Raw genomic sequence first — 57,671 nt, forward strand, 5'->3', positions numbered from 1 at the left:
CTGCGAAGTTTTTAACTTATTTTAAATCGCTGTGTTTTTCAGCGACCATTTCATCTTATCATTTTCATAGTAAGAAGTCAACAGTTATTTTTTCTACAATTTGCCGAAAGTGATGAATTTTTTCGTTTGTCTTAGTTGGTGCTTATTTATATTAAGCCCATTTCACTTTAAAGTCAACGCTTTTTTCGCCATTTTTAATATTTATATCTTGCAACGGCTCTTAGCTTCTCAACAATTACAAGACAATACTTATAAAGTAGAAAGAATGGCAACGATACATGGAATGGGTCTATATCTTTTTTACCCCTTCTTAATTAATGAAATTCGGAAATAACCAAGTTGACTTCACAATTTTCATTATGTTATTATATAACCAAGTAAAATAATCGGAATAGTTAATTTTATTTATGAACTTTCTACCAATAAAACTTAGCTAATTTAAAGGAGATGGTAATATGACAGCAGCAATGGTAATACCAGGTGCGGAATCTTTTTTCTTACCCGGCAATTCTATCGGCATTCTTATTTGCCATGGTTTTAATGGAACACCACAAAGCGTAAGGTATTTAGGTGAAAAATTCGCCGCCAGAGGCTTTACTGTCTTCGCTCCTCGACTGGCAGGCCACGGCACGGATGAATATGAAATGGAAACGAGCCATTATCAGGAATGGATACAAGATGTTGAAACGGCTTATGCAAAATTAAAACAAACCTGCACCCATGTATTCGCCATCGGACAATCAATGGGAGGCGCTCTTGTTCTCGATTTAGCTACAAAAGTGGCTTGTGATGGAATTCTCACCATCAATGCCGCTCTCCAAGTTCCTGAATATGAAAAATACCGCAACCAATCGGTTCCGCGCTTCATTCCTGAAGGCAAGCCTGATATAAAAGACGAGGCAACTAAAGAAATCACATATGACCAAGTTCCGGCAAAAGCGATTAATCAATTGCTAGATATAATGGAACATACCAGCCAAAAACTAGTAGACGTTTCGTGCCCGATACTTATCTTCCATTCTCCAGAAGATCACGTTGTACCAGATTCGTGTTCCTATCAGATTTACGATACTGTCATGTCCGGTGATAAGGAGATGGCTCCCCTTGAAAATTCATATCATGTGGCCTCATTAGATCATGACAAAGACCATATCATTGATCAGTCATATCAGTTCATTCAAAGGTTAAGCAAAAGAGCAATCATCGCTTCTTAAACTCCTATCTCCATATAAATAAGGTTTACCCCCTATACTTCACGGGTATATATAGCATATAAAGAAAAAGGAGGTAACATAATGAGCGGTTTATCGGACAAAGTAAAAGGTGCTGTTAATAAAGTTAAAGGTGAAACGAAAGACCAAGTCGGAAACGCGAAAAATGATCCTCACTTACAAGCAGAAGGTAAAGTAGATAAATTAAAAGGCAATCTCCAAGACGGCATTAGTAAATTGAAAAATGACCGTTAATTGCAAATAACCGAATAGAGGAATCTCCCTCTTAACGAACAGTCTCATTTTCATAAAAGTGACCCCCCATTTATAGAAAAGAGGCGGCAGATAATCTGCCGCCTCTTCCTTCTTCAATTCGCTTGAATAACAACAACACACATATCATCAGGTTGATCTTGCTGCATTTCCGGTGACATCAATAAGTCGATAGGGGGAGTTTCTTTACAATCGAACCATCTCGTCGAGACCGCTTCTTTTATTTGGTCGAGTCCTTCCGTCCCGTCTCGATCCAGTGCTTCCATGACTCCATCCGTAAAGAGCATAAGCTGAATCTTTTCTTCATAATGAATGACGGATTTCTCAATATTCATTTCGGTGAAGAACCCGACAGGACATGTCCCTTTTGAAAGCGGGGCCACTTTTCCATCGTCCATTAAAGCAAATCCTGGAGGATGTCCGGCATTCACATATTCCACCGTCTTTTGCTCTGTATCAATGATCATATAAATCGCGGTAAAATAATAATGCACTTGATTATCTTTTTTATTAAGGGTACTCATCCAACGATTCATTTCGTTTATTACTGCCACTGGGTCCGAATGTGTCCTGATGGCATCCCTCAATACGGAGGAAATGAACATGCATACAAGCGAGGCGGATATGCCATGTCCCATCATATCCAAGAGGATGATTCCATACCGATTTTCATCGATGCGGTGCCAATAGTACATATCCCCTGCTAATTTATTCGCAGGTAAGTATGATGCCCTTATAGTTAAGTGGTCATTTATAATGGGTTCACTTAATAAGCTGCTTTGAACCTGCATGGAAAGATCCAATTCATTGCGGATTTTTTCATCCTGCATTTTATGCCAATCTTTTTCATATTTAAGTCTTAATCCGACGCGAATCCTCGCAAGTAAATCTATTTTATTGATGGGCTTCATTATATAATCAATTCCACCAACATCAAGTGCCTCGGCCACCTTGTTTGAATCTTCAAGGGCGGTCACAAAAATGACGGGTATATCTCTAAGGTGAGGAATACTTTGAAGTCTCCTGCACGCCTCTATCCCATCTATCTCCGGCATCATGATATCAAGAAGAATGATATCAACTGAAGTCTCTTTAGGTTGCGGACTATCCACCTGTAAATATTCAAACATCTCAACAGCTGAAGTTAATGATAGAAAGTCCGTATAGCCAGCTCGTTTTAGAATTTTCTCTATAACGAAAAGGTTAACCTGGTTATCATCTACGATTAAAATCGTCATTCTTTCATTCCCCTTTTGGCTTATATCGAGCGGCAACTTTTATCTTTTTTTATGGAACTGTACTTTACAAAACTCCCAATAAAGGGATTTTTCTATTATATTATAACGAAGTTCAGTCTCATTTAATAATGATAAACCATGGCAGCGATTTTACATGGAGACCAACTCATTATATATACCCCTTCTTCCAATATCTTAAACATAGATATGCAAAAAAAGTGAAAAATAATGTACTAAATCAAAAAGAAAGAGCCCACTTAAATGCGGACTCTTTCTTTTTATAATTTCCGATAAATTCGTTCCTTTGAGTCAAAGTCCTCATAATCTTCCGAAAAGGATGATGTATGAAGCGTTTCCTTGCTGCCCACCGCAAGGAAGCCGTCTTTACAAAGACTGTCATAAAACAACTGATTAACATAGGTCTGTAATTCACCGGTAAAGTAAATCATCACATTCCGGCACATGATGATATGAAACTCATTGAACGAACCATCAGTAACTAAATTATGCTGGAAAAACACAATGTTTTTAAGGAGACCTGAATCAAGATAGGCATTTTGATAATCGGTTGTATAATACTCCGAAAATTCCTGGTTACCTCCAGCTTGCAAGTAGTTTTTCGTATAAGACTGCATTCTATTTAAAGGTAATATCCCTTTTTCCGCATGCCGGAGGACCTCATCATTCATATCAGTGGCATAAATCCTCGCCTTATCATAAAGTCCTTCTTCCTTGAGGATGATTGCCATGGAAAAGGCTTCTTCACCGGTCGAACAACCCGCATGCCAAATTCTGATTTCAGGAAGTTTTTTGAGGAGCGGTACGATATTTAAACGAAAGGCTTTAAAGAACTCCGGATCGCGAAACATTTCAGTGACATTTATTGAAAAATCTTTCAAAAGCTTTTCGACATACCCTTTTTCATATAAAACCATTTCTATCATTCCGCTAATCCTGCGAATACGGTCCAGTCTCATTCTATTTTCAACTCTTCTTTTTATTGAAGAACGCATATATTTGCGAAAGTCAAAGCCAGAAACGGAATAAATGGCCTCTAATAATAATTCGATTTCCAAATCTTCTCTTTCTTCAATCGTTAAAGTATCCTTCATGCAAAACCTTCCTTACCCGTTCGTACTATCAATCAATTAGTCAGCCATACTCTTAGGACGGATAGCAGCTGATCCAATTTCAATGGCTTGCTGACATAATCGGAAGCGCCGGCCTTCAGGCATTTTTCCCTATCGCCTTTCATCGCTTTCGCAGTTAGCGCGATGATTGGAAGATCCTCGAATTTACTTTGCTCCCGAATTCTTGTCATCGTTTCGTAACCGTCCATGCCCGGCATCATGATATCCATCAATATAACATCTATATCGTTTCCTTTTTCAAGGAGTTCCAAACATTCATAGCCGTTTTCAGCTGTAAGGATTTCCATTCCCTCATGCTTCAGCGCGTTTTTCAAAGCAAATATATTACGGTGATCATCATCGACGACGAGTACTGTCTTATTGCAGAATGGTTTGACCTTAGCCATATCTTCTTCATCCGTTATAACTACACCCGATTCTCCTTGGCCGCCAAAAGGCACGGTAGAATCATCGTGGTTAGCTGCTGCAACTTCCGGAGAAGCAGCTATTGCTTCGCCGACATTTTTGAAGCCCTCTGGCATGCTTGGAATAAAGAAGGTGAAGGTACTGCCTTGCCCTTCTTCACTATCCACAATGACCCAGCCTCCCAGAAGTTTGGCAAACTCCCGGCAAATCGATAGTCCTAGGCCCGTACCGCCATATTTTCTCATCGTAGCTCCGTCACCTTGCTGGAATGCTTCAAAGATAAGTTTTTGCTTATCTTTTGATATTCCGATACCCGTATCCGTCACCTTAATTTCAACCCAATTGCTAGCTCCTTTTGTCTGTATCCATTGTGCGACATTTTCTTCATCGGCTTTTTGGATTCGGACGGACACGGAACCTTTTTCCGTGAATTTAAATGCATTGGATAACAGGTTTTTCAAAATTTGCTGAAATCGCTGTTCATCCGTAAAGAAAATATCCGGAACGTTTTTACTTTTTTCTATTATAAAGTCAATGTTCTTTTTCTTAGCAACATGATCGAAGTTACGGTGCAATAGCTCAGGAAGCTCACTCAAATTCATTTCATCAAAGACCACTTCAAGCTTTCCGACTTCAACTTTCGATAAATCCAAAATGTCATTGATCAACGTTAATAAGTCTTGGCCCGATGAATTAATGACACGAGCGAATTCCTGTTGCTCTTCATTTAATTTACTATCATTTGGATCTGAAAGCATTTCAGATAAAATCAGGATACTATTGAGCGGTGTCCGCAATTCATGGGACATATTTGCCATGAACTCCGATTTGTATTTTGAACTTAACTTTAATTCTTCGGCCTGTTTTTCAAGATTTTGTTTTGCGACTTGAAGCTCTTTCGATTTTTCTTCAGTTTCACGATTTCTCTCTTCTAATTGTTCATTGATCATTCTCAACTCTTCAGCCTGTGTTTGCAGTTCCTCCGATTGGGCTTGCATTTCCTCTGACTGTGACTGCAATTCTTCCGATTGAGCCTGTAACTCTTCGGTCTGTGCTTGTGATTCTTTCAATAAACGCTCTATTTCCATCCGGCCCTCTACATTATTAATCGTGATGCCCAGAGTATCAAGAACCTGGTTCAGGAAAGATTTCTGCAACTTCGTAAAAGTCTCCAAACTTGCCAGTTCAACCATCGCCACAACTTCATCCTCAAAAACGACTGGCGCAATGACAATGCTTTTCGGGTTGACTTCCCCCAATCCTGTCGTAACCAATTGAAAACCTTCAGGGATATCGTCAATGACTTTGGATTTCTTTTCAAGGGCGCATTGACCGATCAACCCTTCGCCAAGACGGAATTCACGCCTGCCCGAATCTTCGCCATCTCCTGCAAAGCTGGCAAGCTTCACAAAACGCATATCAACACCCTCACCCCGTTTGACGTAAAAAGCTCCAATTGAAGCCCCCATCATCGGTGCAAGTCTTGTAATGAACCGGTCAGCCAGAACTTCCACATCAACAATGCGCTGATACATGGTAGCTATATCTGCTACACGGGTCTGGATCCAGTTCTGTTCACTGATCTTTTCGGTGAAATCTTTCTCTTTTCGATTATAGTCTTCCAGCGATTCAGCCATATCATTGAACGATTTCGCTATATCACCAATTTCATCAGTAGCCCGAACCGGAATTCTCGGTATGACCGATAAATTTTTAAAATCGATATTTTTGATGACATTCGTTATCGATTGAAGATCTTTCGAAGTGCTGCGAATCATCCAAACCACCGTTACGGAAATAACCAAAATGCTGAGGATGACCGCGAAGATTACGAAACCGATCATATCTTCATAGGTTTGTTTCGAATTACTTAATGTATCTTTCATGACGCCTTCTTGGTAATCTTTAAAGTCGTCCATCGTACTGATGACTTTCGTTCGTTTTTCCCTTTGGTCATCCATCAGGCTTGATACATCCGAAGAGTTTCCCGACTTTATCTTTCGGATGATCTCAGCCTCCGTTATGGAGTAGGAAGCATACTGAGTCTCGAACTCTTTCAATAATTGCTTTGCTTTCGCCTTATTTAACGTACCTGATAACCCCGCAATTTTTGATTCAATCAAATTATGATTCTCATTGATGATTTCGAGGCTGTCTGCTCTTTCTTCTTTGTTTGCATCATTAGCTGCAAACAGGATCTCACGGTCCGACCTGGAAAAAAGCTGACGGATTTCCATGGAATCTTGAACTTTTTCATAGCGATTTTCAACTATTTCAGTCATGCTGCTCTTTAAGTTGTTAAGCATAACCATCATGAAAGAAAGTAAAATAGCCAAGAAAAGCAAGATTAAACCAAATCCCAACATTTGCTTCTTCTTAAAACCCATTTTCCCGCCCACCTTCGATACTTATTTATACCAGCCAAAAATAAACGGCATTGCAAAATAAATCTTAATACTATCATTAGTATTACTTTTATTCCTTGACACTTTAAAATGATATAGATAGATTCATTGCTCAAAGTCAATTTTAACATTTTCCATGCCAAAAAGGTTACCTACAGTGTATTTTTTCAGGAATTCCTTTTCCAATTAAGTAACAGCCTGCTTTAACCATTGTTATGATTGTCATTGTTCGAAACAGGAGCATTAATAAAAGCCGAAAGTTTCCACTTTCGGCTCTTTTAGCGATCCTGTTTATTTAATCTTCTTCACTTCAACATATAAAATGTGGTGGCCGTCCATTTCCTTTACAGTAAATTCATAACCGGCGTATTCGATTTTATCACCGACAGCAATCTCAAATCTGCCTGTCAGGAACCATCCTCCCAATGTATCGATATCTTCCTCAGGCAAATCGATCGCAAGGGTATCATTGACATCTTCAACCAATGTTTTAGCGTCAAATACATAATGCCCTTCATCTATCTTTTGAATGAGCGGACGTTCATCCTGGTCAAATTCATCCCGGATTTCCCCAACGATTTCTTCAAGGATGTCTTCAACCGTAACAAGACCGGCCGTTCCGCCATATTCATCAGTCAAAACTGCCATATGAATCCGTTCCTTCTGCATTTTCAACAGCAAATCATGAATGGCGATCGTTTCAAGAACACGGATGATGGGTGTCACAAAGGAATCCACCGTCAAATCTGTTACATTATCTTCTGTAATCGTCGCCGTATAAAGTCGCTTGATATTGACCATTCCTACGACATTATCCTTATCACCGTCTATGACCGGATACCTTGTGTATTGTTCTTCTTGAATAAGTTCAACAACTTCCAATAATGGCGTGCCTTTTTCGATAACGGTCATTTCCGTACGCGGAACCATGATTTCATTGGCAATACGCTCATCAAATTCAAATATCTGATTTACATATTTGTATTCCGATTGGTTGATCTCACCGCTTTTATAGCTTTCCGATAAAATGATGCGCAACTCTTCCTCGGAATGGGCCATTTCTGACTCAGATGCTGGCTTTAATCCAAAAATGCCTGTCAGAAGACGCGCAGAACCATTCAGTAACCAAATGAATGGGTATAAAATGCGGTAGAAGAGAATTAACGGCTTTGAAAAAAGCAAGGTTACCTCTTCTGCCTTTTGAATCGCAACCGTTTTTGGTGCCAATTCACCGACTACAACATGAAGGAATGTTACGGAACCGAACGCGATCAGGAACGAGATGATGTGACTTATGGATTCTTCTAATCCCCATTTAGTGAACAACGGTTTTAAGATCGCCTCGACTGTCGGTTCACCCAACACCCCTAAACCTAACGCGGTTACTGTAATCCCCAATTGACAGGCAGATAAGTACTCATCGATATGCGATGTCACTTTCTTGGCTGCGAGGGCATTTCTATGCCCCTCTTCAATCAATTGATTGATTCGGGAACTTCTGACTTTCACGATTGCAAATTCCGATGCAACGAAAAATGCGGTTAATGCTATTAATACAGCTACTGCTAATAATTTTATAAAAATCTCCAATATGTGCGGGTTCGCCATATAGTGCCAATCCTTCAGACCTTCAGATTAACATGTACGGCTTAATCCCGAGCACCTCCTGTATAAATGGTTATTTTCGTTTCAAAATGCGATTTTTGCCTTATAACATGAACCAAAACCATTTAGCCTATATTCGTTAATATGCACCTTCGTTCATAAAACTATAGAGATAAATTTTAATCATACCAGCAACAATAGTAATGATTGGATCAAGGCCATGCTTTCACGGGATACCTGTTTTTTTAGAAGAAGCTCACTTTTTCCGTCCTTTTCAATCAAGCTGATGAATTCCTGAAGTTCCTCGTTCAGGCCATCCATTTTATTCTTGAGTTGAAGGCCTTTTTCCTCAATTGCTGATGCGGCTTCCATTTCCTTTTTAAGGATATCTTTAATTTCTTCCAATGAAAGGTTTTCTCTTTTGAATCCTTCGATACGGCGGAGCCTTTCAAGTTCACCGACTGAATAATAACGGTAATTAGAGGCGGAACGTTCTGCTTTAAGCAAACCTAGGTTCGTATAGTAATCCACGGTTCGTTTCGTAACGTTCGCCATATCCGCCAACTCGCCAATTTTTAAAGTCTCGTTCCCAACATAACCCCTCCTAACCGTCACGTGATGGTTTTAAAGTATGTCTTTCCCTCCATGACGTTTTATTCCATAATCGTACATGATTTTCATTGAAATGAAAAATATTTATTACCCTATATTTACCCTCCATAGGAAAAACAAAAACCGATTAATTGAATAATCGGTTTAATTTTATCATTTAATCCGCGGATTTATTTTTTTGTTTTAACTGAGATTTGATTGATCAATATCTTAGGACCGCATTGGCATAGGGAAGAATGCTTTAGCTTTTTTATGGGTGTTCCGCATGTTTCACAAACTTTTGCTACCATTTATACTGTCCTCCTTACTTTACTTGCTTGTTATAAATATTATACTACTTTCATAATGATAATCAATACTAAATTAAAATAATTATAAATAAGGTGAGGTTATTTGGTTTTATTAGCTTTTCATTTCACAAGTGAATATAATAAAGTAAAAATAGCACAAAACACATAAGGAAGGTTGGTATTAGTATGTCGAATGAAATCCGTTCCATTCCCCGCCCCTTAGTAAGAACGAATCAATGGGTCATTTTGTTGAGCGTAGCCACCGCCTTATTAACGGGACAAATATGGATATTAGTGATTCCTTTAACTGCAGGACTTTCGGGTCTTCTCTTTAATTTCAACCCAGTGATGCGTCTCGCCAAGCTCTTTCTGAAAAGGAAACCCTCCGATTATATACCTGAAGATTATTCACAGCAACAATTCAACCAGGCCATAGCAGTCGTTTGCTTAGGACTTGGATTCACTTTTTTCTTGCTGGGGTGGAATGTTACCGGTTATATATTCACCTTGATGGTCGGTATGGCTTCTCTTATAGCCATTCTTGGATTCTGCATCGGCTGCTTCATCCTTTATCAATGGAAACAATATTCCTATCGGCGATCTATTCGCTAATCCCACACACAAAATGGGACTGACATTCGTCAGTCCCATTTTATTAATCGATTGCACGTAAGGAATTACTCTTTTTGACCCAAATGGCGGCCAATGCAATCAGTAATAATAATAAACCTTGCGGCACCAGCGTTTCCATTGTCGGATAAAGACCTATCGCCTCTACAAATGGGAAGGAGCTGATCGTATTCGTCTGTATCACTTGAGAAACCTGAAGTGAGTGGATGGAGACTCCAAGAATCTTGAAAGCCAAGGCATATATGAGTATCGTCGCCACTTTAAAGAATAGGGTCATCGGTAATTTCACACTGTACCGCAGCATGACGAAACCAATTACCGCTAAAATGAGGAAGGCAAGGAAAATCCCGCTCAGCAGCTGCTTTAATTCCATATATGGAGCCATTCCAGCATAAAAGATAATCGTTTCGGCACCTTCACGGAATATCGATAGAAAGCTGATTAAGGCGAAAGAGATGATGCTACCCGTCGCAATGGCTTGGTTCATTTGCTTGCTGATATAACGGTTCCATGCATGGATATTCGATTTACCATGAAGCCAAAGACCAATTGTCAACATCATCAATACTGCAATTATCCCAGTGATTCCCTCAATATATTCCCGGCTTGAAGCAGCCGTGATCTGAGAGAAAACGATATTGATTATGACCGCCAATATGGAACTGGCAACTAAGCCCGCACCAACTCCTGTCCAAATCCATTTTTGTTTGTCCGCTTGCCCGATTTTCTTAAGGAAAGACAATAATGTAGCTACAATCAAGAGTGCTTCCAACCCTTCCCTTAAAAGGATCAGGGCGGCATCCCATGTTGTATAACCCGTATCATCAATTAAAGGGAGTAACCTTGTGTTTAAATCGGATACGATTCCCTTCGCTTCCTCCGCCTTTACATTTTTCGATTCTAATAGGCTGATTGCGGTCGGGACTTTCGTTTCCATATCACTGTAAAGCTTGCTGTCCCTTGTGGAGACCTCCCCTTCTACATTGGGCCAAATTGTTAAGATTTCATTTAGCTTATCAACGGCAGAATCGATGTCATTCTTTTCAATATCCGTTGCACTTCCTTGTAAAAGTTCTGTTACATCCCCAAGTGAATAGGTGTTCTTCTGGCTTCCTTCTTCAACTTTCCCCGCAAGGAAATCCTCGATTAGACCCTTCAATTCAGTTAGATTTTTCTGGGCCTTATCCGAATCCGGCGGGTCTTGAGTAATTGCTATCCGCACAAAGGCCATTTTCGTTTCAAACTCACCATATGCAGCAACACTTTTCTCCCTGACAATGACCTCTGCATCGGTCCATTGATTCAGGAGATTGGTATATTGTACTTTAGCTTGATCGAAGTCACCTTCAGTTATCGAAGCTTCCAACTCATCTATTAAAGGGAGTATCGCTTCTAACCGCTCTTCAAAGTCCGTCTTATCAACGGGGTTTTCGTTGGTATCATAAATAACAAGGTTACTTGATAATGCCGATAATCGCTTCTTGATTTCATCTGTGGAGGCTTGGTCCCTCACAGCATTTTTTACCGCGGATAGCTGCTCGTCGACTTTCTTCGCACTCTCGCTGTCCGTTTTTATCGTTTTCCATTCTTTCTCGAATAAATCGATATTTTTCGATACTTCCTCAAGGTCCCCGGATTTCACCTTCATTAGACTATCGCCAATATAAACAAAAAGCTGATCATGGTTTTCACCCGCCGAAACCACCTTTATATCAGTCGAAAGAAATAATAGACTGACGACTAAAACCAATATCCCACTCTTCCATCTAGAACCGGTCATAGTGGTACCTCCTTATTCATGAACTAAAATCGCCAACCGGATAATATCCATGCTGGCGATTTTTACGTCCTCATTTGAAATTATACTTATCCAAAAAGGGAATCCCCGATATATCCACCCTTTTTCACACCTGGTAAACAAGCGAAAATGGCACTGCCTTTATGAACGATATATTCGTTGAGCTTATCATTTTTCGCCAGTCGCTCTTGTATGGGTATGAATTGTTTACTTGGGTTTCGCTGGAAACAAATGAATAGCAACCCGGCATTGAAGCTCCCCGTTTTAGGATCCATGCCATCTGCATATGAATAGGGCCGCCGCAATATCTTTGCTTTTCCGTCCCCCCTGGAGAGACTCATATGCGAATCTTCTGGAATGATACGATTTCCATTTTGGTCTTTAGCTTCGAGATCCACGGTATCGAACTCATTCTTCATTCCTAGGGGAGCTCCACTGTCGCGATGACGGCCAAATGTGTTTTCTTGTTCTTTCAATATTGTCCGGTCCCAAACTTCAATGTACATCTGGATTCGGCGCACCACCATATAACTGCCTCCAACAAGCCAGTCAGGACCGTCCTCACCTTTCACCCAAACATGCTCATTCATTTCATTATCATCATTCGTATCCGGATTGACCGTGCCATCCTTAAACCCGAATAAGTTCCGCGGTGTCGTTTTTTTTGAATCGGCTTGCTTCGTCCGTTGAAAACCTGTTTGTGCCCAATGAATGATCGTTTTTCCTCTGCCGATCCTCACTAAGTTCCTGACGGCATGAAATGCCACTTGAAGATCATCTGCACATGCTTGAATGCAAATATCCCCACCGCTCCATTCTTCTTCTAAAGCATCTAAAGGGAATTGGGGCAGGTCCTTTAATTCAGCAGGCCTTTTTGATTTCAAACCAAACCGATCTTTACCATCCTTCGAAAACAGGGTCGGACCGACTCCAAAAGTGATCGTTAAATTGGAAGGTGATAATTCTTTCGCTTCACCCGTATCCTTTGGGGGCATATTCGTATTAAGTGATGCTTCACCAATCAATTTCCCCGCTGTCATCTGAGCCGCAGCCTCTGTCCAATCCTTAAATAACTGGATTAAGTCGGACCTTTTATCTGTGGTTACTTCCAATGATGCGAAGTAAAGGTTATCTTGCGCTTCAGTGGTGATACCAGCTTGGTGCGCTCCATAAAAAGGGATAATATCCTTAGTTTGTCCCTTTGCCTTTTGTTCAGAAAGCGTCAGCAGCCCGCCGAACCCGGATGCCCCAATCACGACTCCGATTCCACCGACCCCTGCTGTTTTCAACATATTTCGACGACTTACCTTTTTTGTAAAAAGTCCGGTTTCATCTTTCGGCGTATGTTCTTTCAATTAAGATTCCTCCGTTACAATCCCTATTTGCGAAAGTGGTTCAGCTAATGCATCAATTGCTTGACTTAACTCTTTGACTTCAGATTCCTTTAAATCCGTATATGAGATGTAGCCATTCCCTTCTTTATGCTTTTCAAGCAATCCGTATACATCATCAAAACGTTGTTTGATTTCCGCAGCAAGCTTCGCATCCTTTTCTTTTAGAGCTGGAGTAAGCAGATCATAGATCTTCTCTGCACCTTCAACATTTGCCACGAAATCATATAAATCGGTATGGGAGTATCGATCCTCTTCTCCTGTCACTTTACTCGTGGAAACTTCATTCAATAAATCCACCGCACCCGTGATTAACAAATCGGGTGTTACCTCAACCGTTTCAACTTTGGCACGAAGCAAATTAACATCACTCATTAATTGCTCTGCATACTTTTCATATCCTTTCGTTGTATTTTCTTTCCATAATCCCATTTCAATCCTATGGTAACCGCCCCATTCTTCATCCTTGACATCCCCTTCACGCGCATCAATTTTGGGATCAAGATCGCCAAAAACTTCTGCGATGGGTTCCGCTCTCTCATAATGCATCCGTGCTGGTGCGTATAATTCCTTCGCCTTTTCAATATCACCGGCAGATACGGCCGCAGTGAATTCTTCCGTTGCGTTTACGAACTCTTCTATTTCACCAATGGCATATTCCCTGTACTCGCTAGATACACCATCAAGCTTACTCGCACTCACTTCTTTGGCCTTATCATCTGCCGGTTCAGTCCCTTCCTTTTCCTGCGCACAGCCAAATAATAGACTGGTTGATAGTAAGACTGCTAATGACGTCTTTGCTTTCTTCATAATTGTATTCTCCCTTTGAAATGATTTGTAGATTCATATTAGCAGATAATGAAATTCATTATCAATATATATTTTAATGGAAACATGACATTGTGCATCTCTTCCTAAATATTCAGCTCTATCCCTTTTCCTTTCGTATGATAAGCCACCCTCTGGCTAAAAATAAAAAAGGCAGCTTATATATCAGCTACCTTTCACGCTCACTCATTAACTTGTCATTTTCTTTTTCCATGATTTTGGTGATATCCTCCACAAATTCATTGATCAATATTAGCTCTTGCTCATTATAAGCGGAGCATAACTTCTTGGTGTCCGCAGAAAGCGATTGATAGTGTAATTTAATCTGTTCCTGTCTTTCCGGTATCGGCACAATCATCACCCTTCTTCCATCCAATTGATCTCGTTCTCTTTTAACATAACCGGATTTCTCTAGACGATTGATCAGTGCCGTAACCGATCCCGTGCTCAATCCTGTAATTTTGGATAATTCACCTGCAGTAATCGGTCCTGTTTCATTCAATATTTCAGCACTCTTCAAGTCCGTATGTGACACCCCTATTTTCTGGGCCATGTTTTGTTGAAATAAAACGGACCTCATACCATACCGCTGCAATCTGTGTGTTAAACTCTCTAACAGAGCTGCATTCACCCCATTATCGCTTGACATAAAATGCCACCCCTTTTACACTTAAATTTATCTTGATTTTCAAGATAATTATATTGTTTCATCTTAACGTTTACCCTTCAACCATGTAAAGGAAATTCATTAGCTGGTTGATATGAAGGAGGAAAATAAATGAACGTTCAAAAAAAACAAAAATTCATTGTTGCCGGTTTACTTTTGGGTATCTTGATGTCAGCAATGGATAATACGATTGTTGCGACTGCAATGGGAACGATCGTTTCTGATTTAGGCGGGTTCGATAAGTTTGTATGGGTGACGTCTGCCTATATGGTCGCCACGATGGCAAGTATGCCGATTTTCGGTAAGCTTTCCGACATGTATGGAAGAAAGCGTTTTTTTATTTTTGGACTTATAGTCTTTTTGGTCGGTTCCGCATTATGCGGCATGGCTCAGAGCATCGTGCAGTTAAGTATCTTCCGTGCAATCCAGGGGATAGGCGGAGGCGCTTTGATGCCTATAGCATTTACAATCATTTTTGATATTTTCCCACCTGAAAAACGCGGGAAATTAACTGGCCTTTTCGGCGCTGTATTTGGGGCTTCAAGTGTATTGGGACCGCTTTTAGGTGCTTATATTACTGAATACTCCAGCTGGCACTGGATTTTCTACGTCAATGTTCCGATTGGGGTCATTTCTTTATTTTTCATCTGGAATTATTACAAGGAGTCACCCAACACCCAAGAGCAAAAAATTGATTGGGGTGGCGCAGCTACTCTCGTCATTGCCGTTATCAGCTTAATGTTCGCTCTCGAACTGGGCGGGGAGTATGGCTGGAGTTCCTCTCCTATCATAGGTCTTTTTGCCAGTTTTGTGGTTTTCTTCGTTTCATTTTTCTTTTTCGAAAAAAGAGCCAAAGATCCAATCATTTCATTATGGCTGTTTAAAAGGCGATTATTTGCCACTTCTCAGATTTTAGCCATTCTTTATGGCGGTACATTCATTATTTTAACCGTCTATATCCCGATTTTCGTGCAGGCAGTCTACGGTGGTTCCGCAACAAATGCAGGATTGATCCTAACTCCCATGATGCTTGGTTCTGTATTCGGCAGTGCAGTTGGCGGGATATTCAATACAAAAACAAGCTTCCGCAACTTAATGACGATTTCCGTCATCTGTTATTTTGCAGGAATGCTTCTATTAGGGACCATCACCCCTGATACCAGCAGGACTTTATTAACCATGTACATGATTCTGACTGGGTTTGGCATGGGCTTTTCCTTCTCCCTTTTGCCTATTGCGTCCATTCACAACTTGGAACCTAGATTCAGGGGGTCGGCCAACTCCACAAACTCATTCCTCCGTTCCTTTGGGATGACACTCGGTGTAACGATTTATGGAGCGATTCAGACCAATGTATTCACAAGTAAAATGACGGATGCGTTTAAAGGAACGCAAGGAGGCCCGGATACAGCCGGATTGATGGATGACCCACGTGAGCTCTTCCAATCGGATGCACGTGCCGAGATTCCGGACTTTATCCTGGATAAAATCGTCCATGCGATGTCCGATTCGATTTCATTGATATTCACCTTGGCCCTCATTCCGATCGGTCTTGCTGCAGTCACGGTGTTCTTCATGGGAAAAACAAGAGTGGAAACACCTTCAAAAAAGGAATCAATACAATAAACAAAAAGCGCTGCACTTGCAGCGCTTTTTTGTCCAAAAAACCATTCTACTACTATTGAAGCACCTTGCAGCGGAATGAAAGGTGTCTTTGATCGATGTCCATTCCTATATTAAATCCTCCGGCGACGTGGGTCGCCATTTAGCGATGATGGCATCCGCCTGTACCAGCAAATGAGCATGGCCATATTCAGTGTTTTGCAAAAGCATATGGAAGAGGATATCCTTCCTCAGCCATAAAACGGTAAAAAGGCAAAGCATGGCGCTTTGCCTTTTTTGGCCTTACAGACTTTTCACTTCCACGTTTTCCGGAAGCTTGAAAGGATTTTCGGTGTTGATCCGGTCATAAAACATCATCCCGTTTAAATGATCTAACTCATGTTGAAAAACGATTGCAGCAAAACCCTTCAGCCGCATCTCTATTTCCTTACCATTGCCATCCACCGCTTTAATTTTAACCCGTTCATAACGCGGTACATATCCTTTAATATCACGGTCGACAGAGAGGCAGCCTTCACTTTGCGGTAAATAGATCATTGTGGCCGAATGACTGATGATTTTCGGATTCACAAGCGCATATTCAAACAGCTTCCCCTTTTCGTCGGGAAAATACATGACGAACATGCGTTTATTCAAGCCTATCTGATTTGCAGACAACCCAACCCCTTCACGCAAGTTGAACTTCTTTTGGAGTTTTGGATCCTGACTATTTTTCAGGTATTGCATCATGCATTCCAACGTTTCACGATCTTCATCCGAAATCGGCAGGCTAACTTCATCCGTTACCTGACGCAGGATGGGATCCCCTTCTCTAACGATATCCTTCATTGTGATCATATAGTCTTTTATAAATTTACTCATAGAACTTCACACTCTTCTACCATTTTATTTTTTCATGACTTAGACCATTTCACTTTAGCATTTCGCTTTTAAAAAGTCTAATATGCTGGTTAGATTAAATATTTCTAAATTCCGGACACTTTAAACTTCCATAATAAATATTATTTCTTGCATTTCACATTATTTACCTTTAATTTAAGGTATAAAGACCTATAGATTACATGTTTAAAAATTTTATACTGGATATATACTCATAAAGGAGATGAAAAATTGAACTCGAACTCTAAATTAGTTTCGAAATTGCTGCCGTTCCTTACGGCTCTCATTGTGATAATTGCTGGAGTCAGTTGGTATGTTGTTACTCAGTCAAAGGATATGGTCATTCCCTTTTCTTCGGTAGAAAAGACGATTAAAGCCCAAAATGGAGCCCTTGTCACCATTGAAGAAAAAAGAAATGGCACTCTTCACATCTCCACGCCAGATGGAGAATATGTTTCCAATATTCCTCCGAACAGTCAAATGATCAATAAACTTGTCGAAACTTATAATGTTCAATATTCTTTTTCATCAACTAATAAATCAGCATTATGGATTTTAAGCGGATTGATGGCGGCTCTCGTCACAACCGGTGTCATAATACAGAAAAAATCAAAGAACGGATTGAGGATCGGCAGTAAAAAACAAAGCCTTTCCACACCAAAGCCCTTGCCAGAGATAACTTTGGATGATGTAGGCGGTTTGCAATCCGAAATCAAACAGGAAATCCTACAGACACTCACTACACTGAAGGAACCTGAACGATCAGCTAAAATTGGAATTAAGCCGCCTCAAGGCATTTTATTATATGGTCCCCCTGGAACGGGGAAAACGTTGCTTGCACAGGCAATTGCAAAAGAGCTTGGTGCAAACTTCTTCTCAACGAGCGGTTCAGCCTTCAATGAAATGTTTGTTGGAGTAGGTGCAGCCCGTGTCCGGAGCCTCTTCCAAAATGCACGTAAGCAATCGCCAGCTGTCATTTTCATCGATGAAGTGGACGCTTTGGCTGGTAAAAGGAAAGCTCATGGCGGGGAAGAAGGCGAAAAAACGTTAACTGAACTGCTTGTGCAATTGGATGGAGGCCATCCAAATGAAGGCATTTTATTCATTGCAGCGACCAACCGGAAAGATATGCTCGATGACGCATTTCTACGTCCGGGCAGGATCGATTTTTCTTTCCAAGTTCCCCTTCCAGATACACAAGGAAGAAAGGAAATCATCGATATCCATACGAAGGGTAAGCGTCTAGCGACAGATGTCCTGGCTTCCCTGGATGAGTTGGCTGAAAGTACTTCCGGTTTCTCCGGAGCTGACTTAAGCTCCCTGTTCGATACTGCCTCACGTCATGCCCTGAGGAATGAACAGGACATGATCCGTAAGCAGGACCTTGATTACGCCATTGACCGTACGATACTTGGAGCGACATCACGTACCCTGAATGATGCGGATACGAAGCGGCGCGTGGCCATTCATGAAAGTGGACATGCCCTTATTGCAGCTTTGACAAAGCCCGGTTCCGTTCGAAAGGCGACCATCATTCCGCGTGGGGAAGCCCTTGGATATGTAGCGCCAATACCAAAAGAACTCCACCTGGCAACAGCCAGTGAATTGCTTGATCAAGTCAAAATGATCGTAGCAGGTGGCGTGGCGGAAAGAATGTATTTAGGAGAACATAGCATCGGTGTAGGCGGAGATGTACAACAGGCGAAACACCTGCTTGAACAAATGGTCGATACCGGAATGCTTCAAGATGGATTCACCCTCACCTTTAATAAAGGGGAGAAGGAGCAAAAGATGCAGGAACTGTTCACTAAAGCGATTTCTGAAACGGAAATGTTGATTGACTCGAATCGCCTACAATATGAAGAGCTCGTTGAAGAGTTATTGAAAAAAGAGACACTTGAGGGATCTGAAGTTCAGCGTATCGTCGATGCTTCAGAATTAACCGGCATATGCTCGAATGCTTAATACTTTTTTCCGCTGAGTCTTAAGACCTAATATAATATTTAGAGCCTGTTTCCAATTGGGACAGGCTTTTTTTTTATCATAAATGGCCGCTAGACAAAGAATTGAATGCAGGAAATTAAAGGATGGACATTCCCATCCTAGTCAATACGATATGTTCCTTTACGGTTTTTCCTCCGCTTGTTGCTGCAATCCAAAGAACAATACTTGCTATTTGCCTTTCTTGGTTTGCACTTCCCGCATTATCCACATTCTTTTGATTCATATTTTTGTAGGCTGTTGTCCCTTTACAAGTCTGGGAAAGCATTTAGCATTTTTGTTATAACTTTTAAATCCACGACCATTTATCTGGCATTTCATTCAATTCAAAAAAGGGGTGTCGACATATCGACACCCCTTTTTTGATACATTTTATAGTTTTTCCAACTGGATGATATCTGGTGTATTTTGTTTCTGGATCCCTGACTTTTGCAACTTCACTGCCGTTCCTTCTGGTAAGTTAGTGAATATAATAGGAGTGACCGTTGATGGTGCATTCCGTTTTATGAAATCTAAATCAATTTCCAAAAGAGGTGTTCCTTTTGTTATTCTTTGACCTTCTTGCACAAGAGGTGTAAACCCTTCGCCATTTAATTTAACTGTATCCAAGCCAACATGGATCAGAATTTCCAATCCATTATCCATTTTCAATCCGAGTGCATGATTTGTCGGGAAGATACTTAGAACTTCCCCATCGATTGGGGATACTAGTTTTCCGTTGACTGGCTCGATAGCAAAGCCATCCCCCATCATTTTCATGGCAAACACTTGATCCGGAACTTGTTCGATCGGTAAAACGGTTCCTTCAATTGGAAGGACAAAGTCATTTGCACCCAAAGCTTGGTTTTCTTCCATTTTATCCTCTGCCACTTGTGCAGCTGGACTTGTTTTCACTTTGCTTGGGTCGACGCCATTCTTGACAAGTTGTTTCATTGCATTTGCAACGAATTCAACATTCGTTCCAACAATGACCTGCACACTCGATTTATTCAACTTCATGACACCGCGCGCACCATGCCTTTTTAAGGCTGCTTCATTCACATTACCTGAATCGGCCACTTGTAAACGCAAGCGCGTTGCACAGTTATCAATTAGCATTATATTCTCTTTACCGCCAAGATCTTGAATGAACAGCGATCCCATATCGGTATATTTATCCCCTGTTTTCACAATTGTTTCTTCTTCCACAACTTCCTCATCGTCTTCACGGCCAGGTGTTTTTAAATCCATGACCTTGATGACAAAATAGAAAATCACGAAGTAAACTGCCGCGTATACCAAGCCAATCGGTATTAACCATAGCGGTTTTTGCGCTATACCAAAGTTCAAGAAATAATCAATGGCCCCTGCAGAGAATCCAAACCCATGATGGATATCCAATATAACAGCCAGTGCCAGGGAGACCCCGGTTAAAAGGGCATGTATTACATATAACACCGGTGCTATGAACATGAACAAAAATTCAATAGGTTCAGTGATTCCTGTTAAGAAAGAAGTGAAAGCTAACCCAACAAGCATCCCCGTCACCAATTTACGTTTCTCTTTTTTAGCAGCTGCAATCATCGCAAATGCTGCGGCTGGAAGTCCGAACATCATAATCGGGAAAAAACCGGTCATGAATGGCCCAGCAGTCGGGTCCCCTGCGAAGAAACGATTTATATCACCTGTCGCTCCATTGTATTCACCAAAAACGAACCAAACCATGCTATTCAAGACATGATGCAATCCTACTGGAAGCAATAAGCGATTCAATACGCCGAATACGCCGGCACCCAATGCCCCTGCACCTGTAATCCAGTCTCCGACACTATTGATTACATCTTGAATCGGCGGCCAAACAAAACCGAATATTCCCGCAAGTATAATCATCGCCAGCGAAGTGATGATCGGGACGAATCGTTTCCCTGAAAAGAATCCAAGCCATTCAGGGAGTTTTATGTCGGAATATCTATTATATAGAAGGGCTGCAACTATACCTGATATAATACCGCCTAATACAGCCATGTTGATATCTTTATTAATCGCTTGTGTACCATTCGTTAAAACAAAGTAACCAACAAGACCAGCTAATGCCGCAGCACCGCTTCCATCTTTGGATAATCCAATTGCTATACCTAAAGCGAACAATATGGCAAGGTTATCAAAAATTGCCTTTCCCGAGGCGGCCATAAATGGAATATCAAGCAAATCCGGTTGCCCTAAACGAAGCAATAAAGCCGCTGCCGGCAAAACAGCAATCGGTAACATTAAAGCCTTCCCAATCTTTTGTAAAAAATTTAACATCGAACTCATCTCCCTTGTTCCTAACTTCTTTTAATTCAGCAGAACGAAAAGACGTATAAAGCGTTTTCATTTTATCAATATAATAACTTTTCTTTGGATTATACTAGCACAGAAAATATATAGATGTCTATACCAATTTTCTTGAAAATATACTATATTCTTCGAAAATAAAGCAATAATATCTTTATTTATTCCTTATACCTCTCAACTGGTCTAGACAACTTTTAATAAAAGCGATAAAATGAGGGCAAAATATATGAGACCATTTCATGACTCATTCATTAAGTTTTACTTTCATAAAGGAGATTATGTATGAAAACATTCATTATTAATAATCTAATAGTTCATGGCGAAAAGGAAACATACAAAAATGGGTATATTAAAGTCGTGGATGGAAAAATTGCCGAGGTTGGTCCAGTCAGCCAATACAAACAGGAAGATGATGCCAAGGTAATTACTCTTTCACCGGATTATCAGGTAATTCCCGGTGCCATCGACATTCATATTCACGGGGCATCCAATTCCGATGCAATGGATGCCACAGATAAAGCATTATCCACAATGGCGGAAACTCTTCCCAAAGAAGGAACCACAAGCTTTCTGGCCACTACAATGACCCAATCTACCGAAGCCATTGAATCAGCCCTTCTTAATGCTGGTAAATATATCGAAAATCAAACGAAAGAACACGCTGAAATAGTCGGGATCCATTTAGAAGGTCCTTTCATTTCACCAGCCCGTAAAGGAGCACAGCCTGAGGATTATATCATTGATCCAGATGTCACTCTATTTAAAAAGTGGCAGGAAATGGCCGAAAATCAAATCAAGCTTGTAACGCTTGCTCCTGAACAACCAAATGGATTAGATCTAGCCGCCCACTTAAGGGGAACTGGCGTCGTCGCCTCCATTGGACATTCAGATGCAACATATGACCAAATAGATGAAGCGATCCAGGCAGGGACTACCCACGTTACACATCTTTATAACGGGATGCGGGGACTCCATCATCGCGAACCTGGCGTTTTGGGAGCTGCTTATCTTCGAGATGAGCTATATGTTGAACTTATTGCTGACGGCATTCACTGCAGGCCGGAAATGGTGAAGCTGGCGTATAACCAAATTACAAGTGATCGCATGATCTTGATAACGGACTCGCTTCGTGCCAAATGGCTTGAAAAGGGAACCTATGATTTAGGCGGTCAGCCTGTGTATGTGAACGAAACGAAAGCAACGCTTTCAGACGGGACACTGGCCGGCAGTATATTGAAAATGAACGATGCCATTAAGAACACATTGGAATATACCGATTGTTCCATGACTGACATTATAAAAATGACGGCAGAAAACCCTGCCAAACAGCTTCGGATTTTTGACAGAAAAGGAAGCATCCAGGTCGGCAAAGACGCTGATCTTGTAATATTGAATGAACGCTTGGACGTCGAAATGACGTTCTGCAGAGGGAATCTAGCTTTTGAAAAGGAGAATGTATAATGAATATCATACAAGTGCAGGACTACACGGAAATGAGTCGTACAGCTGCAGAAATAGTGAGTGGAAAAGTCAAAGGAAATCCAAATATCATATTGGGTCTTGCTACAGGCGGTACCCCAAAAGGAATGTATGATAATTTGATTGAAGATCATGTGAATAATCATACTTCTTATGAAAATGTAACATCTTTTAATCTTGATGAGTATATAGGCTTAAAACCAAATGATCCAAACAGTTACCATTATTATATGAATGACTCCTTATTCACTCACATCAATATAAATAAAGAGCGTACTCACCTGCCAAATGGCACAGCAAATGATACTAACGGGGAATGTAAACGGTATGACGAAATGATTGATTCCGCAGGAGGGATCGATCTTCAGATTCTTGGCATTGGGCAAAATGGCCATATTGGTTTTAATGAACCTGGAACTTCATTCACATCGGGTACACATGTCGTGACACTTGAAGATTCAACGCGCCAAGCGAATGCACGTTATTTCGATTCCATAGACGAAGTTCCTACACATGCCGTTACGATGGGCATTTCAACAATCATGAAAAGCAAAGAAATCCTGCTGCTGATATCTGGTGAAGAAAAAGCCGAAACCTTGAAGAAATTGATACACGGTGACATTTCCGAGGAATTTCCTGCATCTATCCTTAAAAAACATAATAGTGTTACAATTATCGCAGACCAAAAAGCGTTATCCGGAGTGTTAATACCCTAAAAGGAGCGAAAGTCGATGATTGATAAAAACTCACCTCTTCCGATTTATTTTCAAATCGAAGAACAAATAAAAAGACAAATTGAAAACGGTGAGTTCCAAGCGCACAATGCCCTTCCATCTGAACGTGAATATGCCGAGCAATTCCAAATTAGCCGGATGACCGTCCGGCAAGCCATAAATAATCTGGTGAATGACGGATACTTATACCGTCAAAAAGGAAGGGGAACCTTTGTCGCCGATAAAAAATTGGAGCAGCAGCTCAATGGGCTGACCAGCTTCACCGAGGACATGAAAGCCAGGGGATTAAATCCAAGCAGTAAGCTGCTGAGCTTTGAAATCATTCCGGCTGATAAGAAGATTTCCAGTGAATTGAACATCTCCCTTTATGCTCCAGTTTATGAAATAAAACGCATTCGGTTGGCTGATGATGTTCCAATGGCTCTCGAGACCGTGTACATGTCTGCCAATTTAATTAAAGGATTAACGGAAGAGATCATTAACCTCTCCCTTTACCAATATGTGGAGAATTACGTTAAACTTAAAATAGACTATGCTACACAAACGTTGGAATCATCGATTGCTTCTGAATTGGAAGTCACCCATTTAGCGATTCCAAAGCACTCACCCATATTATTCATTCAAAGGCATACGTTCCTAATGGATGGAACTCCCCTTGAATATGTTAAATCGGCATATCGTGCGGACAGGTATAAGTTCACAATCACTATAAGCAGATAAAATGGAATATTTTAAATCACTAAAGTCTTTTAATTGCCAAAGGTAATCGGAGGGTGTCGCTATATGAACTCATACTTTGAAGAAGTGCAGGCTTTACTCACAATTGTGGGAGAACAGGAAAAGCAATCAATTAAGGAATCCGTGGACCATATCTCAAAAGCGGTAATGTCGGATGGCATCATCCATCTATTCGGAAGCGGACACTCTCATATTTTGACCGAAGAGGTATTCTACCGGGCAGGTGGGTTGGCCGCAATTCGTCCTATTTTCGTTGAAGATTTGATGCTTTTTAAGGGAGCTTCAAGGGCATCCCAACTTGAACGGCAAAATGACCTGTCAAAGAAATTCATGGATGATGAGGATATCCGTCCTGGTGATGTCTGTATCGTCATTTCATCGTCCGGCGTAAATCCCGTTCCCATAGATGTCGCCACTATCGCAAAGGAAAAAGGGGCCTTCGTCATTGGACTAACATCACCGGAGTATGCAAAAAGTTGTCCTTCACGGCATAAACAGAAGCATTATCTTCACGATGTCGTTGATTTGGTCATAGACAATCATATTGCCAAAGGTGACACATTACTGAAATCAAATAATATATCTTTTGGTTCTGGATCGACCGTGATCGGGGCCGTTCTCCTCAATATGATTTTCACGCAAGTCATCCAGAAGATCATTGAATCAGGGGAGACCCCTCCCGTATTCCTGAGCAGCAATATCGAAGGGGCAGATGAACACAATCAAAAGATCATCGCGAAATATAAAAAAAGAATCCCGCAATTATGAATCGATATAGCCAAGGAATACATAAGCTTTTATGTTTATCGTGAAGCAGTCATATAAAAGAAGGCATCCATCCGGATGCCTTCTTTTATTCAATGGTTACTTCCTTTATTCCTTATTCTTCAAAAATGGCCACCAATTCGCATTTCCAAAAGTTGCAACCATGACAGGAATAAACAATGGCAAGATGACAAACGCATATAAAGCAAGCCCCACCAATATTAAAGTGGCTATCTCCAAGAGCGATAAAACTCCTGCAGGCATCATGGCAGCAAAGGTTCCACCCAGAATGACAGCCGCTGAGATGATCACCGTTCCCATTTTTCTCATGGACAGTAACATCGCTTCCTTGACCGGTTTATCTTTCCACTCGTTAAAGCGATCCATCAAGAAAATGCTATAGTCAATGCCAAGAGCAATCAAGATGACGAAAGCAAAGAAAGGAACTGCCCAGCCGATGCCGGCATAACCGAGAATATTAACAAAAATCAACTCTGTAATGGCTGCCGCTGTATAATAAGTCAAAACTAGCGACACAATCAAATAGACCGGCATGACCAGGGATCGCAGCATGAAAAAGAGAATGATTGCGATACCCGACAGCATCAAAACGACCGTCCTCGAGAAATCCTCCTCAGACATCATGCCCAAGTCATGATGCGTACTTGTGATTCCCCCTATCGCCACCTGCGCATTTTCAAGCTTTGTATCTTTCGTTACTCTTTCAACGGCTGCCTCGATCGAATCGATTTGCTCGATTGCTTCATTGGAATATGGATTCGCCTTGAATACCACATCCATGGTCATGATTTTACCATCTTCAGATAAATACGCGTTCAATGCTTCCCCGAATTCTTCGCTTTCCACTACTTCTTTGGGAATGTACATGCCTGTCACCGTTTTATCCGTTTTTGCAAGCCCTGATAAATAACCCTGTGCGGACGATAGTCCATCATGGACTTCATTCAGACCATCCGCACTTTCATTTAAGCCATCTGTCAAATCGGTAAGTTGCCCGCCGAGGCTTGAAAAGCCATTTAGGAGCTCTTGCTGCCCATTACTTAAGCTGGTAAGGCCTCCTTTAAATCCTGACAGGTTATTTATGACTTCCCCCTGACCATTGGCCATCGTGCTTAGGCCTTTTTGTAAAGTGTCAACACCTGAGATCAATTGGTTCAGGCCCTCACCAAGAGAGGTTTGACCCTTTACGATTTCTGCCATATTTTGATTCGCCGCATTCAAGCCTTCGGACACTGAACCAAGATTCCTATTGAGTTCGGAAAGGCCTGCTGCCATGGGCTCCAAGCCACCCTGTGCCCCTTGCACCGTTTGCTTGATCGTTTGATAGGACTGATCAGCCTGTAATTCTGGATGTGTGGCTTCCATTTGCTCAAAGGAAGGATTTAAACCAGCAAGGCTTTGCGATACGCCCGTAAGATTGGTTTGAATGTCTTTGTATCCCCCTGTGAGCTCACTTAACCCATTAGCTGATTGTTTATAGCCTTCGAGGAGCTGTCCGCTTCCGGCAGCGAGCTTCTCCAAGTTTGCCTTGACCTCAATCAGTCCGTTTTTTATGTCCCCAGTCCCCGAGGACCCATCGCGAATGCCTGCTTCAATGCTTGTTAACGCCTTCTCTACCTGACCTACGCCGCTCTTTAATTCATTGGTGCCGGATATGAGACCCCCTATTCCATCCGTCGCTTGCTTCAAGCGCGGTCCTGAATCGGAAAGCTCACTGCCAGCCGTCTTCAATCCATCACTGATTTGTTTAATGCCTTCATTTCCTTCCCCGATTCCCTTTTCCAAAGTTTCGGCTTGGTTCGCGACAAATAAGTCCTTAATGGGTTCACCTGCCGGACGGGTCATGGAACGAACTACTTCGACTTCATCCACCTTGACGACTTCCTGGCTGATTTTTTCAGCAAGTGCGACGTAATCCTCCGAATCCATGCGTTCGTCATTTTTTATGACAATCTGTGTTGGCATGGATTGGCCTGGCCCGAATTCATCGGAAATGATATTAAATGCCATGATGGAAGGAACATCATCACCCGCTTCTTCAAGGGAGTTATATGAAATCTTCCCATCATACATAAACAAAAAGGGAACACAGACGATTGCAACGATCATAAGCGCCAACAATGGGCGGTTCAAGGAGAAGTTACCAAAAATCCCCCATAGTTTACTTTCACTATGCTCAAGCTTCCCTTTTGCCGGCCAAAATAGCTTCTTGCCAAGAACCGCCATGAAAAATGGAACGATCGTATAAAGGGCGATCATTAAAATGAAAACCCCAATGGCAACGGCCGCCGCAGATTGATAGAGCTTAAAAGTAGAAAAACCGATTGCCGCAAAGCCAATCATTACGGTCAGCCCGCTGAAGAAGACAGTCTTGCCGGCAGTTCGGTATGTCTCCACGATCGCTTCAGGCAAGGACTCCTGTGACGATAGCTCCTCCTTGAAACGACTAAGAAGCAGGATGCAATAATCAGTCCCGATTCCAAATAAAATACCTACCAGGAATATTTGGGTGTAAGACGATATCGGAAAGTCCCATTTATCCACCAGGAATGAGACGATGGATTGTGAACATAAATACGTGAAACCGACTGTTACTAACGGAATGATCGGTGTCACCACTGAACGGAAGACGATCAGCAATACAGCCAGAATGAAGACAACCGTGATGCCTTCCGTTTTCTTCAGCCCCTCTTGGGAATTGGCATTAAGATCTTCATCGATCATCCAGCTGCTTGTGTAATAATGCTCGACATCCACTTGTTCCAACTCTTTATAAAGGGCATCGATCACATCCTTAGCTTCCCGGTCCCCCTTCACCATCGTGATGGAAGTCAAAACTGTTGATTCATTCTCCGAGACCAACTGACCTTTTAGCGAGGGCTCTTTAAAATGGGTCATGACCTCTTTGATTCCAAGCTCCGCTTTATTCTTTTCAAGCTTTTGGACCGCTATCTCAATCTCTTTCAATTCCGAGGAAGACAACTTCTTATCACCATGGAATACGAGGGCCACTTGTGACTCATCCTTATCCTGGATCTCTTTCATTAGCTCATTGGCCATCCCGGAGGAATACTCTGACGGTACATCCAGCTGTCCCTTATTCCGGACAAGTTCCGCCATGTTCGGTGCCGCAAACAATAATCCCGCTGTCATTGCAACCCAAACGATAATGACCAGCCATCTTCCCTTTATGATCCCCCTCATTTATATTTCCTCCCATTCCTCATTTTTCATTTGAATGAAAATTTGTGAAAGCTTCTCATATGTATCAAGGAATTTAACGATCTCTTCATAATCGAATTTCGTCATGATGCTCTCTACCAATTTATGAATCTTATTTTCCGTTTCCTGTAACAATGCTTCCCCCTCTTTGGAAAGCTTCAAGTGAAAGACCCTTCGGTCAACCAGGTCCTGTTCCCGTTCTATCAATCCTTTGCCTTCCAGCCTGTTGATGTTGGACGTGACGGCACTCTTATTAATATAAAAGGCATCACTGATATCCGTCGATGTACACAACCGCTGTTGTTGAATGAACCGTAAAGTATAATATTGTTCGTTCGTCAGCACATCACAAATCTGGTCTTTTATTAAAAGCTCACCCATTTTATTGACATAGAAGGAAACCTTCATATATCGATCAATCAATCCAGAAACTTTGTCATTCGTCATCGTTGCGCCTCCCAAAAAGTAGTTCAGTCATTTAACTATATGTAGATTACTATTGTTTTATTTATTATGTCAATCCCATGATAGTTTATTATTTCCAGTTTAATTCATGGTAAATAAGGGAAAACCCAAAGTAAGCAAACAATCTACTATTCTAAAGGAGGAACTATAAATGACTCAATCAACCATCGAAAATCAATCAACTATCGAAAATCAACAGAATAGCAAACTCTTAAAAGGGATTCTGATTGGGGGGCTTGTTGGCGGTGCGTTGACTTTGCTTGACTCCAATACAAGAAATAAAGTAAAGCGTTCAGCCGTCCTTTTAAAAGACAACTCCATGAATATGATTGAACAGGTCAAGGAAAATCCCGGCGAAATGAAGGAACAGATGGTATCAGGAGTCAAAGGGGCAACAGAGACGATTAAAGAGGCAATCAATGACGTCGAAACACTATATGAAACCGTTAATGAAGACGTGGTGGGTAAAGTATCCGAAGTAAAGGATATCTCCACTGATGCCCTTGGCACTGCTAAAGATGCAACAAGTGAATTGAAAGATATCAGTTCAAAAGTGGTCGTTGCCGGTAAACAGCTGAAAGAAACACCATCACAATCCTTGAATGCCAATAATGATAAAGGTGAAAAAGAGAGTGATGAAATCGTTAAAAAATCAGGATTAACCAATCAAAAATCCATTTCATCCAACTTCTAATATATAAAAAAGCTGAGGCATTATGCCTCAGCTTTTTTATCGCTTGTACAATTGGGATGTTGATTTCCGCTCAAGGCACTCACTTTCCGAAGGCGGCCGTGGAGCCTCCTCGCTTCCGCCTGTGGGGTCTCCCCTTGACACGCTTTTCCCGATGGAGTCTCGTCCTTCCTCTCCAATCAACTCTGTTATAACCTTTAGATAGACGTCTACAAACTGTGGGTCAATAGGTTCGGGTTCATTTTCCGGAACCCTTTTGTTTTTTCATATATCACTTCACTTGATAACCTTAGTTAGAACCCTCTAATTCATTCGTTATCTCATGGTCTTTTTTCACTTCAGCCAACCAAACTGGATATTCCTCTTGTAATTTTTCAGAGAGAAGCGTTTCTTTAATTACATCTTTACTGTCTTCTAAATTAGCCTTTTTTGCTTCCTTCTTACCGGTCACTTTTATGATATGGTACCCATAGTCGGTTTTGACTGGGTCACTGACTTTATTTATATCAAGATCAAAGGCGACATCTTCAAACTCTTCCACCATATCACCTTTCCCAAAATATCCTAGGCTTCCACCTTTATCAGCCGTTTGTGTATCAGTGGAATATTCAGCCGCCAATTTAGCGAAGTCACCGCCTTCTGCAATTTCCTTCGCAACTTTTTTAGCCGTTTTTTCGTCCTCGACTAAAATATGACTAGCTTCCACTTGTTCAGCTTGGTCAAATGTTTCTTTATTATCTTCAAAATACGTACTGATTTCATCGTCCGTCACGGTAATTCTCGGTTCGACCAATTTTTTCGTTTGCAGATAAACCACGATATCCTTTTTTAAGGCATCCATGGAAGAACCGCTTGCTTCCAATTGCTCTTTTAACGACTTTTCATCTCCATAGGACTCAGCCATGGTATCGATTTCTTTCTGGATTTCTTCATCCTTAATTTTAATTCCCGCTTTTTCCGCTTCCAATTCAACCAATTTATTCGTAATCAGCAGGTCTAAAGTGTCTGCTCCGTATCCAGCTACAAGCGCGTCATACAGCTCATCCTTATTGATTTTCTCGCCATCGATACTCGCCATTGTCTTATCCGTGGAGGATATCATCGCATATGCCATGATCCCGGCAATGATTAAAATGCTCCCTGCCCAAATATATGCCTTCGTGCTTCTTAATAGTTTCATGAATACTCTCCCTTAATTTTTCTATCATGATAGCTTGTAAATATTAATTAATCCTTAAGATTTTAGCCCAACCTTCAATACTAACCCATCATTATACTAACATACTTATATCCCTGCCGATATTTTAGAGTACTTCATCCTGCAACCAATTTACATGGATATTTGGTTGATCATTACAAAAAACGAAATGATACTGTTATATCAAGTTTTGATATAGGTAACAGGTGCAATTCGGCTTTTACTCGTGGATTTGGAGTGAATACTCGTGAATTTGGAGCAAATACTCGTAAGTTTCTGGCTTTACCCGTGAAACACAGAAACGAAAAAGCATGGTGTACGGAGGGACCTCCTGCACCATGCTTTTTTCTTTGTTATTTACGATGCATCTTGAATTCAAGGAAGAGTTCGTTGTAATGGGCCAAGTTTTTCTTCCCTAGGTTTTCGTACACTTCCAGTTTCTTTGTCAGTTCCGGTGATGGATAGAAACGTTCATCGTTCACCACTTCTTCGGGCATATATTTCAGTGCTGCTTTATTAGGTGTCGAGTAACTTACATATTCAGCATTCTGTGCCGCAACTTTCGGGTCCAGCATGAAGTTGATGAACTGGTGGGCCGCATCGACATTTTTGGTTGTTTTCGGTATGACCATATTATCAAACCATAAATTGGACCCCTCTTTTGGAACAACGTATTCGAGATCTTCATTTTCAGCCATGATTTCAGAAGCAACTCCCGACCAAACAAGGCCAATTGCCGCTTCCTGGGCTTCCAATAGCATGCGGCTTTCATCACCTACTATCGCTTTAACATTCGGGGTGAGGGCATCAAGTTTGGATTTTGCTTCTTGAAGGTGTTCTTCATCTATATCATTCAATGAATAATTCAAAGAGTTAAGACCCATGCCCATCACTTCCCTAGCCCCATCCGTCAAAAGGATTTCATTTTTTAAATCTTTATCCCATAAATCCGCCCACGCCGTTATTTCTTTACCACCGAGCATCTTGGAATTGTAAACAATTCCAACCGTTCCCCAGAAATAAGGAACGGAATATTTATTCTCCGGATCGAATGGCAGATCCATGAATCGCCCATCGATATTTTTCAAATTCGGAAGCTTGGAATGATCCAAGGGAATCAGCAAGTCTTCTTGCCTCATCTTATCGATCATATACTCAGACGGAATGGCAATATCATAAGTCGTACCGCCCTGTTCGATTTTAGTCATCATGGCCTCATTCGAATCGAATGTCTCATAAATAACCTTTATACCTGTTTCTTTTTCAAAACGTTCGATTAGATCCGTATCGATGTAATCGCCCCAATTATAGATGGTGAGCGTATTGCTGCTCGTAAAACCCTGCGATGAATTCAATCTTGAAATGGCATATAGCAGCAAAGCGGATACGAGGGAAATGATCAAAAACATTTGGACAAGCCTTTTCATCGTTTCCCCCCCATTCCCGTTTGCCTTACACGTTGAGTTATAAAGTAATATACGACAACCAACAGCAGTGTCACGACGAACAGCAGTGTAGATAGTGCATTGATATTCAATGAAATCCCACGGCGGGCCAATGAATAGATTTCCACAGATAGAGTTGAGAAGCCATTTCCGGTCACAAAGAACGTAACCGCAAAATCATCAAGTGAATAAGTCAATGCCATGAAAAACCCAGCAAAGATACCTGGTAAGATGTATGGAAGGATGACCTTCGTCAATACATCCCACCGGCTTGCCCCCAAATCCCGGGCCGCATCAATTAAAGTAGGGCTCATTTCCTGAAGTTTCGGAAGGACCAGCAACACTACGATCGGGATGCTGAAGGCGATATGCGACAACAGTACCGAGTAGAATCCAAGCTTGATCCCGGCCATTGTGAATAAAATCAGGAAGGAAGCACCGATGATCACATCGGGACTGACAATCAATACATTATTCAATGATAATACCGTATTCTTAGCTTTACTGCTCGTAAAGGACCGAATTCCAATCGCCCCCATCACCCCTATGATCGTTGAGATCAATGCAGATAATAAAGCGATCACAAGTGTATTCAGTACAATGATCAGCAGCCTTGTATCCTGGAACAGTTCCTTATACCACTCCATCGTGAACCCTTTAAAGTCATACATCGTTCCACCGCTGTTAAAAGAGTAAAAGACTAAAAAGAAAATCGGTGCATAGAGTATGAGAAAAATCAAAACGAGAAACGCTTTTGATGTTGGTGATAATTTATTGCCCAATTTACACACCCTGCTTTCGGTTACCCGTTACAAACATAATCAGGAACATTATAATAATCAAAAATACCGCAATTGTGGAACCCATTCCCCAGTCCTGTGTCACAAGGAAGTGCTGCTCGATTGCCGTACCAAGCGTTATGACGCGGTTACCGGCAATCAGTCTTGTAAGCATGAACAAAGAAAGTGCCGGGATGAAGACTACCTGGCAACCCGTCTTTACACCATCTAACGTCAATGGAAAAATGACACGGCGGAATGTCATCCAACGGGACGCCCCCAAGTCATTGGCCGCATCCACAAGGGTTGGATTCATTTTATCAAGCGCATTGAATATCGGTAAGATCATAAACGGGATGAAAATATAAACCGAAACGAATATGAAGCTGAAATCCGTGAAGAGAATCTGCTGCTTTCCGATTCCTACCGCTTCCAGAAAACCATTCGCCACACCATACGTGCCAAAAATACCAATGAAGGCATAAGCCTTCAAAAGTAAATTGATCCAGGAAGGAACGATGATCAGCAAAAGCCACAACTGCTTATGCTTTGTTTTCGTTAACAAATATGCGGTTGGGTATGCGACTAAAAGGGATATTCCCGTAATCAGGAAAGCATACCAAAACGAGCTTAATGTCATGGTTAAATATACTGGCGTAAAGAACTTTTGATAGTTAATCAATGATAGATTGCCTTCAATGTCAAAGAAGGAATAGTAAAGGATCAACAAAATGGGTGCTATCACGAATAAAGCAATCCATAAGACATAGGGGATGAAGTAAATATTCCGGGATATATTATTCTTCATGACTTTCCCCATCATGATACGCTTCCAGTCGTTTATCGAATTCTTCTTCCGTTTCACCCAATCGCATGACGTGAATCGATTCTGGATCGAAATAAAGACCTATTTCATCTCCAACTGCCACTTTTTTCGTTGATTGGACAAGCCATTCATTCCCATCATGGTCATAACAGCTGATTTCATAATGAACACCGCGAAATAGCTGGGAGTCCACCCGAACTTGCAGTTTCCCGCGATCCACGGAAGTAATCTCTAAATCTTCCGGGCGGATGACGATATCGACAGCTTCATTCCTGTTCAATCCTTGGTCGACACATTCGAACTGTCTTCCGACGAATTCCACGAGGTAATCTTCAATCATTTTTCCTTTGACAATATTAGACTCACCGATGAAATCGGCAACAAACCGATTCAGCGGTTCATCATAAATATCCGTAGGGGTCCCGCTTTGCTGAATTTTCCCTTTGTTAAGGACAAAAATCTCATCTGACATCGCTAATGCTTCCTCTTGGTCATGAGTGACGAATATAAACGTGATTCCAAGCCTCTGTTGCAGCTCCCGCAATTCATATTGCATTTCTGTACGCAATTTCAAATCGAGGGCAGATAGCGGTTCATCCAGAAGGATGACTTCAGGTTCATTGACAATCGCCCTGGCAATCGCTACCCGTTGACGCTGACCGCCGGACATTTCCCTTATCTCCCGTTTTTCATACCCCTCCAGATTAACAAAGCTGAGGGCTTCCTTCACCTTGATTTCCACTTCCGAATTCTTCATTTTTTTAATCCGCAGACCAAATGCTACATTTTCAAACACATTTAAATGCGGAAAAAGTGCATAATCCTGAAATACCGTATTCACTTGCCTTTTATTGGCTGGCACATCATTGATTTTTTTTCCTTCGAAGTATATATCACCTTTGGAGGCTTCCGTAAATCCGGCAATCAAGCGAAGGATCGTGGTCTTCCCACATCCGGAAGGACCCAAAAGCGTATAGAACTTCCCTCTCTCGATTTCAAAACTAACATTATCGAGAACTACCGTATCATCATCAAATTGCTTCGTAACCTGATCGAAGCGTATTATATTCCCGTTTGCCATAGCTTCTTCCCTCTCTCCATTACCTTACTCATCAATCTTCAACGATTGCATTTCTTTTGGTCTATAAGTATGATTCCGTCACCACGAGTAATAACTCTGACGGACCTTCAAAATCATTGATGATTTGATGTTCATCTGAAGCATGAAAATAAATCGATTCCCCCGCCTTGACGAAATACGTATGTGTACCAAGCTTTACAATGACTCTTCCGCTTAATACATAACCGAATGTTTCCGACAGGGATGGTTCAAACTGTTTGAACTCCCCTTTTTCCTGGAGAATCAATCGAATAGGTTCCATTTCCTTTTCATTCGATTCAGGCACGAGCCACTGGATTTGATACCCTCGCTCTTCATCGATGAAAAATGTTTGTGCTGCCTCTTCATAAACCACTTTTTGGACTTGATCCTCTTCATCGAAGAACTGCTTCGGCTTGCAGCCGAGTACTTCTAAAATATTGAAAAGAGTTTCAATTGAAGGGGAACTAAGATCCCTTTCCAACTGTGAAATATATCCTTTGCTTAAATCCGTTCTTTCCCCCAATTCTTCCTGGGTCAATCCTTTTTTCAAGCGAAGGTTCTTTATTTTTTTTCCAATTTGCATCCCATTACCCTCAATCGGTTTACTTATAGTAAACCCACAGTAGATAAAGTTTTATATAAGTAAACTTTCAGTTTAATTTTACGAATATCATTATACAGGAAATGCTGGAAACTTCAAACGGAATTTCCAGTCATGCAAAAAAAGGACTGCCACAGGGCAGTCCTTTCTGATTTACTATTGAAAATGAGGCAAAGCATATCTGGTGCTGCAATCCTGCCTCTTATAAAATCGCTAAAATTTAAAACAAAGTTGATAGGAACGGAAGGTACGAGGCTCCTGCGGGAAAAGGGGTGCCGGGAGCGGAAATCAACGTTCCATGTTACAAACACTCAAAAAAACAGATGATATTTTCCCTCGAGTCTGTCATAGTCTGAGACCGCCACCCGGCAGTCCCCCTTTTACAACTTCTCACATATCTCTTGCGCTTTCTTTTCCCCATCAGCAATACAGTCCGGTATTCCGACACCATTGTATGAACAGCCCGCAAGTAAAACATTCGGATAATTATCGGAGATTTTCGCCTCCAGTGATTGAACGATTTGAGGATGTTTAATATGGTAGTTCGGCATATCCTCATGCCATTTCGTCACTTCACTCGTAATTGGATTTCCGGAAATGCTTAGACTGTTTTTAATGTCGCGCAAAGCCACCTGGATCAATTCCTGGTTTGTAAGGGACCGTAAGCGTTCATAGTCCGGATTAGAGCTTTTATAAAAAAGCCTTACCAAAAGCTGACTGTTTTCAGAAGTATGCTCCCATTTCCGGCTTGTCCATGTACATGCATTACAAATCAAATCACTATTATCTCCTGCAATGAAACCTGTCCCATCTTTAGGAAGCATGCTGTCCGGGATATCGAATCCAAGATAAATGCTAATCATCGAACTATTGATCAAGCCGTCGAAGTCCTCATCCAACTCCCGATCACCCAATAATTTTTGGGCAACTGTATGCGGTGTACTCAATACGATGAAGTCCGTTTCCAGCGTTTCACCGTTTGCCAATGAAAGGACATACCCTTCATCTTCCCTCCCAATTTTATTCACACTGACCCCTTTTAAAATTTCCACCAAATCGAGGCTTTCCTCCATTCGATCAACCAATGTTGATAAGCCATTTTTAAACGAAAGGAACTTCTTATTGCCCTTGCTTTGGTACTTTTGCTTATTTTCCGATAGACCGCGTATTATACTGCCATATTCATTTTTATACTCCAGCATCTCTGGCAGTGTTTTCGCAATGGTCAATTCATTTAATTTTCCTGAGTAAACTCCCGAAAGGACAGGTGCTATCTGCTTTTGCACCAATTCCTTGCCTAAGAAGCTTTCAAGAAATAAACCCATTGAGTCATTCTTTGTAAATGTCTCATTTTTTGTATAAAAATCCTTTAAGGCGTCAACCTTTCCTTGGGCGGAAACCAGATCGCTTTTCGCCAGCGACTCCAGGCTCATTGGTATCCCGAATAGGGCATCTTCGGGGATTCCCTTCAGCATCCCATCTGTATGGATGAATGATTTTCCCGTCGCATTATAGACAACTTGATCCTCTAGGTTCAATTCCTTAATAAACGGTTTTATATTTTGTTTCCTGGCGACAATCGAATCGGCACCCGCTTCAATTTTAAATGGACCATTGTGCACGGTCCTTATTTTACCCCCTAGTTCCTCATTACTTTCTATTAATATCAATCGAACGGAGAGACTGTTCTCTTTAACTGTTTTTTGTAAATAATACATGGTTGATAAACCGGTTATGCCCCCACCTACGACTACGACTGTTTTCATTAGGACTACACCTCGATTAACGAATTTTGCATTAAGTAAAGTGTACCATAAGGCTGCGGGATTATTAAAAGCGGCCCATCTAATTCATTGGTTTCTTAATGAAACCTGTAACAAATTCGACAAAAAAAGACCTCTCCTCTTGGAAAAGTCTAGATCAAACAATTTCGTTCCTTATTTCATATTCTTTTTCATCGTATCTTATCGATACTCCATTATCTCCATCAACCGCTTCTGCCTTCTTTTTGAATCCCTGTATCCTGATACCCCAATTTCGCATATAGGGATTTTGCAATCACGTTCATGACATCCACTGCCAGAATGATCGAATCCTTGTTTGGAAAAATCCCTTTTGCGAATTCCGGAAGCATTTGCAAGGCTTTGTTCGCAACCCCTTTACCTTGATGCTTTTGATCAACAAGAAATCCACGGAGCAATATCGCTTTCTTATCGTTGGTGAAAGGGGTGATGTTCTCGCCAATGTGTAAAACGAAAAAACCAACTGGGATACCCTCAGCCAATATTACGATAGGATGCCTGTCACAATCTTCCCGGCAATATTTCAGTGGCTCTTCGGGCAGACCTGAAAAAGAGGTTTGTGTATCCGGTAAATCAAACCGGGAAAGCCGGTGAAGATGTTCCGGTAAATAAGGCGTCAAGATGATGGTCTCGTTTTCCTTGTCCTGTTTCATTAAGCAAACCTTCTATCATCAATTATTGGACACATTAATCATTCGATGACCCGTCCAATAACCCCTTCTCAAACCGCAAGGAGCACTGCCGGATGGATCGGCAGCGCTCCTTAGTTAATCAATGTGTATTTTCATTGATTGTCAGTGCTTCCCGTAAATTGATCTGCTGGCGGAGTATGTTGGCAACATCTCGGGTAATTTCCCGTTTTTCAAACATATCCTGCACTTCGTCCCGTTCTGCCTGGATTGCTTTATAAAACAGCTCTCTTTCATAATCGGCCATTTTACTCGGGGTCCGGCCTCTATTTTCACGTTTGCATTTTAAGATCAGCACTTTATACTCATCTATGATCATCGAGGATGTCTTATGATTATCGGCTGTAATTCCGGCTTGTATCTCTTGGATGGCAGCTTTATACATCCTGATTTTAAGATCCCTGACCCTTTCCAATCTCTCAAGATTAATTTTTCTTATTTCTTTTTTATTAGGGAAAAATAATTTTAAAACCCTCAGCATGCTTCTTCTGAAAAGCGTTACTGACCTGAAAAAACGGAACTTCAGACGATTTGTTACGGCACTTTCCATACGCTGGATGTATTCCTTGCATATATACGCCGTCTCCCGGTCCACTTTTTCATCCTTAATGAGCTTATCCAGGAATCTTTGCTCTGCTTCAAGGGCCTTGAAACGAAGATCCTTCTCTTCTTCCCTTAATGCAGCCGGTTCTTTCTCCTGCTCTACATAGGACAATTCATTGATCTTGGTACAGTACCTCGAAATGATCGATAAAGCAGCTTCCCGGTTTTCTTCTGTCATTTGGGACTCAATCACCCGAATGGCCGCTTGATGTGAGTGAATGGCAGCAGCTTTCGTTTTGTCAGCCTGCTTGTCCACCACTTCCTCTTCTTCGGCTCGTGCCACGATTGGCAGGAATACACTCGCAACAATCAAGGTCAGCAAAATGACTCCTGCTGCAATGAAGATGATTAACGAACGCTCAGGAAAAGGACTTCCATCCGCCAATACATACGGAATCGAAAACGAACCCGCTAACGTTACAGCTCCGCGAACACCGGAAATGGTAATGATTCCGGCCGCTTTGAAGTCCGGTTTTTGGGCGCCTGCTTTTTTCGTCATCCAGCCAATCGACCAGGCAGCCGTAAGCCAAACGAAGCGTAAAGCGAAAAGGAAAAGTGTAATGATCACGATATAAAGGATCACTTGTCCATTATTGAAGGCTGGATCTTGAAAGATCGTCTTCGCAACGCTTGGGATTTGCAAGCCAAGCAATACGAATACAAGGCCGTTCAAAATATATAAAATGACGGACCATGTACTTCTTGAAACGACCTGAAGTTCCACAGTTGGTGATATTTCCCGATCCCGTTCAATGGCATGGACAATTCCCCCAGCCACGACCGCTAAAATCCCGGAAAGGTGGAAATGTTCCACAGCGAGGAAAATAATGAAAGGAGTTAGGATTTGGATCAGCATATGCATCGTGACGTCCTCCATCCCTAAACGGCGAAGAAATACACGAAGCCTGATAATGATGAAAGCAAGTAATGCTCCACCTACAAATCCACCAATTGCAATCCATATGAAACTGAAGGTTGCATCGACTAAGGAGAAAACACCAGTGACTGTAGCCGCAACGGCAAACTTAAAGGCAACCAGACCTGAGGCATCATTCATTAGCCCTTCTCCTTCGAGAAGGTGCATGATGCTCTTCGGTAACTTGACCCGACTCGCCAAAGCGCTTACTGCCACAACATCCGTAGGTGACAAAATGGCCGCCAAAGCGAAGGCTGCCGGCAATGGAATCGAAGGGATCATCCAATTAATTAAATACCCGCCTGCCCAAACCGTTATGAATACAAGGCCCAGCGCAAGCATTAGAATGGGTGCTCTCAACTTCCATAATGCTGTTCGGGGTACATTTTTGCCATCATTGAATAATAGGGGCGCGATGAATAACAGCAAAAACAATTCCGTTTCCATCTCAACATGCATGCCCAGGGGTAAAAGTGCCAATATGACACCCAGTGTTATCTGTATTAATGGTACAGGTATAAAGGGTATAAAATGGTTAATTACATTAGACACTCCAATCAATATAAGAAGGGCTAATATAACAAGAAAAAACTCCATACAAACATCAAACTTCCTCTCTCATCTATTCTCATACCTATAAGCGTAACATATTTATACCCATTCATTCATACATTAACTATTCTAACCTAGAATCCTCCTGAATAATGATACCTGTTAGAATATCATGAAGATCAAGGTGATTGGACGTTTATAAACCAACTCCATCAACAAACCTCGGTACGCATTAAACAGGGAAAAGCTGATTGGCTAACCATAATCAGCTTTTCCCGCATGATGAATGTATATGGTCTTTGTGAGAAGGCATCCCACATAAGCTGGGACTAAAATTACTTAGTTAATCCCCCCGGGACAAAGAGACGAAGATGTTTGTGCAGTACATTTGCCTGGAAAGGAAGAAGGATGCCTTCATCGCCATCGATGTTGACTGCCAGTTCCTCTGGTGTGGCTAAATGGAGCCTGGATGTTTTAATATATTCAACTTCCTCATGCCCTTTGATCTCCCCCTTAATTAAACTGGGAATGATCTTGACGATGAGAGGAAGAGACAAATCCTTAATGATGAATGTGTGCAGCTTTCCATCATTCACTTCCGCCTCTGGTGCAAGCTGTTCGAATCCGCCGACAGAGTTTGTCATTGTTGCAATTAGCAAATGTGCATCGCCCATCCACTTTCCCTGATCATGTTCAACCGTTAAAGGGAACGGAGTCTTTTTAATGATCGCTTTTGCTCCTTCAATGAAATATGCAAAAGAACCCAGACGGGTTTTTTGTTCTACGGTAACATTATAGGTAGCCTCGGCAATCGCTCCTACTGCCAGCACATTCATGAAGTAACGGTCATTGATCTTCCCTATGTCCGATTCCTTAATATGCATATCCTTTAATATCTCAATGGCTGCATTGGGATTCAGGGGTATTCCCAAAGATCTCGCGAAATCATTAATGGTTCCTAGTGGAATGATTCCGAAAATAGGCCGATGTTGCTGTTCACCCAAGCCATTCACTATCTCATTCACCGTTCCATCCCCACCCATGGAAATGACAGCATCGAACCTTTCTGCACAGGCCTCCATAGCAAAATCCGTAGCATCCCCTTCTCCCTCCGTTTTACAAACGCGTACCTCATCATACATTTCACCAAGTGCCTTTTCCGCTTTCGGCAAAATCTTTCCTGCCTTTTCCTTACCTGAAGATGGATTGATGATAATCATCGCTTTCGACATAGGCTACCTCCCATTAATGTACTTCTACTAGCAAGTTACCTCTTTACTGTTGTACTAAAACCACACGGACATTTTTTCTGATTGTTAAATAAGCATTTCCCTCAGCAACTTACAAATAATCGCTGCCACTTAACCGTCATGTTAAAACAAGATCTTATGTGTTACATAGGCTGTGAAACAGGCATTCACCGATCACTGAACATCCCTGTTCCACATCTGTTACATTAATACCTATCTCAACCATAGAAAAATGCCTGTCCCCGTCGCTCCCCTCTTTGTTTTTTCCTTTCATAAAATCAATATTTCTTCCATCCCCTACTGGCCGTAAAGAAAAATACAAAAATAAATAGATGCTAAATCCCTTTCCCATAAGGGTTTCACACTGCACGCGAAAAAAATTTCAAATTTTCTGTAAAATACCTATACATTTTCCAAATTCGGGTATATACTGTATTATAACAACAAGCAAATACCAAAAACTGTACTACAAAGAGGAGGAGCGAGACATGCAAGCAAATCAATCAGAGTTATTCATAATCGATTTATTTAAACATTGCCCGGAATGTGGTGAAACACATGTGGACCACTCAGATTCCTATCTGATGGAATGCGATCGCTGCCTTTCCAAACGTGAAGAATAAAACGGTCGGAAAAAATATCTAACATTAAAAAGGAGGAAATACCATGCAAATGAAAAAATCCATTGAGTTTTTCAACAATATCCCTGCTAAACATTGCCCCGAGTGCGGTGACCATATTATTGAGCACGCAGAGTCCTACTTAATGGAATGTGACCGCTGCCTTTCCAAACGCGAAGACTGAGTAACCAAATCAAAAAGGGGGAACCACCATGCAAACTATAAATCCATTGGAATTCTTCAGGACACTGCCGCCTAAACAATGTTCAGAGTGCGGAACACATATCACTGAACAAGCCGAATCCTACTTAATGGAATGTGACTACTGCCTTTCCAAACGCGAAGACTGAGTAAACCAAATCAAAAAGGAGGAATCATCATGCAAACTAAAAACCCATTGGAATTCTTCAGGAATCTGCCGCCTAAACAATGTTCGGAGTGCGGGACCCATATCACGGAACAAGCTGAATCTTACTTAATGGAATGTGACCACTGCCTTTCGAAACACGAAGAATAAATTAAACCAAATCATAAGGAGGAATCATCATGCAAACCAAAAACCCATTGGAATTTTTCAGGAATCTGCCGCCTAAACAATGTTCGGAATGCGGGACCCATATCACGGAACAAGCTGAATCCTACCTCTTGGAATGTGACCGCTGCCTTTCCAAAAAAGATGAATATTAATAAAAGATGCTGACATCAAGAAGCTATATAGGCCAATTTGATGTCAGCATTATTTCCTTGCATTCAAAAAAGGATGTCCCCGGGACACCCTTCAGCCGTACTTATTTTTATCTCCCGATATATTTGTCTACATATTTTCCGCTTATCTGCCTGCTGCTGTATTGTAAGAAGTCCAATGCAAAAATCATGAATTCAAGGGCTAGACGCTTATCTGAACGCATAAAATCGGAACCTAGCAGTTTCTCCAATTTTTCAAGCCTATGATATAGCGTTTGCCGGACAATGAATAATTGTTTCGATGTTTCCTGTTTGGAACCGTTGCAAGCAAGATAGGTCTTCAAGGTAGGCATTAATTCACCATTATTTTGCATGTCATATTCAATGACCGGGCCTAAATATTCGTACACCGTTTCCTCCAGATTACCATGTTTATTTATGAGCGAAATCATGCGATGCATATGTAAGTCCTGATAAAAGAAGCTCCTGTTATCCTCTGGTAATGTATCCTGAAGCAGCAAAGTCTCACGTGCCGTTTCATAACTTTTATAAATCTCACTTAACCTTTGAACATACTTTCCAAACCCAATGGAAAGCAGACCCATGCGATTACGCCCACTTACATCCATTTTCATGATTCGATCGACTGCGCTTGTAATCCTTGATTTCCAATCTTCAGATGAACGATTGTCACCTAAAATAAACACGAGATGCTGATGCATTTCCATGGTAAATATCTGAAAGCCGTGTTGTTCGAAAACTGTTCTAAACATTATCTTAAAATAAGTTCCATCTAATTTTGTGGAACTTTTATTATATTTTGGTTGTTGTTTGCAAATGCAAACAATTCCGCCATCCAACTGCATTTTTGGATCAATATAGGAAAGCCTCTCCCGGATTGCTTCGTCACTATATTCTCCTTCAATCCAATTTGTAAGCCATTTACTTTCTTCCGACATTTTCTTTTCTTCTATATATAACTCCCTTAATAGATGCTGTGCCAATGCGGTAGCCGTTCGATCCAAGATCAGTGAATCAAAGTCAGTCAACTCTCTGTCGTTGCTGCAAATGAACAGTTCCGCATAATTTTCACCGAGTACTTGAATCGGCTGTCCAAGAACGGTTTTATCCAATTTCCGCTTTTCTTCGTATATGTCCGCTACCATTTGAAAGGTTATTTTTTTCTTGGTTTTTGGAATGCTGGCTATATCATTTTCATTAAAGATAAGAATAACCTGTACATTTAAATAGCTGTGGAGAAATTTTAGAATTGGTTCATAATGGTCGATTTCGAGGAGATTTTTATTTAACTGCTGGGAGTAGTTTTCTAAGTTGGATATCATCTGATATTGTTTATTGATGATAAGGGAATGAATATCCTGGGTGATTTCTACGAAAGGGACTTCTTCATGAAATAGGATGATAGGGAATTGCCGTTCATTTGCGAGATCAATGGCACATTGCGGCACGGCCATGGTGTCGGCGCCAACCTCTATACAGAGTCCAGCTGCATCGCATTCAATTAACTGTTTTAAGTAGGATAGAAATGTGTCATCGCAATCTTTCCACCCTAAACCGGTAGTCAGGATCAGTTCATTCCCATTTAACAAATGGCTGATTTGGGTGACTTCCATACAGTGTACCCACTTCACTTGACGCTTTATCCCACCGCTACCTGCAATTATATCCGTCAGATTAAAATGCTTGCGTGTTAGAATTTCTTCGATTGTAATCGATGTATTCATCCGTCCACATCCTTTTATAAAACTGCTTTAAAATCTATTATAAACGGACAACCCTTAAATCTCCACACACTTGTTAGAAAATCTAACGTCAAAATTCTACAAAAAACTCGAACAAGAACAAGAAAAAGGACCCATTCTTGAGGAATAGGCCCGGTCCATAACCATTTCAATTCAATTTTTTCACAAGCAAAGTAGAGAAGTATTTCCTTCCTTCCGGGGTTTTGATGTTCAATTGCTTCCATTCCTGTTTCGTTCCTTCAATCAGTTCAAAATCGAGAAAAGCTCCACTTAAACTTTCGGAAACCCGGGTGATCCGATATCCTCTTTCAAGTAAAAAATCGATTTGTTCCCTTTCTAAGCGATACTCTTGATATTCGGACATTTACATTCCCCCCTTTTTCATACGTTCTCCTTGCCCGTTGAAGCCGGAAGAACCATCTCTTCCTCAAGTTCTCCGATTTTCCAATCCCTCCCAACGGAAATTCCCAAATATTTCTCATCGCTGGGATCAATGATTTCAGCTTGTTCATACTGCTTGAACCACCAATACTTAGCCAATATATAATAACTTGCACCGCCGAGAAGCAAGCCAATGATAAACGAATAATTTGAAAAAACCGTGGCACCGATTCCTCCAATCACCCAAGAAATGATTCCTGCCCAATTCACTCCATTCAAATATTTATATTGGCCTTCACTCTCATAGAGTTCATGTACATTCACTCTCCGTTTACGGAGGAAATAATAATCCGCTACAAGGATGCCGACAATGGATGCCAGGATTCCACCTATTATTAATAAAACTTCTATTATGATGCCGAACAGGTTCCATGGCTGAACCACTATCCCAATAACCCCCGCCACAACGACTCCCGCCCAAAATGGCATTTTAGGACCCATGACATTGGAGAAAATGGTAGCCGCGGGAATGACATTGGCCGTAGTATTCGTCGACCATTGAGCGAATACGATCATGATTAAAAGGACACCGAGAGCAATTCCACTTGCTGATCCCTGTATGGCAACGACAGGATCATAATTGGAAACAGCCATATAAGAAACCGCCCCGATAATCACCATGAATGTCTGCGTGATGGGATAGGTGATAATATTCCCAATTATTTGCCCCTTATTGCGCTTGAACCAATTTTTTTCATTTTTTGGTGCTTTTATATAGCGGGAAAGCGTGGGCATATCTGCAGTCAATGTGCCCCAAAATCCCATATTAGCCATGATGACGACCACGAAAGCCGTGGCGGCAGCCCCGCCAGTAACCGGACTTTCAATCCAGGACCAAACATCTCTTCCTTGGGCCACCGCTTGATCGGATAGAGTGAAATACATCCAGCCAGAAATTAAAATGATAACGGGCGCCGCCAAGTCTGCGAATCGTTCTATCGACTTTATTCCCATTGCCGTGTTGACTAATTGTAAAAGGGCAAAAATGAGGAAGCATATAAACCAATTATCAAAGTCAAAAAGGGTTGTGAAGATAGCGTTCATTGCAGTGGCTCCAAAGTAAGTATTGAGACCGAACCAGCATGACGCAACAAAACCTCGTACAACCGAAGGGATGTGGGTGCCAATCGTACCGAACGGCGCCCTCATATAGACAGGGAATGATATCCCATGTTCAACACCAATATCCCCTGTCATTGTCATCAAAAAGCCGAGAACCACACAGGCAATGACCGTTGCAAGAACGACCCAGCCTAAGGATAAACTTTGAACACCGTTCCCACCGATTGCGAAGGCGGCCAAAACTACAGCCATGCCCACCCAAATGAAACCAAATCCGGCTGCACTTATATTTTTCTCACTATGAGGTATAGGCAGCAAATCGGGAGACTTTAAATAATCTTTCTTCTCACTCATAGAAAATCCCCCTAAATTAATTTGCAAGATTCCTTTCCGAAGTTAGACTGGAAGCTTTTTCCCGGCATCCGGCTTCAGCGCCGCATTATATTTTGCCCGTTTCAGGAATTGCCCTTTTCCAGCTTCGCCTACAAATTGTTTGTCTTTAATGACGAATTGACCTCTCGATAAAACGGAAACCGGTTCACCTGTAATTTCCATCCCTTCAAACGCATTATAATCCACAGCCATGTGATGGGTATCTGCAGAAATGGTCCTTGCAACTTTCGGGTCAAAAATGACAATATCCGCATCGGAACCAACTGCAATCGTTCCTTTCTTAGGGAATAATCCAAAAAGTTTGGCAGCACATGTAGAGGTCATGTCGACGAATTGATTCAAGGTAATACGCTCTTTCGTGACCCCTTCAGAAAAGAGGATGCTCATGCGGTCCTCAATCGTTGGGCCACCGTTCGGTATTTTCGTGAAATCTTCACGTCCAAGATCCTTTTGCCCCTTAAAATCAAAAGAGCATTGATCGGAGCCGATCGTTTGCAGCTGTCCCGTTTTCAAAGCATTCCATAGCACTTCCTGATTTTTCTTCTCCCTTAACGGCGGGGACCATACATACTTAGATCCTTCGAAATGGGGCTTTTCTAGATAAGACTGGTCAAGAACCAAATATTGCGGACAAGTCTCCCCCCAAATATCCACCCCTTTATTTCTTGCCTCAGTGATCTTTTCAACAGCATCTTCACAGGTGACATGAACAACATAGAGCTGGCCGTTTGCCATTTCCGTCAGTTTAGCTGCACGTCCAGTCGCTTCCCCTTCAAGCTCTGGAGGCCTTGTCAGTGCATGGTAAATTGGATCGGTGTTACCTTCAGCAAGCGCCTGCTTTGTAAGATAATCGATGACATCACCATTTTCAGCGTGAACCATGACAAGCGCGCCAAGTTCCTTTGCTTGCAACAAAGTGCGGTATAGCGTGGCATCATCAGCTTGAAAAACATTCTTGTAAGCCATGAACACCTTAAAGGACGAAATTCCTTCATTATCGATGATACTTGGCAACTCAGCCAATACATCATCATTAATCTCACTGATCATTAAATGAAAACCATAATCTATGGCCGCTTTTTCATTGGCCTTTTCATGCCATGTTTCAATCGCTTTCTTTAATGGCACCCCTTTTTCAGTCAGGCAAAAGTCGATGATCGTTGTCGTGCCTCCATATGCAGCAGCAATCGTCCCCGTTTCATAATCATCCTTTGTCGTTGTCCCTCCAAACGGCATATCGAGATGGGTATGCGGATCAATGCCCCCCGGAAAAATATAAGCGCCTTTTGCATCAATGATTTCAGCCCCCTCAGCCGGCAGATCCTTGCCAATCATTGCAATCTTCTCATTTTCAATCAATATATCCGCCTGATACGTATCTGCAGCGGTTGCAATCGTTCCATTTTTAATGAGTTTCTTCATCCTCGATCCCTCCATCATTTTACGAAATCAACACTTTCACTGCTTATGCCCCCAAGGAATGACTGACGCTCATTCCATGTCATTGGCGGTAATTCATTGGTCAATTCGATCATATCGATTGCCCCATCGACCGGGCAGACGATCGAGCAAAGGTTACAGCCTACGCAATCCTCTTCACGCACTCTCAAGAAGGAGGTGCCTGACGTGTCCTTTAACATATCTATACATTGATGAGATGTATCTTCACACGCAATATGGCATTTATTGCAGTTAATGCACACATCATTATTAATGCGCGCAACGACCTTATAATTGAGATCTAAATTCCCCCAGTCGGAATAGCGCGGAACGGACTTACCGACAATATCCATCACAGAGGAAATCCCTTTTTCATCAAGGTAATTGGACAGACCATCAATCAAGTCATCTACTATTCTAAAACCGTGATGCATGGCAGCCGTACAGATTTGCACTCCAGTAGAACCCATCAACAAAAACTCCACCGTATCCTGCCAATTTGAAATGCCTCCTATTCCGGAAATGGGAACATTGATCATTTTATTCCTTGCACACTCAGCCACCATATTCAAAGCAATCGGCTTTACGGCGGGACCGCAATACCCTCCGTGAGCCCCCTTGCCGCCTACATGGGGAATCGTATTCCATGAATGGATGTCCACTCCCGCCAAGCTGTTGATCGTATTGATCATGCTTATTGCGTCCGCACCGCCGCGCACCGCCGCTTCAGCAGTAACCGTAATGTCGGTTATATTGGGTGTAAGCTTGACGATGACGGGTTTGGATGCAGCTTCCTTCACCCAGTATGTTTGCTTTTCCACAAGCTCGGGAACCTGTCCCGAAGCTGCTCCCATCCCACGCTCCGCCATACCGTGCGGGCAACCAAAGTTCAACTCGTAACCATCGACCCCTACATCTTCTATTCGCTTGATGATTTCATGCCATTTTTCCTGTTGTGGCTCCACCATCACCGATGCAATGATCGCATGATCGGGGAACCTCTTCTTCGTTTCATATATTTCTTTCAGATTCACCTCAAGAGGACGATCCGTAATCAATTCTATATTGTTGAACCCGGCAACTCTCTGTCCATTAAAACCGACCGCCGCAAAACGTGATGAGACATTCAGGATGGGTTCACCCAATGTCTTCCAAACAGCTCCGCCCCAGCCAGCTTCAAATGCGCGCTGGACTTGATAACCCGAATTGGTAGGTGGTGCAGAAGCAAGCCAAAAAGGATTGGGGGATTTAATACCTGCTAGATCAATTGATAAATCAGCCATGATAAGCCTCCTAATTTTCATAGTTATTAAGCAATATCCACCGCTTCACCCATCAAAATCGAGTCAATTTCATAGGCTGTCTTCTTCCCTTGCTGGGCAGCTGAAACAACCATTGCCTCTCCTTGGCCTTTTCCGAAGATCACGTCACCGCACGCAAAGATCTTTTCATTCGATGTCCTGTAGGAATCACCCTCCAATATTACGACACCATCATCATGTTGAATGCCGAACTGTTCAATCAATCCTACATACCTGGATTGGCCAATGGCACGAATGACCCCATCGACCGGAATGACGAACTCCGATCCGGAAATTTGGACTGGACGGCGCCGGCCATCTTCGCCCGCCTCGCTAAGCACCATCTTCACACACTCGATGCCCGTAACCTGACCGCTTTCATCCGAGAGTATCCTTGAGGGGGCAGTCAGCCAGTGAAAACCGACACCTTCTTGTTTGGCAAACTCATATTCAAAGTCATAGGCTGTCATTTCCTTTTGGGTACGGCGATAAATAATGCTCACCTGTTCGGCGCCAAGGCGTACAGAACAGGTCGCGGCATCGATAGCAGTGTTTCCAGCCCCTATAACCGCCATCTTCTTTCCAACGAATTTATCAGTGATTGCCCCTGTTTTCGTAGCCTTTACGAAATCGATTGCATCATAAACCTCAGCCAAACCCTCCCCTTCAATTCCTAGCTTAGGAACATCGGACATGCCGATCGCTAAAATGACCGCATCATAATCGGCAGTCAGCTGATTTGCAGAAACATCCACCCCGACCCGGGTATTCGTTTTAATTTCAACATCCAAACTCTTTACTTGTTCAACTTCCCAATAAGAAATGCTCTGAGGTAAACGGAACGATACAATTCCGTAAGTATTTAATCCGCCTGGATTCTTTTCAGCTTCGAAAATGGTCACACTGTAGCCAAGCAAGGCTAACTCCCTTGCCGCAGACAACCCCGCCGGACCGCTTCCTACAATGGCAACTTTTTTGCCATTCTTCTTTCCGGCTTTGAATAGGTCTTGTTTATTTTGGATGGCCCAATCTGTGGAATAACGCTGGAGATTGCCAATCATGATTGGCTTTGTGGAATGGTTCAGGACACATGCCCCCTCACATAGCTCCTCAGTCGGACATACCCGCGCACAGCTGGCACCGACAGGATTGGCTGTCATGATGGTCTTGGCCGACCCTTTAAAATTACCTGAGGCTATCTTCTTAATAAAACCTGGAATATCTATTCCGGTCGGACAGGCTTGGATGCATGGGGCATCATAGCAGTATAAACATCGATTCGATTCTTCCAAAGCTTCCCTTGGGGATAACCCCCTCTCCGCTTCCTGAAAGTTAATCTCCAGATCACCTTTTAACGGGCTCGTCATACTCATCCACTATTTCTCCTTCCAAACATTTATTTTTGAAAAATAAAAAGGGAGGAATTGCACGCATTTTTCTCTACTGTCCTCATATTTAAACGATTGAAAGTATTGCCAACATGGTTATCATCAAATTATTCAAATAACAGTCATGGCGATTTCCCAGCCAAAATTCTCTCGTTTTGTTTATTATTTTCTATCATTCTCTCACTGGTCACGCCTCGGTCCCTGCTTCCTACTAACACAAAAAGCCCCCCCTACTAATCTTAAAAACTCAAATCTATGATAAATCAGAGAATTGAGTATTCTTTATTTTATAATGTTAAAAAGTAAGTTACATTATACAAAGTGTAAAGTATTTCCAGACGCTACATATGCAATATGTAATAATCATGTTATATTTCCTAACAATAAGTGATACACATCGTCATTTTTCTACATTCAAACTTACTTTGCATCATACTTATTGATGTTTTTTGGATGTTTTGTTCTAAAGACCTAATTATCAACACTTTGTCCACATAAAAAAAAGCCCAGAAACTCAAATCTTGGTTTCCTGGGTCTTTTCACTTTTATCCACAACTTATTCACATATTATATGGCATAACTCTCTTTGTTTTTGCAGAATGGAGGCATTCCATCAAAAGTTATCCACATTAATGAACCGACTTTTCCACTTATCAACAACCCATTAACAATTTATCAACAGTCAGGTTCATTCCGGATGAATCACGTATCGTTTATATTTCTCATAATCCGTTTTCTTGCACTCAAGCTTTATTCGATATCCGGTTGCCTCATAATCTGTTTCGGTTATGTGACCATTTTCATTGAAATAAGAAACCAGCTGTCCTTGATCAAATGGAATCAGCATTTCACAGTGGGTATAATCGACAAAAATATGCTTTCGAATTTGATCTATCAATTCCTCGATGCCCACTTTGTTTTTTGCTGACATATACACAGAGCTACGATTCACCTGAGGGATATCCAAATCGGTAAGGTCCGCTTTATTATAAGCAAAAATCGTTGGAATCCCTTTAATGCCTATCTCGTTTAAAGTCTTATCCGTTATCTCTATTTGGTGCTCATGATCAGGATTGGAAAAATCGGCAACATGGATCAACAGGTCCGCTTCCACCACTTCTTCCAATGTGGATCGGAAAGCTTTCACAAGATGATGGGGCAATTTGGACACAAACCCCACTGTATCCGTCAATAGAAATTCCTTTTTATCCGGGAGCGGGATGTTTCGGACAGATGTCTCAAGCGTAGCGAAAAGCATATCCTTCTCAAACACCTGCTTCTCGGCTGTTGGATGGAACATCTCAATCAGAGCATTCATGATCGAAGATTTACCTGCATTGGTATAACCGACTAAGGATACGACAGGGATGGCATTCTTTTTCCGCTGTTTCCTCTGCGTTTGCCGGTGTGCAACAAGGTCTTCCAGTTCTTTATTCAATACACGTATATTTTCCTCGATTCTCCTGCGGTCAAGCTCTAACTGCTTTTCACCTGCACCTTTGTTTGTACCGACCCCGCCACTCTGACGCCCTAGTGACTCCCTCAAACCAACGAGACGCGGGAGCATATACTGAAGCTTCGCCACCTCTACCTGAAGCTGCGCTTCCTTCGTTTTCGCCCGATGCGCGAAGATATCCAGAATCAAGATTGTCCTGTCGATCACCTTGCAATCCATGTCCCTCTCCAAATTACGAAGTTGCGACGGGGAGAGCTGATCATTAAAAATGACGACATTGGCTTCTTTATGCTCAACGAGATTTTTTACTTCCTCGATCTTCCCGGTACCGATAAAATGTGACGAGTTCACCCGATGCAAATTTTGTGTGATGGTCCCTGCAACCTCTACCTCACATGCTTCCGTTAAATTGGCCAATTCCTCCATTGAATACTCAAAATCCTTTTGACCGTTGAGATTAACTCCAACCAAGATTGCCCTCTGCTGTAATTCCATCATTTCAAATCCCTTCCGCACATGCCTTACTCCCTATATTATGCATCATACTGTCTAGGCCAGCCACATTGTAGCATACCAGACATTACTTGCATGACGATCGCTCGCTGCCCAAGTTTATCGGACATCCTTTCACTATAAAAGAAAATTCAACAAAAAATAACAGGACCGATTAATTTTTTCAAAGTTTCACATGAAACAATTGGAAAAACCATAAATAAAGCTCCCTGTTGCACCTTAAGATGCAACAGGGAGCCCATATTATTCTATTCCTTTATCCTCAATAACCTAAGGCTATTCAATGTAACCAATAACGTCGCACCCATGTCGGCAAAAATCGCCATCCAAAGTGTTAACCAGCCCGGCGCTATCAATAATAAGGCCAGGATTTTAATCACCAATGAAAACGTGATGTTCTGCTTAATGATTTTTAATGTTTTGCGGCTTAAGCGGATTGTATAAGGCAGCTTCGATAAGTCATCACCCATTAAGGCAATATCGGCAGTTTCAAGGGCCGTATCCGTTCCAGCCCCGCCCATCGCGATTCCTACCGTGGAAGCTGCCAAGGCCGGGGCATCATTGACACCATCGCCTACCATGGCCACTCGATCATATTTTTGTTTCCATCGTTTGATGATGGTCAATTTATCTTGTGGCAATAACTCCGCCTCGATCTCATGAACGCCAGCTGCCGCTCCAATAGCTTTGGCTGTTCCGATATTATCCCCGGTCAGCATGATCGTTTTTTCAATGCCCAATGCATGCAGTTTCCGAATTGCTTCCTTACTGCTTTCCCTTATTTCATCAGACACCGCGATGAGTGCCAGGATCTTCACTTGATCGCCAAGCACCATCACCGTTTTCCCTGCATTTTGATAGCCGCTGATTAATTTAAGCACATCATCAGAGAAAACTAAACCTGCCTCTTCTTCAAAAAGGTTGGGTTTACCAATGTAATAGATTGTTTGATTGATTTTCCCCTTTATGCCTTTACCGGTGATTGCAGTAAAATCCTCTACCAATAAAGGATGATAGTCCACATCGTGGTTTTCCGCCTTTTGAAGAATGGCTGTGGCAAGGGGGTGCTGTGACCTGCTTTCTAAAGCAGCAGCGATAGCCAGCACATCCTGTTCCTTCAACTCATCAGCTAACACTTTGAAATCAGTCACTTCAGGTACGCCCTTTGTTAAAGTACCCGTTTTGTCAAACGCAATCGCCTTTAAGGCCCCTGTTTCCTCTAAATGGACCCCGCCTTTAATCAGCACACCATGTTTCGCAGCATTTCCGATGGCCGTCACAATGGCAATGGGTGTAGAAATGACCAAAGCACAAGGACAGCCGACAACTAGTACAGCCAACCCCCGGTAGATCCATTCACTCCAATCGCCGTTCATAACAATCGGGGGCAGCACGGCAATGGCCAAGGCAATGAGCATGATGGCCGGCGTATAGAATTTTGCAAATTTATCCACAAAGGCTTGGGAAGGGGCTTTTTCGGCCTGCGCTTCTTCAACAAGGTGGATGATTTTCGCAATCGTCGTATCCTCGACTCGCTTCGTGACCTCCACTTCGAGCAGCCCTTCACCATTTAAGGTTCCGGCAAACACTTCACCATCAACCGTTTTAAAAACCGGCTCGGATTCCCCAGTAATGGCTGCTTGATTAAGTGTTGACGCCCCTTTCATGATCATCCCATCCATGGCAAGCTTTTGACCAGGTTTGACGATCATGATGTCGCCAACTTCAATCTCATCAACATCAACCATCATTTCATGATGCCCCCTGCGGATCAAGGCTTCTTTAGGTGCGATGTTCATTAATGATTCTATAGAATTACGGGCTTTATCCATCGAATATTTTTCCAACGCTTCACTTATCGCAAATAGGATGACGACAGTCGCCCCTTCACCCCATTCACCAAGCACAGCCGCCCCGATGATGGCAACCGTCATAAGGGTGTGCATATCAAAGCGAAGCCTGACAAGATTCTTCAATCCATTGACAAATAATGAATATCCCCCAACTATGATTGCAGCCGCATAACCGATGACCGGCATGATGCTTCCAGCCGCATATCGATTATCCAATACCCAGCTAACCAGCAAAAGGATAACCGAGAAAACCACTTTTATATTTTCTTTTTGCTTCCAAAATGGTTCCTTTTGCTTCAACTGTTCCTGTTCACCGCGGACTCTCAGCTTATCAAAAGCACCCGCCTTTTCAATCTCTTCGATAGTCGCACTGCCCTGTACAGAAATCTTCGAGGCGCCAAAGTTGATTTTGGCATCCTCCACACCCTCTAGTTCACGGACATTGTTCTCAAATTTAGCCGCACAATTCGTGCAGGATAGACCTTGGATACGATATGTTTTTAATGGGGATTCAGCCATCGACCCTTACCTCCTGCTGATGTTCTAATGCAATGAGAATTAATTGCTTTATATGGTGATCATCCAAAGAATAAAAAGCCAACTTTCCTTCTTTTCGGTATTTTACGATTGCGTGTTTATAAAGTGTACGAAGATGATGTGACGTTGTCGCCATCGACGCACCAATGATATTGGCCAGATCGCACACACACAATTCCTCGTCCTTACAGAGCGCATAAGCTATCTTCGCCCTATTCTCATCACCTATAACCTTAAACAGCTTAGACATGCTGGATAAATTCACCTGGCTTATTTCCTCTTGAATGCGATTAACCTTCACTTCATCATGCAGGTGGACATCACATATATCTTTCAGTTCCGTCATCTTCTCACACCCCTCATTCAAATCTTCGTTTGATTAAAATATAACATAATTACCTGAATATTCAAACCTATATTTGAATGTACAAGATTCTTTTCTCCTTCCTCACAAGCGGCTTAGTAAAGTGCCTATATGTCTTTATATGTAGGTCATCGTTTTTTGTTTCATTTCGCAGTCGTTCCCCTGAATTTTGCTGAACACAAAGGGCAACCTGTCCTCTTTCCAGGAATTCCATGAATCTCCTGAACCGAAACTTCTATGCTTCAGGCAAAAAAAAAGAAGAGACATAAATTCCTTCAGTCCCTTCAATCCAATGATTTCATTAATTCCCTAATGGCTCCTTGATAAGTACAATATATTTAATTTAGTATTTTCTAGAAAAAATATGTTATACTTAGTCAAACCTTTTTAAGCGTTTTACTTTACTTGTACCATTTACCCTGCTTATCGTTGAGCAGGGTTTTTTGTTATGTTTTCAATAATAAAAAAGACAGACCCTATAGGAGGATCCGTCTTTTTTGTTATTGAAATTATGCTTTTTGAACGTTAGAAGCTTGAGGTCCGCGTTGACCTTGTTCTACTTCAAAAGTAACTTCTTGACCTTCGTCTAAAGATTTGAAACCTTCGCTTTGGATAGCTGAGAAATGTACGAATACGTCGTCTCCGTTTTCGCGTTCGATGAATCCAAAACCTTTTTCTGCGTTAAACCATTTTACTTTACCTTGTTCCATTGTTGTTGCCTCCTAGTGCATCTAAGCACAATGTATTACTATCCTTGCTCTAAGTCATCATCGAAAACGAAAAGTAGTACTTTTAGTATCCTTAGTACCGAACAAAAATAATTAAGACTAAGCATAACATTAAATGGTAGCGATTGCAAATAGTTTGGGGAAACTTTTTTCCAGCAATTTTTAATACTCTCTAAATTCATTTAAAATCAATTAATGGGCTCTATCTATTCTGGTAATGGCTTCATGACCCGCCACACGCATTCATCCAAACAAGGACCTCTCGTTTACAAGGTTTTGTAGATGTTTATTTTTTTATTTTTCGGTAATGAACTTTTCTACCATATTTTCTAAAATGGCTGATTCTTTTGCTAAATCTTCATTTTGTTCCTTCAATCCAGTCATTATGGTGCTTTGTTGAATGGCAGCTGCAGAGATTTGCTCCGTTGTTGCGACACCTTCTTCTGAAATCGCCGCAATTTCCTGAATGGATGCCAGGCTTTCATCCGAAGACTCATTCATTTTTTTCGAATGGGCGGCTAATCGTTCCGTGCCTTTCAGCAATTTCTCTACGGATTCAAATATCTTATTGAAAATCTGGCCATTGTCTTCCACTAAAGAAACACCATTTAATATATCCTGAAAACTCTCATCATTATTTTGGATGACTTTGGCTGTTTGTTCATTAATCCGCATAATGGATTCTGAAATGATATCGATGGATTCATCTGTTTGTACAGCCAATTTTTGCACCTCTTGAGCCACTACCGCAAAACCTCTGCCGGCATCACCCGCCCTTGCCGCTTCAATGGAAGCATTCAGGGATAGGAGGTTCGTTTGAGAAGCAATCACCCTTATTAAGCCAATCACTTCATTTATCTTCACTACATCTTCTTCCAGGCTCACCAAATTGGTTTTAGTCGCTTGGCCGTTTTCCATGATTTTATCCATCTGGCCCGTTACATCTTGCACTTGTTTACTTCCTTGTTCAGCAAGTGTATTCGTATGCAAGGTAAATTCATTCATTTCATTCATTTGTTCGTTCATTAAACGGATTGTATCCGTTAAGTCACTGATCATATTGGAAATTCGGTCAATATGATGGGCACGCTCTTCCGAAGCTTTTGCTTCTTCCGTTGTCCCCGTCACTATCTGACCATAGGACTCCACCATCTCTTCAAAGGATTGCTGAATGGATACTGTCGTTTGATTCATCGTTTGAGCATGTTCACGGACATTCTGGATAATATGGGCCAAACTTAACCTCATATCTTCAAATCCATTTGAAAGATCGCCCATCTCATCCTGTCTACCAACTGGAATCGATTTACTTAAGTCCCCTTTTGCCATTTCATTCGTGTAACCAACAAGTTCATTGACGGGCCCAGAGATCTTTTTCCCGATGACAACGGCGCATAGCACACCTAATATAACGGCGCCTGCAAGAAATAAGATATTATAAAATATCATTGTGCTTTTTAATTCATCAATGAATTTTGCATCCATATCAATCCCTACAATCGCGTCGGTTCCTTTGATTGGCGTAAAGTACGACTTGTGAGTACCCCACTTATCTTTATATATTTCACTTAATACGTCTTCGTTTCCATTTATCGATTTTGCCTGTTCCGGCGTAAAAGGGGATTCCACCATGTAGTCCTCGCTGCCGTTCAAGGCCACAATCATGTCGCCATCCTTCTCCCGCTTCAATACATAAACATATTCAATTCCCTTTTTATCTTCAACAAAGGCATCTAGCTTCCGCCTAATCTCCTCGCCCCGTTCGGAAGCTTTGTTTATCAAAGTGGGATTGAGGCTTGCTGCTAAACTGTGGGCATTTTCAGAAAGGCGATCATCGAATTGCGGAAGAACATTCTCATTGATCATTTTATTAGTAATATAGGAAAAGCAAAGGCCCATGGCCCCTGCGAAAAGGACGAAAGGAATAATA

Annotated in this window: 50 protein-coding genes (1 of these 50 running past the window's edge); 15 read left to right on the forward strand and 35 right to left on the reverse strand. The window is 41.7% G+C overall.

Annotated features, from left to right (window positions below; translation table 11 throughout):
- Positions 1–455: 455 nt before the first annotated feature.
- The gene (locus tag ACQKNS_RS25625) at positions 456–1,214 is read left to right on the forward strand and encodes an alpha/beta hydrolase (protein WP_427646040.1); all 759 of its coding nucleotides are present in this window, start codon (positions 456–458) and stop codon (positions 1,212–1,214) included.
- Between the two features lie 81 nt (positions 1,215–1,295).
- Positions 1,296–1,466 (forward strand): CsbD family protein, encoded by a 171-nt coding sequence (locus ACQKNS_RS25630; protein WP_427646041.1) that lies wholly within the window; start codon positions 1,296–1,298, stop codon positions 1,464–1,466.
- Between the two features lie 113 nt (positions 1,467–1,579).
- On the opposite strand, the gene ACQKNS_RS25635 is transcribed toward ACQKNS_RS25630, so the two are convergent.
- The 5 genes from ACQKNS_RS25635 to ACQKNS_RS25655 form a co-directional block, all read right to left on the reverse strand.
- Complete coding sequence (locus tag ACQKNS_RS25635) at positions 1,580–2,722, reverse strand: PP2C family protein-serine/threonine phosphatase (protein ID WP_427646042.1); 1,143 nt, start codon at positions 2,720–2,722, stop codon at positions 1,580–1,582.
- Between the two features lie 278 nt (positions 2,723–3,000).
- Entirely contained in the window at positions 3,001–3,834 is an 834-nt protein-coding gene (locus ACQKNS_RS25640) for a CheR family methyltransferase (RefSeq protein ID WP_427646043.1), read from the reverse strand.
- 32 nt (positions 3,835–3,866) lie between these two features.
- Entirely contained in the window at positions 3,867–6,665 is a 2,799-nt protein-coding gene (locus tag ACQKNS_RS25645) for a response regulator (protein ID WP_427646044.1), read from the reverse strand.
- A gap of 309 nt (positions 6,666–6,974) precedes the next feature.
- Positions 6,975–8,291 carry a hemolysin family protein gene (locus tag ACQKNS_RS25650; RefSeq protein WP_427646045.1) on the reverse strand — a complete coding sequence of 439 codons (1,317 nt, stop codon included), beginning with the start codon at positions 8,289–8,291 and terminating at the stop codon, positions 6,975–6,977.
- 180 nt (positions 8,292–8,471) lie between these two features.
- Positions 8,472–8,903 (reverse strand): MerR family transcriptional regulator, encoded by a 432-nt coding sequence (locus ACQKNS_RS25655; RefSeq protein WP_427646046.1) that lies wholly within the window; start codon positions 8,901–8,903, stop codon positions 8,472–8,474.
- Between the two features lie 473 nt (positions 8,904–9,376).
- Between ACQKNS_RS25655 and ACQKNS_RS25660 the strand changes: the two genes are divergently transcribed.
- Complete coding sequence (locus ACQKNS_RS25660; RefSeq protein ID WP_427646047.1) at positions 9,377–9,802, forward strand: DUF4395 domain-containing protein; 426 nt, start codon at positions 9,377–9,379, stop codon at positions 9,800–9,802.
- 43 nt (positions 9,803–9,845) lie between these two features.
- Here the strand turns inward: ACQKNS_RS25660 and ACQKNS_RS25665 are convergent, their stop codons facing one another.
- The 4 genes from ACQKNS_RS25665 to ACQKNS_RS25680 form a co-directional block, all read right to left on the reverse strand.
- Positions 9,846–11,600 (reverse strand): FTR1 family protein, encoded by a 1,755-nt coding sequence (locus ACQKNS_RS25665; RefSeq protein ID WP_427646048.1) that lies wholly within the window; start codon positions 11,598–11,600, stop codon positions 9,846–9,848.
- Positions 11,601–11,686: 86 nt separating this feature from the next.
- Entirely contained in the window at positions 11,687–12,973 is a 1,287-nt protein-coding gene (gene efeB, locus ACQKNS_RS25670; RefSeq protein ID WP_427646049.1) for an iron uptake transporter deferrochelatase/peroxidase subunit, read from the reverse strand.
- Complete coding sequence (gene efeO / locus ACQKNS_RS25675; protein ID WP_427646050.1) at positions 12,974–13,819, reverse strand: iron uptake system protein EfeO; 846 nt, start codon at positions 13,817–13,819, stop codon at positions 12,974–12,976.
- 187 nt (positions 13,820–14,006) lie between these two features.
- The gene (locus tag ACQKNS_RS25680) at positions 14,007–14,486 is read right to left on the reverse strand and encodes a MarR family winged helix-turn-helix transcriptional regulator (protein ID WP_427646051.1); all 480 of its coding nucleotides are present in this window, start codon (positions 14,484–14,486) and stop codon (positions 14,007–14,009) included.
- A 129-nt stretch (positions 14,487–14,615) separates the two neighbouring features.
- On the opposite strand from ACQKNS_RS25680, the gene ACQKNS_RS25685 reads away from it, so the two are divergent.
- Positions 14,616–16,130 carry an MDR family MFS transporter gene (locus ACQKNS_RS25685; protein ID WP_427646052.1) on the forward strand — a complete coding sequence of 505 codons (1,515 nt, stop codon included), beginning with the start codon at positions 14,616–14,618 and terminating at the stop codon, positions 16,128–16,130.
- Positions 16,131–16,409: 279 nt separating this feature from the next.
- Here ACQKNS_RS25685 and def read toward each other — a convergent pair whose 3' ends face one another.
- Positions 16,410–16,988: a peptide deformylase gene (gene def, locus ACQKNS_RS25690; RefSeq protein WP_427646053.1), complete on the reverse strand. Its 579-nt coding sequence runs from the start codon at positions 16,986–16,988 to the stop codon at positions 16,410–16,412.
- Positions 16,989–17,237: 249 nt separating this feature from the next.
- On the opposite strand from def, the gene ACQKNS_RS25695 reads away from it, so the two are divergent.
- The gene (locus ACQKNS_RS25695) at positions 17,238–18,971 is read left to right on the forward strand and encodes an AAA family ATPase (RefSeq protein WP_427646054.1); all 1,734 of its coding nucleotides are present in this window, start codon (positions 17,238–17,240) and stop codon (positions 18,969–18,971) included.
- A gap of 115 nt (positions 18,972–19,086) precedes the next feature.
- On the opposite strand, the gene ACQKNS_RS25700 is transcribed toward ACQKNS_RS25695, so the two are convergent.
- Both ACQKNS_RS25700 and nagE read right to left on the reverse strand, forming a co-directional pair.
- On the reverse strand, positions 19,087–19,233 hold the full coding sequence (locus ACQKNS_RS25700) for a hypothetical protein (RefSeq protein WP_427646055.1): 147 nt from the start codon (positions 19,231–19,233) through the stop codon (positions 19,087–19,089).
- A 146-nt stretch (positions 19,234–19,379) separates the two neighbouring features.
- Positions 19,380–21,290 (reverse strand): N-acetylglucosamine-specific PTS transporter subunit IIBC, encoded by a 1,911-nt coding sequence (nagE, locus tag ACQKNS_RS25705; protein ID WP_427646056.1) that lies wholly within the window; start codon positions 21,288–21,290, stop codon positions 19,380–19,382.
- A 312-nt stretch (positions 21,291–21,602) separates the two neighbouring features.
- On the opposite strand from nagE, the gene nagA reads away from it, so the two are divergent.
- The 4 genes from nagA to ACQKNS_RS25725 all read left to right on the forward strand — a co-directional run bounded on the left by nagA (position 21,603) and on the right by ACQKNS_RS25725 (position 25,039).
- A complete protein-coding gene (gene nagA / locus ACQKNS_RS25710) occupies positions 21,603–22,781 on the forward strand; it encodes an N-acetylglucosamine-6-phosphate deacetylase (protein ID WP_427646057.1) in 1,179 nt (392 codons plus the stop codon).
- On the forward strand, positions 22,781–23,515 hold the full coding sequence (nagB, locus tag ACQKNS_RS25715; protein WP_427646058.1) for a glucosamine-6-phosphate deaminase: 735 nt from the start codon (positions 22,781–22,783) through the stop codon (positions 23,513–23,515). Before nagA ends, nagB begins: the two co-directional genes overlap by 1 nt.
- Positions 23,516–23,530: 15 nt before the next feature.
- Positions 23,531–24,253: a GntR family transcriptional regulator gene (locus ACQKNS_RS25720; RefSeq protein WP_427646059.1), complete on the forward strand. Its 723-nt coding sequence runs from the start codon at positions 23,531–23,533 to the stop codon at positions 24,251–24,253.
- 63 nt (positions 24,254–24,316) lie between these two features.
- Positions 24,317–25,039 (forward strand): SIS domain-containing protein, encoded by a 723-nt coding sequence (locus ACQKNS_RS25725; RefSeq protein ID WP_427646060.1) that lies wholly within the window; start codon positions 24,317–24,319, stop codon positions 25,037–25,039.
- A gap of 105 nt (positions 25,040–25,144) precedes the next feature.
- On the opposite strand, the gene ACQKNS_RS25730 is transcribed toward ACQKNS_RS25725, so the two are convergent.
- Together ACQKNS_RS25730 and ACQKNS_RS25735 are read right to left on the reverse strand one after the other, a co-directional pair.
- Entirely contained in the window at positions 25,145–28,261 is a 3,117-nt protein-coding gene (locus ACQKNS_RS25730; RefSeq protein ID WP_427646061.1) for an MMPL family transporter, read from the reverse strand.
- Positions 28,262–28,726 (reverse strand): MarR family winged helix-turn-helix transcriptional regulator, encoded by a 465-nt coding sequence (locus tag ACQKNS_RS25735; RefSeq protein ID WP_427646062.1) that lies wholly within the window; start codon positions 28,724–28,726, stop codon positions 28,262–28,264.
- 169 nt (positions 28,727–28,895) lie between these two features.
- Between ACQKNS_RS25735 and ACQKNS_RS25740 the strand changes: the two genes are divergently transcribed.
- A complete protein-coding gene (locus ACQKNS_RS25740; protein WP_427646063.1) occupies positions 28,896–29,438 on the forward strand; it encodes a YtxH domain-containing protein in 543 nt (180 codons plus the stop codon).
- Between the two features lie 286 nt (positions 29,439–29,724).
- Here the strand turns inward: ACQKNS_RS25740 and ACQKNS_RS25745 are convergent, their stop codons facing one another.
- The 10 genes from ACQKNS_RS25745 to ACQKNS_RS25790 form a co-directional block, all read right to left on the reverse strand.
- Entirely contained in the window at positions 29,725–30,615 is an 891-nt protein-coding gene (locus ACQKNS_RS25745; protein ID WP_427646064.1) for a foldase protein PrsA, read from the reverse strand.
- Positions 30,616–30,986: 371 nt separating this feature from the next.
- A complete protein-coding gene (locus tag ACQKNS_RS25750) occupies positions 30,987–32,060 on the reverse strand; it encodes an ABC transporter substrate-binding protein (protein ID WP_427646065.1) in 1,074 nt (357 codons plus the stop codon).
- Positions 32,057–32,860 (reverse strand): ABC transporter permease, encoded by an 804-nt coding sequence (locus tag ACQKNS_RS25755; RefSeq protein ID WP_214787367.1) that lies wholly within the window; start codon positions 32,858–32,860, stop codon positions 32,057–32,059. The genes ACQKNS_RS25750 and ACQKNS_RS25755 overlap by 4 nt, the downstream gene beginning before the upstream one ends.
- Position 32,861: 1 nt before the next feature.
- Positions 32,862–33,665 (reverse strand): ABC transporter permease, encoded by an 804-nt coding sequence (locus ACQKNS_RS25760; RefSeq protein ID WP_427646066.1) that lies wholly within the window; start codon positions 33,663–33,665, stop codon positions 32,862–32,864.
- The gene (locus ACQKNS_RS25765) at positions 33,655–34,764 is read right to left on the reverse strand and encodes an ABC transporter ATP-binding protein (protein ID WP_427646067.1); all 1,110 of its coding nucleotides are present in this window, start codon (positions 34,762–34,764) and stop codon (positions 33,655–33,657) included. Before ACQKNS_RS25765 ends, ACQKNS_RS25760 begins: the two co-directional genes overlap by 11 nt.
- Positions 34,765–34,825: 61 nt before the next feature.
- The gene (locus ACQKNS_RS25770; protein WP_427646068.1) at positions 34,826–35,368 is read right to left on the reverse strand and encodes a helix-turn-helix domain-containing protein; all 543 of its coding nucleotides are present in this window, start codon (positions 35,366–35,368) and stop codon (positions 34,826–34,828) included.
- A 398-nt stretch (positions 35,369–35,766) separates the two neighbouring features.
- Positions 35,767–37,152 (reverse strand): protoporphyrinogen oxidase, encoded by a 1,386-nt coding sequence (locus ACQKNS_RS25775; RefSeq protein ID WP_427646069.1) that lies wholly within the window; start codon positions 37,150–37,152, stop codon positions 35,767–35,769.
- Positions 37,153–37,373: 221 nt separating this feature from the next.
- Positions 37,374–37,841, reverse strand: a complete 468-nt coding sequence (locus ACQKNS_RS25780) for a GNAT family N-acetyltransferase (RefSeq protein WP_427646070.1) — start codon at positions 37,839–37,841, stop codon at positions 37,374–37,376.
- Positions 37,842–37,959: 118 nt separating this feature from the next.
- Positions 37,960–39,993, reverse strand: coding sequence for a Na+/H+ antiporter (locus ACQKNS_RS25785; RefSeq protein ID WP_427646071.1), 2,034 nt, complete (start codon positions 39,991–39,993; stop codon positions 37,960–37,962).
- A 290-nt stretch (positions 39,994–40,283) separates the two neighbouring features.
- The gene (locus ACQKNS_RS25790; RefSeq protein WP_427646072.1) at positions 40,284–41,180 is read right to left on the reverse strand and encodes a diacylglycerol/lipid kinase family protein; all 897 of its coding nucleotides are present in this window, start codon (positions 41,178–41,180) and stop codon (positions 40,284–40,286) included.
- A 506-nt stretch (positions 41,181–41,686) separates the two neighbouring features.
- Between ACQKNS_RS25790 and yhfH (ACQKNS_RS25795) the strand changes: the two genes are divergently transcribed.
- Genes yhfH (ACQKNS_RS25795) through yhfH (ACQKNS_RS25815) form a run of 5 tightly spaced genes read left to right on the forward strand, consistent with a single transcriptional unit; the run spans position 41,687 to position 42,505 of the window.
- The gene (gene yhfH / locus ACQKNS_RS25795) at positions 41,687–41,821 is read left to right on the forward strand and encodes a protein YhfH (protein ID WP_427646073.1); all 135 of its coding nucleotides are present in this window, start codon (positions 41,687–41,689) and stop codon (positions 41,819–41,821) included.
- Positions 41,822–41,864: 43 nt separating this feature from the next.
- Positions 41,865–42,002, forward strand: coding sequence for a protein YhfH (gene yhfH / locus ACQKNS_RS25800; protein ID WP_098372156.1), 138 nt, complete (start codon positions 41,865–41,867; stop codon positions 42,000–42,002).
- Between the two features lie 28 nt (positions 42,003–42,030).
- The gene (gene yhfH / locus ACQKNS_RS25805) at positions 42,031–42,168 is read left to right on the forward strand and encodes a protein YhfH (RefSeq protein WP_144529495.1); all 138 of its coding nucleotides are present in this window, start codon (positions 42,031–42,033) and stop codon (positions 42,166–42,168) included.
- A 29-nt stretch (positions 42,169–42,197) separates the two neighbouring features.
- On the forward strand, positions 42,198–42,335 hold the full coding sequence (gene yhfH, locus ACQKNS_RS25810; protein ID WP_427646074.1) for a protein YhfH: 138 nt from the start codon (positions 42,198–42,200) through the stop codon (positions 42,333–42,335).
- A 29-nt stretch (positions 42,336–42,364) separates the two neighbouring features.
- Entirely contained in the window at positions 42,365–42,505 is a 141-nt protein-coding gene (gene yhfH / locus ACQKNS_RS25815) for a protein YhfH (RefSeq protein WP_427646075.1), read from the forward strand.
- 107 nt (positions 42,506–42,612) lie between these two features.
- Here yhfH (ACQKNS_RS25815) and ACQKNS_RS25820 read toward each other — a convergent pair whose 3' ends face one another.
- The 11 genes from ACQKNS_RS25820 to ACQKNS_RS25870 all read right to left on the reverse strand — a co-directional run.
- Positions 42,613–44,247 (reverse strand): PucR family transcriptional regulator, encoded by a 1,635-nt coding sequence (locus tag ACQKNS_RS25820; protein ID WP_427646076.1) that lies wholly within the window; start codon positions 44,245–44,247, stop codon positions 42,613–42,615.
- Between the two features lie 166 nt (positions 44,248–44,413).
- Positions 44,414–44,629 carry a hypothetical protein gene (locus ACQKNS_RS25825; RefSeq protein WP_098371753.1) on the reverse strand — a complete coding sequence of 72 codons (216 nt, stop codon included), beginning with the start codon at positions 44,627–44,629 and terminating at the stop codon, positions 44,414–44,416.
- A gap of 17 nt (positions 44,630–44,646) precedes the next feature.
- Positions 44,647–46,122 carry an NCS1 family transporter gene (locus ACQKNS_RS25830; RefSeq protein WP_427646077.1) on the reverse strand — a complete coding sequence of 492 codons (1,476 nt, stop codon included), beginning with the start codon at positions 46,120–46,122 and terminating at the stop codon, positions 44,647–44,649.
- A 42-nt stretch (positions 46,123–46,164) separates the two neighbouring features.
- On the reverse strand, positions 46,165–47,583 hold the full coding sequence (gene hydA, locus ACQKNS_RS25835) for a dihydropyrimidinase (protein WP_427646078.1): 1,419 nt from the start codon (positions 47,581–47,583) through the stop codon (positions 46,165–46,167).
- A 14-nt stretch (positions 47,584–47,597) separates the two neighbouring features.
- On the reverse strand, positions 47,598–48,884 hold the full coding sequence (gene preA, locus ACQKNS_RS25840; protein WP_427646079.1) for an NAD-dependent dihydropyrimidine dehydrogenase subunit PreA: 1,287 nt from the start codon (positions 48,882–48,884) through the stop codon (positions 47,598–47,600).
- A 26-nt stretch (positions 48,885–48,910) separates the two neighbouring features.
- Positions 48,911–50,269, reverse strand: coding sequence for an NAD(P)-dependent oxidoreductase (locus tag ACQKNS_RS25845; protein ID WP_427646095.1), 1,359 nt, complete (start codon positions 50,267–50,269; stop codon positions 48,911–48,913).
- Between the two features lie 709 nt (positions 50,270–50,978).
- Positions 50,979–52,244, reverse strand: a complete 1,266-nt coding sequence (hflX, locus tag ACQKNS_RS25850) for a GTPase HflX (protein ID WP_427646080.1) — start codon at positions 52,242–52,244, stop codon at positions 50,979–50,981.
- A gap of 263 nt (positions 52,245–52,507) precedes the next feature.
- Complete coding sequence (locus ACQKNS_RS25855) at positions 52,508–54,631, reverse strand: heavy metal translocating P-type ATPase (RefSeq protein WP_427646081.1); 2,124 nt, start codon at positions 54,629–54,631, stop codon at positions 52,508–52,510.
- A complete protein-coding gene (locus tag ACQKNS_RS25860) occupies positions 54,624–54,995 on the reverse strand; it encodes an ArsR/SmtB family transcription factor (RefSeq protein WP_427646082.1) in 372 nt (123 codons plus the stop codon). The genes ACQKNS_RS25855 and ACQKNS_RS25860 overlap by 8 nt, the downstream gene beginning before the upstream one ends.
- A gap of 527 nt (positions 54,996–55,522) precedes the next feature.
- Positions 55,523–55,723 carry a cold-shock protein gene (locus tag ACQKNS_RS25865; RefSeq protein ID WP_034304915.1) on the reverse strand — a complete coding sequence of 67 codons (201 nt, stop codon included), beginning with the start codon at positions 55,721–55,723 and terminating at the stop codon, positions 55,523–55,525.
- A 312-nt stretch (positions 55,724–56,035) separates the two neighbouring features.
- Positions 56,036–57,671, reverse strand: partial view of a methyl-accepting chemotaxis protein gene (locus ACQKNS_RS25870; RefSeq protein ID WP_427646083.1) — the 3' portion only. The gene runs 59 nt beyond the window's last position; the window shows 1,636 of its 1,695 coding nt (coding positions 60–1,695); its start codon lies off the right edge, out of view — the gene reads right to left on this strand; the stop codon is at positions 56,036–56,038.

Origin of the sequence: Peribacillus sp. NPDC094092, from assembly GCF_050279365.1 — a bacterium.
Classification (GTDB): Bacteria; Bacillota; Bacilli; order Bacillales; family DSM-1321; genus Peribacillus.

Coding starts and splice junctions, on each gene's coding strand:
- ACQKNS_RS25625 (WP_427646040.1), top strand. CDS start 456: ATGACAGCAGCAATGGTAATACCAGGTGCGGAATCTTTTTTCTTACCC.
- ACQKNS_RS25630 (WP_427646041.1), top strand. CDS start 1,296: ATGAGCGGTTTATCGGACAAAGTAAAAGGTGCTGTTAATAAAGTTAAA.
- ACQKNS_RS25635 (WP_427646042.1), bottom strand. CDS start 2,722: ATGACGATTTTAATCGTAGATGATAACCAGGTTAACCTTTTCGTTATA.
- ACQKNS_RS25640 (WP_427646043.1), bottom strand. CDS start 3,834: ATGAAGGATACTTTAACGATTGAAGAAAGAGAAGATTTGGAAATCGAA.
- ACQKNS_RS25645 (WP_427646044.1), bottom strand. CDS start 6,665: ATGGGTTTTAAGAAGAAGCAAATGTTGGGATTTGGTTTAATCTTGCTT.
- ACQKNS_RS25650 (WP_427646045.1), bottom strand. CDS start 8,291: ATGGCGAACCCGCACATATTGGAGATTTTTATAAAATTATTAGCAGTA.
- ACQKNS_RS25660 (WP_427646047.1), top strand. CDS start 9,377: ATGTCGAATGAAATCCGTTCCATTCCCCGCCCCTTAGTAAGAACGAAT.
- ACQKNS_RS25665 (WP_427646048.1), bottom strand. CDS start 11,600: ATGACCGGTTCTAGATGGAAGAGTGGGATATTGGTTTTAGTCGTCAGT.
- efeO (WP_427646050.1), bottom strand. CDS start 13,819: ATGAAGAAAGCAAAGACGTCATTAGCAGTCTTACTATCAACCAGTCTA.
- ACQKNS_RS25680 (WP_427646051.1), bottom strand. CDS start 14,486: ATGTCAAGCGATAATGGGGTGAATGCAGCTCTGTTAGAGAGTTTAACA.
- ACQKNS_RS25685 (WP_427646052.1), top strand. CDS start 14,616: ATGAACGTTCAAAAAAAACAAAAATTCATTGTTGCCGGTTTACTTTTG.
- def (WP_427646053.1), bottom strand. CDS start 16,988: ATGAGTAAATTTATAAAAGACTATATGATCACAATGAAGGATATCGTT.
- ACQKNS_RS25700 (WP_427646055.1), bottom strand. CDS start 19,233: ATGAATCAAAAGAATGTGGATAATGCGGGAAGTGCAAACCAAGAAAGG.
- nagE (WP_427646056.1), bottom strand. CDS start 21,290: ATGTTAAATTTTTTACAAAAGATTGGGAAGGCTTTAATGTTACCGATT.
- nagA (WP_427646057.1), top strand. CDS start 21,603: ATGAAAACATTCATTATTAATAATCTAATAGTTCATGGCGAAAAGGAA.
- nagB (WP_427646058.1), top strand. CDS start 22,781: ATGAATATCATACAAGTGCAGGACTACACGGAAATGAGTCGTACAGCT.
- ACQKNS_RS25720 (WP_427646059.1), top strand. CDS start 23,531: ATGATTGATAAAAACTCACCTCTTCCGATTTATTTTCAAATCGAAGAA.
- ACQKNS_RS25725 (WP_427646060.1), top strand. CDS start 24,317: ATGAACTCATACTTTGAAGAAGTGCAGGCTTTACTCACAATTGTGGGA.
- ACQKNS_RS25730 (WP_427646061.1), bottom strand. CDS start 28,261: ATGAGGGGGATCATAAAGGGAAGATGGCTGGTCATTATCGTTTGGGTT.
- ACQKNS_RS25735 (WP_427646062.1), bottom strand. CDS start 28,726: ATGACGAATGACAAAGTTTCTGGATTGATTGATCGATATATGAAGGTT.
- ACQKNS_RS25740 (WP_427646063.1), top strand. CDS start 28,896: ATGACTCAATCAACCATCGAAAATCAATCAACTATCGAAAATCAACAG.
- ACQKNS_RS25745 (WP_427646064.1), bottom strand. CDS start 30,615: ATGAAACTATTAAGAAGCACGAAGGCATATATTTGGGCAGGGAGCATT.
- ACQKNS_RS25750 (WP_427646065.1), bottom strand. CDS start 32,060: ATGAAAAGGCTTGTCCAAATGTTTTTGATCATTTCCCTCGTATCCGCT.
- ACQKNS_RS25760 (WP_427646066.1), bottom strand. CDS start 33,665: ATGAAGAATAATATATCCCGGAATATTTACTTCATCCCCTATGTCTTA.
- ACQKNS_RS25765 (WP_427646067.1), bottom strand. CDS start 34,764: ATGGCAAACGGGAATATAATACGCTTCGATCAGGTTACGAAGCAATTT.
- ACQKNS_RS25770 (WP_427646068.1), bottom strand. CDS start 35,368: ATGCAAATTGGAAAAAAAATAAAGAACCTTCGCTTGAAAAAAGGATTG.
- ACQKNS_RS25775 (WP_427646069.1), bottom strand. CDS start 37,152: ATGAAAACAGTCGTAGTCGTAGGTGGGGGCATAACCGGTTTATCAACC.
- ACQKNS_RS25780 (WP_427646070.1), bottom strand. CDS start 37,841: ATGAAACAGGACAAGGAAAACGAGACCATCATCTTGACGCCTTATTTA.
- ACQKNS_RS25785 (WP_427646071.1), bottom strand. CDS start 39,993: ATGGAGTTTTTTCTTGTTATATTAGCCCTTCTTATATTGATTGGAGTG.
- ACQKNS_RS25790 (WP_427646072.1), bottom strand. CDS start 41,180: ATGTCGAAAGCGATGATTATCATCAATCCATCTTCAGGTAAGGAAAAG.
- yhfH (WP_427646073.1), top strand. CDS start 41,687: ATGCAAGCAAATCAATCAGAGTTATTCATAATCGATTTATTTAAACAT.
- yhfH (WP_098372156.1), top strand. CDS start 41,865: ATGCAAATGAAAAAATCCATTGAGTTTTTCAACAATATCCCTGCTAAA.
- yhfH (WP_144529495.1), top strand. CDS start 42,031: ATGCAAACTATAAATCCATTGGAATTCTTCAGGACACTGCCGCCTAAA.
- yhfH (WP_427646074.1), top strand. CDS start 42,198: ATGCAAACTAAAAACCCATTGGAATTCTTCAGGAATCTGCCGCCTAAA.
- yhfH (WP_427646075.1), top strand. CDS start 42,365: ATGCAAACCAAAAACCCATTGGAATTTTTCAGGAATCTGCCGCCTAAA.
- ACQKNS_RS25820 (WP_427646076.1), bottom strand. CDS start 44,247: ATGAATACATCGATTACAATCGAAGAAATTCTAACACGCAAGCATTTT.
- ACQKNS_RS25825 (WP_098371753.1), bottom strand. CDS start 44,629: ATGTCCGAATATCAAGAGTATCGCTTAGAAAGGGAACAAATCGATTTT.
- ACQKNS_RS25830 (WP_427646077.1), bottom strand. CDS start 46,122: ATGAGTGAGAAGAAAGATTATTTAAAGTCTCCCGATTTGCTGCCTATA.
- hydA (WP_427646078.1), bottom strand. CDS start 47,583: ATGAAGAAACTCATTAAAAATGGAACGATTGCAACCGCTGCAGATACG.
- preA (WP_427646079.1), bottom strand. CDS start 48,884: ATGGCTGATTTATCAATTGATCTAGCAGGTATTAAATCCCCCAATCCT.
- ACQKNS_RS25845 (WP_427646095.1), bottom strand. CDS start 50,269: ATGACGAGCCCGTTAAAAGGTGATCTGGAGATTAACTTTCAGGAAGCG.
- hflX (WP_427646080.1), bottom strand. CDS start 52,244: ATGATGGAATTACAGCAGAGGGCAATCTTGGTTGGAGTTAATCTCAAC.
- ACQKNS_RS25855 (WP_427646081.1), bottom strand. CDS start 54,631: ATGGCTGAATCCCCATTAAAAACATATCGTATCCAAGGTCTATCCTGC.
- ACQKNS_RS25860 (WP_427646082.1), bottom strand. CDS start 54,995: ATGACGGAACTGAAAGATATATGTGATGTCCACCTGCATGATGAAGTG.
- ACQKNS_RS25865 (WP_034304915.1), bottom strand. CDS start 55,723: ATGGAACAAGGTAAAGTAAAATGGTTTAACGCAGAAAAAGGTTTTGGA.